At 66.8% G+C, this 54,773-nt stretch carries 58 protein-coding genes (1 of these 58 cut by a window edge); 44 read left to right on the top strand and 14 right to left on the bottom strand.

The genetic code is table 11. The features are described from left to right. Positions 1-12: 12 nt before the first annotated feature. The 29 genes from rpsJ (at position 13) to FHW78_RS05345 (ending at position 16,352) form a co-directional block, all read left to right on the top strand. Entirely contained in the window at positions 13-324 is a 312-nt protein-coding gene (gene rpsJ, locus FHW78_RS05485) for a 30S ribosomal protein S10 (RefSeq protein WP_022968186.1), read from the top strand. An 11-nt stretch (positions 325-335) separates the two neighbouring features. Continuing rightward, on the top strand, positions 336-989 hold the full coding sequence (rplC, locus tag FHW78_RS05480; RefSeq protein ID WP_183638685.1) for a 50S ribosomal protein L3: 654 nt from the start codon (positions 336-338) through the stop codon (positions 987-989). Positions 990-1,000: 11 nt separating this feature from the next. Beyond that, positions 1,001-1,606 carry a 50S ribosomal protein L4 gene (gene rplD / locus FHW78_RS05475; RefSeq protein WP_141455881.1) on the top strand — a complete coding sequence of 202 codons (606 nt, stop codon included), beginning with the start codon at positions 1,001-1,003 and terminating at the stop codon, positions 1,604-1,606. Continuing rightward, entirely contained in the window at positions 1,603-1,899 is a 297-nt protein-coding gene (gene rplW, locus FHW78_RS05470; RefSeq protein WP_141455882.1) for a 50S ribosomal protein L23, read from the top strand. Before rplD ends, rplW begins: the two co-directional genes overlap by 4 nt. An 11-nt stretch (positions 1,900-1,910) precedes the next feature. Next, positions 1,911-2,738: a 50S ribosomal protein L2 gene (gene rplB, locus FHW78_RS05465; RefSeq protein WP_141455883.1), complete on the top strand. Its 828-nt coding sequence runs from the start codon at positions 1,911-1,913 to the stop codon at positions 2,736-2,738. A gap of 6 nt (positions 2,739-2,744) precedes the next feature. Next, positions 2,745-3,020: a 30S ribosomal protein S19 gene (gene rpsS, locus FHW78_RS05460; protein ID WP_183638682.1), complete on the top strand. Its 276-nt coding sequence runs from the start codon at positions 2,745-2,747 to the stop codon at positions 3,018-3,020. Positions 3,021-3,032: 12 nt separating this feature from the next. Beyond that, a complete protein-coding gene (rplV, locus tag FHW78_RS05455; RefSeq protein ID WP_079724420.1) occupies positions 3,033-3,368 on the top strand; it encodes a 50S ribosomal protein L22 in 336 nt (111 codons plus the stop codon). Positions 3,369-3,370: 2 nt separating this feature from the next. Continuing rightward, complete coding sequence (rpsC, locus tag FHW78_RS05450; protein ID WP_141455884.1) at positions 3,371-4,105, top strand: 30S ribosomal protein S3; 735 nt, start codon at positions 3,371-3,373, stop codon at positions 4,103-4,105. A gap of 2 nt (positions 4,106-4,107) precedes the next feature. Then, complete coding sequence (gene rplP / locus FHW78_RS05445; RefSeq protein ID WP_183638680.1) at positions 4,108-4,521, top strand: 50S ribosomal protein L16; 414 nt, start codon at positions 4,108-4,110, stop codon at positions 4,519-4,521. Further along, positions 4,521-4,706, top strand: coding sequence for a 50S ribosomal protein L29 (gene rpmC, locus FHW78_RS05440; RefSeq protein ID WP_141455886.1), 186 nt, complete (start codon positions 4,521-4,523; stop codon positions 4,704-4,706). Before rplP ends, rpmC begins: the two co-directional genes overlap by 1 nt. 12 nt (positions 4,707-4,718) lie before the next feature. Further along, positions 4,719-4,985 (top strand): 30S ribosomal protein S17, encoded by a 267-nt coding sequence (gene rpsQ / locus FHW78_RS05435; protein ID WP_183638678.1) that lies wholly within the window; start codon positions 4,719-4,721, stop codon positions 4,983-4,985. Between the two features lie 15 nt (positions 4,986-5,000). Next, positions 5,001-5,369, top strand: a complete 369-nt coding sequence (gene rplN, locus FHW78_RS05430) for a 50S ribosomal protein L14 (RefSeq protein WP_013535986.1) — start codon at positions 5,001-5,003, stop codon at positions 5,367-5,369. Positions 5,370-5,384: 15 nt separating this feature from the next. Further along, entirely contained in the window at positions 5,385-5,702 is a 318-nt protein-coding gene (rplX, locus tag FHW78_RS05425; RefSeq protein WP_141455888.1) for a 50S ribosomal protein L24, read from the top strand. 11 nt (positions 5,703-5,713) lie between these two features. After that, entirely contained in the window at positions 5,714-6,256 is a 543-nt protein-coding gene (rplE, locus tag FHW78_RS05420) for a 50S ribosomal protein L5 (protein WP_141455889.1), read from the top strand. Positions 6,257-6,276: 20 nt separating this feature from the next. Beyond that, complete coding sequence (gene rpsN, locus FHW78_RS05415) at positions 6,277-6,582, top strand: 30S ribosomal protein S14 (protein ID WP_183638676.1); 306 nt, start codon at positions 6,277-6,279, stop codon at positions 6,580-6,582. Positions 6,583-6,780: 198 nt separating this feature from the next. Further along, a complete protein-coding gene (rpsH, locus tag FHW78_RS05410; RefSeq protein ID WP_141455891.1) occupies positions 6,781-7,179 on the top strand; it encodes a 30S ribosomal protein S8 in 399 nt (132 codons plus the stop codon). A 12-nt stretch (positions 7,180-7,191) separates the two neighbouring features. Then, on the top strand, positions 7,192-7,719 hold the full coding sequence (rplF, locus tag FHW78_RS05405; protein ID WP_183638674.1) for a 50S ribosomal protein L6: 528 nt from the start codon (positions 7,192-7,194) through the stop codon (positions 7,717-7,719). A 29-nt stretch (positions 7,720-7,748) separates the two neighbouring features. Then, positions 7,749-8,105, top strand: coding sequence for a 50S ribosomal protein L18 (gene rplR / locus FHW78_RS05400; RefSeq protein ID WP_183638672.1), 357 nt, complete (start codon positions 7,749-7,751; stop codon positions 8,103-8,105). Positions 8,106-8,258: 153 nt separating this feature from the next. Continuing rightward, positions 8,259-8,801 (top strand): 30S ribosomal protein S5, encoded by a 543-nt coding sequence (gene rpsE, locus FHW78_RS05395; RefSeq protein ID WP_141455894.1) that lies wholly within the window; start codon positions 8,259-8,261, stop codon positions 8,799-8,801. Next, a complete protein-coding gene (gene rpmD, locus FHW78_RS05390) occupies positions 8,794-8,985 on the top strand; it encodes a 50S ribosomal protein L30 (RefSeq protein WP_055941302.1) in 192 nt (63 codons plus the stop codon). The genes rpsE and rpmD overlap by 8 nt, the downstream gene beginning before the upstream one ends. Beyond that, positions 8,985-9,428 carry a 50S ribosomal protein L15 gene (gene rplO / locus FHW78_RS05385; RefSeq protein ID WP_181444278.1) on the top strand — a complete coding sequence of 148 codons (444 nt, stop codon included), beginning with the start codon at positions 8,985-8,987 and terminating at the stop codon, positions 9,426-9,428. Before rpmD ends, rplO begins: the two co-directional genes overlap by 1 nt. A 7-nt stretch (positions 9,429-9,435) precedes the next feature. After that, the gene (secY, locus tag FHW78_RS05380) at positions 9,436-10,788 is read left to right on the top strand and encodes a preprotein translocase subunit SecY (RefSeq protein ID WP_183638670.1); all 1,353 of its coding nucleotides are present in this window, start codon (positions 9,436-9,438) and stop codon (positions 10,786-10,788) included. Positions 10,789-11,142: 354 nt separating this feature from the next. Next, positions 11,143-11,499: a 30S ribosomal protein S13 gene (rpsM, locus tag FHW78_RS05375; protein ID WP_055943298.1), complete on the top strand. Its 357-nt coding sequence runs from the start codon at positions 11,143-11,145 to the stop codon at positions 11,497-11,499. A 12-nt stretch (positions 11,500-11,511) separates the two neighbouring features. Then, positions 11,512-11,904: a 30S ribosomal protein S11 gene (gene rpsK / locus FHW78_RS05370; RefSeq protein WP_055941307.1), complete on the top strand. Its 393-nt coding sequence runs from the start codon at positions 11,512-11,514 to the stop codon at positions 11,902-11,904. A gap of 14 nt (positions 11,905-11,918) precedes the next feature. After that, positions 11,919-12,545 (top strand): 30S ribosomal protein S4, encoded by a 627-nt coding sequence (gene rpsD / locus FHW78_RS05365; protein ID WP_141455897.1) that lies wholly within the window; start codon positions 11,919-11,921, stop codon positions 12,543-12,545. 54 nt (positions 12,546-12,599) lie between these two features. Then, positions 12,600-13,598 carry a DNA-directed RNA polymerase subunit alpha gene (gene rpoA / locus FHW78_RS05360; protein WP_141455898.1) on the top strand — a complete coding sequence of 333 codons (999 nt, stop codon included), beginning with the start codon at positions 12,600-12,602 and terminating at the stop codon, positions 13,596-13,598. A gap of 203 nt (positions 13,599-13,801) precedes the next feature. Next, positions 13,802-14,173 carry a 50S ribosomal protein L17 gene (gene rplQ, locus FHW78_RS05355; protein ID WP_183638668.1) on the top strand — a complete coding sequence of 124 codons (372 nt, stop codon included), beginning with the start codon at positions 13,802-13,804 and terminating at the stop codon, positions 14,171-14,173. 214 nt (positions 14,174-14,387) lie between these two features. Next, entirely contained in the window at positions 14,388-14,903 is a 516-nt protein-coding gene (locus tag FHW78_RS05350; protein WP_183638666.1) for a disulfide bond formation protein B, read from the top strand. A gap of 54 nt (positions 14,904-14,957) precedes the next feature. After that, positions 14,958-16,352, top strand: coding sequence for a 3-deoxy-7-phosphoheptulonate synthase class II (locus FHW78_RS05345; protein ID WP_183638664.1), 1,395 nt, complete (start codon positions 14,958-14,960; stop codon positions 16,350-16,352). 7 nt (positions 16,353-16,359) lie between these two features. Here FHW78_RS05345 and FHW78_RS05340 read toward each other — a convergent pair whose 3' ends face one another. The 4 genes from FHW78_RS05340 to typA all read right to left on the bottom strand — a co-directional run bounded on the left by FHW78_RS05340 (position 16,360) and on the right by typA (position 23,959). Next, a complete protein-coding gene (locus FHW78_RS05340; RefSeq protein WP_183638662.1) occupies positions 16,360-19,890 on the bottom strand; it encodes an EAL domain-containing protein in 3,531 nt (1,176 codons plus the stop codon). A 91-nt stretch (positions 19,891-19,981) separates the two neighbouring features. Continuing rightward, positions 19,982-21,595, bottom strand: coding sequence for an amidase (locus tag FHW78_RS05335; protein WP_183638660.1), 1,614 nt, complete (start codon positions 21,593-21,595; stop codon positions 19,982-19,984). Between the two features lie 53 nt (positions 21,596-21,648). Next, a complete protein-coding gene (locus FHW78_RS05330) occupies positions 21,649-22,119 on the bottom strand; it encodes a DUF2127 domain-containing protein (protein ID WP_183638657.1) in 471 nt (156 codons plus the stop codon). 10 nt (positions 22,120-22,129) lie between these two features. After that, positions 22,130-23,959, bottom strand: coding sequence for a translational GTPase TypA (gene typA, locus FHW78_RS05325; RefSeq protein WP_183638654.1), 1,830 nt, complete (start codon positions 23,957-23,959; stop codon positions 22,130-22,132). Between the two features lie 203 nt (positions 23,960-24,162). On the opposite strand from typA, the gene FHW78_RS05320 reads away from it, so the two are divergent. The 4 genes from FHW78_RS05320 to FHW78_RS05305 all read left to right on the top strand — a co-directional run bounded on the left by FHW78_RS05320 (position 24,163) and on the right by FHW78_RS05305 (position 28,012). Beyond that, complete coding sequence (locus FHW78_RS05320; protein ID WP_183638651.1) at positions 24,163-24,657, top strand: peptidylprolyl isomerase; 495 nt, start codon at positions 24,163-24,165, stop codon at positions 24,655-24,657. A 171-nt stretch (positions 24,658-24,828) separates the two neighbouring features. Beyond that, a complete protein-coding gene (locus FHW78_RS05315; protein WP_183638648.1) occupies positions 24,829-26,028 on the top strand; it encodes a pyridoxal phosphate-dependent aminotransferase in 1,200 nt (399 codons plus the stop codon). Between the two features lie 32 nt (positions 26,029-26,060). Further along, a complete protein-coding gene (locus FHW78_RS05310; protein WP_183638645.1) occupies positions 26,061-27,047 on the top strand; it encodes a malate dehydrogenase in 987 nt (328 codons plus the stop codon). Between the two features lie 20 nt (positions 27,048-27,067). Then, a complete protein-coding gene (locus FHW78_RS05305) occupies positions 27,068-28,012 on the top strand; it encodes a glycosyltransferase (RefSeq protein ID WP_183638641.1) in 945 nt (314 codons plus the stop codon). Here FHW78_RS05305 and FHW78_RS05300 read toward each other — a convergent pair. After that, positions 27,948-29,411, bottom strand: coding sequence for a hypothetical protein (locus FHW78_RS05300; RefSeq protein ID WP_183638638.1), 1,464 nt, complete (start codon positions 29,409-29,411; stop codon positions 27,948-27,950). The genes FHW78_RS05305 and FHW78_RS05300 overlap by 65 nt on opposite strands. Positions 29,412-29,637: 226 nt before the next feature. Here FHW78_RS05300 and prpE point away from each other — a divergent pair, with 226 nt between their 5' ends. Beyond that, positions 29,638-31,539, top strand: coding sequence for a propionate--CoA ligase (gene prpE / locus FHW78_RS05295; protein ID WP_183638634.1), 1,902 nt, complete (start codon positions 29,638-29,640; stop codon positions 31,537-31,539). Positions 31,540-31,546: 7 nt separating this feature from the next. Here prpE and FHW78_RS05290 read toward each other — a convergent pair whose 3' ends face one another. Continuing rightward, positions 31,547-32,764 (bottom strand): citrate synthase family protein, encoded by a 1,218-nt coding sequence (locus tag FHW78_RS05290; protein ID WP_183638632.1) that lies wholly within the window; start codon positions 32,762-32,764, stop codon positions 31,547-31,549. 145 nt (positions 32,765-32,909) lie between these two features. On the opposite strand from FHW78_RS05290, the gene prpB reads away from it, so the two are divergent. From prpB to prpF, 5 genes are all read left to right on the top strand, one after another. Beyond that, the gene (gene prpB, locus FHW78_RS05285) at positions 32,910-33,797 is read left to right on the top strand and encodes a methylisocitrate lyase (protein WP_183638629.1); all 888 of its coding nucleotides are present in this window, start codon (positions 32,910-32,912) and stop codon (positions 33,795-33,797) included. Positions 33,798-33,888: 91 nt separating this feature from the next. Next, positions 33,889-35,043 (top strand): 2-methylcitrate synthase, encoded by a 1,155-nt coding sequence (prpC, locus tag FHW78_RS05280; RefSeq protein ID WP_141455913.1) that lies wholly within the window; start codon positions 33,889-33,891, stop codon positions 35,041-35,043. A 97-nt stretch (positions 35,044-35,140) separates the two neighbouring features. Continuing rightward, complete coding sequence (gene acnD / locus FHW78_RS05275) at positions 35,141-37,750, top strand: Fe/S-dependent 2-methylisocitrate dehydratase AcnD (protein ID WP_183638626.1); 2,610 nt, start codon at positions 35,141-35,143, stop codon at positions 37,748-37,750. A 58-nt stretch (positions 37,751-37,808) separates the two neighbouring features. Then, on the top strand, positions 37,809-38,267 hold the full coding sequence (locus tag FHW78_RS05270; protein WP_203322211.1) for an SRPBCC family protein: 459 nt from the start codon (positions 37,809-37,811) through the stop codon (positions 38,265-38,267). A gap of 18 nt (positions 38,268-38,285) precedes the next feature. Then, positions 38,286-39,479: a 2-methylaconitate cis-trans isomerase PrpF gene (prpF, locus tag FHW78_RS05265; RefSeq protein ID WP_183638623.1), complete on the top strand. Its 1,194-nt coding sequence runs from the start codon at positions 38,286-38,288 to the stop codon at positions 39,477-39,479. Between the two features lie 103 nt (positions 39,480-39,582). Here the strand turns inward: prpF and FHW78_RS05260 are convergent, their stop codons facing one another. The 3 genes from FHW78_RS05260 to FHW78_RS05250 all read right to left on the bottom strand — a co-directional run bounded on the left by FHW78_RS05260 (position 39,583) and on the right by FHW78_RS05250 (position 43,297). Then, positions 39,583-40,194, bottom strand: a complete 612-nt coding sequence (locus FHW78_RS05260; RefSeq protein WP_183638620.1) for a glutathione S-transferase N-terminal domain-containing protein — start codon at positions 40,192-40,194, stop codon at positions 39,583-39,585. Positions 40,195-40,339: 145 nt separating this feature from the next. Continuing rightward, entirely contained in the window at positions 40,340-40,804 is a 465-nt protein-coding gene (locus FHW78_RS05255; RefSeq protein ID WP_141455918.1) for a cell wall hydrolase, read from the bottom strand. A 450-nt stretch (positions 40,805-41,254) separates the two neighbouring features. Then, positions 41,255-43,297: an NADPH-dependent 2,4-dienoyl-CoA reductase gene (locus FHW78_RS05250; protein ID WP_183641163.1), complete on the bottom strand. Its 2,043-nt coding sequence runs from the start codon at positions 43,295-43,297 to the stop codon at positions 41,255-41,257. Between the two features lie 179 nt (positions 43,298-43,476). Between FHW78_RS05250 and FHW78_RS05245 the strand changes: the two genes are divergently transcribed. The 3 genes from FHW78_RS05245 to FHW78_RS05235 are packed head-to-tail and all read left to right on the top strand — an operon-like array spanning position 43,477 to position 48,396. After that, positions 43,477-44,832 (top strand): hypothetical protein, encoded by a 1,356-nt coding sequence (locus FHW78_RS05245; protein ID WP_183638617.1) that lies wholly within the window; start codon positions 43,477-43,479, stop codon positions 44,830-44,832. After that, a complete protein-coding gene (locus tag FHW78_RS05240; protein ID WP_183638614.1) occupies positions 44,829-45,596 on the top strand; it encodes a hypothetical protein in 768 nt (255 codons plus the stop codon). Before FHW78_RS05245 ends, FHW78_RS05240 begins: the two co-directional genes overlap by 4 nt. Next, complete coding sequence (locus FHW78_RS05235; protein WP_183638611.1) at positions 45,589-48,396, top strand: AAA family ATPase; 2,808 nt, start codon at positions 45,589-45,591, stop codon at positions 48,394-48,396. The genes FHW78_RS05240 and FHW78_RS05235 overlap by 8 nt, the downstream gene beginning before the upstream one ends. Before the next feature lie 12 nt (positions 48,397-48,408). On the opposite strand, the gene FHW78_RS05230 is transcribed toward FHW78_RS05235, so the two are convergent. The 4 genes from FHW78_RS05230 to FHW78_RS05215 are packed head-to-tail and all read right to left on the bottom strand — an operon-like array spanning position 48,409 to position 52,375. Continuing rightward, the gene (locus FHW78_RS05230; RefSeq protein ID WP_183638608.1) at positions 48,409-49,038 is read right to left on the bottom strand and encodes a LysE family translocator; all 630 of its coding nucleotides are present in this window, start codon (positions 49,036-49,038) and stop codon (positions 48,409-48,411) included. A gap of 4 nt (positions 49,039-49,042) precedes the next feature. Further along, complete coding sequence (locus FHW78_RS05225; RefSeq protein WP_183638605.1) at positions 49,043-50,062, bottom strand: zinc-binding alcohol dehydrogenase family protein; 1,020 nt, start codon at positions 50,060-50,062, stop codon at positions 49,043-49,045. A gap of 38 nt (positions 50,063-50,100) precedes the next feature. Further along, positions 50,101-51,132, bottom strand: a complete 1,032-nt coding sequence (locus tag FHW78_RS05220) for an aldo/keto reductase (protein ID WP_183638602.1) — start codon at positions 51,130-51,132, stop codon at positions 50,101-50,103. A 46-nt stretch (positions 51,133-51,178) separates the two neighbouring features. Continuing rightward, positions 51,179-52,375, bottom strand: a complete 1,197-nt coding sequence (locus FHW78_RS05215) for an MFS transporter (protein WP_183641161.1) — start codon at positions 52,373-52,375, stop codon at positions 51,179-51,181. 127 nt (positions 52,376-52,502) lie between these two features. Here FHW78_RS05215 and FHW78_RS05210 point away from each other — a divergent pair, with 127 nt between their 5' ends. Beyond that, positions 52,503-53,432 carry a LysR family transcriptional regulator gene (locus tag FHW78_RS05210; RefSeq protein WP_183638599.1) on the top strand — a complete coding sequence of 310 codons (930 nt, stop codon included), beginning with the start codon at positions 52,503-52,505 and terminating at the stop codon, positions 53,430-53,432. Positions 53,433-53,465: 33 nt separating this feature from the next. Here the strand turns inward: FHW78_RS05210 and FHW78_RS05205 are convergent, their stop codons facing one another. Beyond that, positions 53,466-54,275, bottom strand: a complete 810-nt coding sequence (locus tag FHW78_RS05205) for a class III extradiol ring-cleavage dioxygenase (protein WP_255443145.1) — start codon at positions 54,273-54,275, stop codon at positions 53,466-53,468. Between the two features lie 128 nt (positions 54,276-54,403). Here FHW78_RS05205 and FHW78_RS05200 point away from each other — a divergent pair, with 128 nt between their 5' ends. Further along, on the top strand, positions 54,404-54,773 hold the start of the coding sequence (locus FHW78_RS05200; RefSeq protein ID WP_183638596.1) for a bifunctional 2-methylcitrate dehydratase/aconitate hydratase. Its footprint extends 1,082 nt past the window's final position; only the first 370 of its 1,452 coding nucleotides appear in the window; its start codon is at positions 54,404-54,406; its stop codon lies beyond the right edge, outside the window.

Here is a 54,773-nt window from a genome sequence, read left to right as displayed (position 1 = left end):
GGAAATTCCGTCATGGCGGACCAAAAGATCCGAATCCGGCTCAAGGCGTACGATCATCGCTTGATCGACCGCTCGGCCAGCGAGATCGTTGAGACGGCCAAGCGAACCGGCGCGCAAGTGCGCGGCCCGATCCCGCTGCCGACCAAGATCGAACGCTACACCGTCCTGGTTTCCCCGCACGTCGACAAGGACGCCCGCGACCAGTACGAAACCCGCACGCACAAGCGTGTGCTCGATATCGTCGACCCCAACGACAAGACCGTGGACGCGCTGATGAAGCTCGAACTCGCGGCCGGCGTCGACGTCCAGATCAAGCTGACCTGAGGCCAACGACCATGACCGCGAAGAAGTATTCGTTGGGAATCGTCGGCCGCAAGGCCGGCATGACCCGCGTGTTCACCGAGGACGGCAAGTCCATTCCGGTGACGCTGATTGAAGCCACCCCCAACCGCATCACCCAGATCAAGACCCAGGAAACCGACGGCTACAGCGCTGTGCAGGTTGCCGTCGGCACCCGCCGTGCGTCGCTGGTCACCAAGCCGGTCGCTGGCCACCTGGCCAAGGCCAAGGTCGAAGCCGGTCGTGGCCTGTGGGAACTGCGCGTCGAAGCCGACAAGCTGGGCGACTTCACCGTCGGCGGCGAAATCAAGGCCGACATTTTCGAAGTGGGCCAGAAGGTCGACGTCCAGGGCGTGACCAAGGGCAAGGGCTTCCAGGGCACCATCAAGCGCTGGAACTTCACCATGGGCGACGCCACCCACGGTAACTCGCTGTCGCATCGCGCGCCGGGTTCGCTGGGCCAGCGCCAGACCCCGGGTCGCGTTTTCCCGGGCAAGAAGATGTCCGGTCACATGGGCGCGGTGCAGCAGAGCACCCAGAACCTTGAAGTGGTTCGCGTCGATGCCGAGCGCGGCCTGATCGCTGTCCGCGGCGCCGTTCCGGGTGCTGCCGGTGGCGACGTGATCGTGCGTCCGGCTAGCAAGGCTTAAGGAGAACGACAATGGAACTAGCCATTACAGGTAGCGCCAACAAGCTGTCGGTTTCCGACGCCGTGTTCGGTCGTGAATTCAGCGAAGATCTGGTCCACCAGGTCGTCGTTGCCTATCGCAATGCCGGTCGTGCCGGTACCAAGGCGCAGAAGACCCGCGCCGAAGTCAACGGCACCACCAAGAAGTCGAAGAAGCAGAAGGGCGGTGGTGCCCGTCACGGTGCGCTGACTGCGCCGATCTTCGTCGGCGGCGGCGTGACCTTCGCAGCGAAGCCCCGCAGCTTCGACCAGAAGGTCAACCGCAAGATGTACCGCGCGGCCATCTGCGCGATCCTGTCGGAGCTGAACCGCCAGAACCGCCTGATGGTGGTGGATGCGTTCGACCTCGACACCACCAAGACCAAGACGCTGATCGAAAAGCTGAAGGGTCTGGAAGTCGGTCAGCGTCCGCTGATCGTCACCGAAGACGCCTCCGAGCATCTGTACCTGTCCGCCCGCAACCTGCCGTATGTGGAAGTGCGCGACGTGCAGGGCCTGGATCCGGTCGCCCTGGTGGGCGCCGACAGCGTCGTCGTCACCGCCGATGCCGTCAAGAAGATCGAGGAGTGGCTGGCATGAGCAACGAGAAAATCTTCAGCGTGCTGCGTGCTCCGCGTGTCTCCGAGAAGACGGCGCGCCTGCAGGAAGTTTCCAACCAATACGTCTTTGAAGTTTCGAACGACGCCACCAAGGCCGATGTGAAGGCCGCCGTGGAAAAGTTGTTCGACGTCAAGGTCGAGGCAGTCAATGTGGTCAACGTGAAGGGCAAGAACAAGTCCTTCCGTTTCCGCAACGGCCGTCGCGGCGACTGGCGCAAGGCGTACGTGCGTCTGGCCGAGGGCCAGGCTATCGACGTAACGGCCAAGGCCTGAGGTAGACCCACATGCCATTGATGAAATTCAAGCCAACCTCCGCCGGCCGCCGTTCCGCGGTCCGCGTGGTGACGCCGGACCTGCACAAGGGTGCCCCGCATGCTGCGCTGCTTGAAAAGCAGAGCAAGACCGGCGGTCGCAACCACCACGGCCGCATCACCACCCGCCACATCGGCGGTGGCCACAAGCAGCATTACCGCATCATCGACTTCAAGCGCGACAAGGAAGGCATCCCGGCGCGCGTTGAGCGGATCGAATACGATCCGAACCGCACCGCGCACATCGCGCTGCTGTGCTACGTCGATGGCGAGCGCCGCTACATCATCGCCCCGAAGGGCCTGAAGGCCGGTGACCAGGTCATCGCCGGCAGCGACGCGCCGATCAAGGTCGGCAACACGCTGCCGCTGCGCAACATCCCGGTCGGTACCACCGTGCACGGCATCGAGCTGAAGCCGGGCAAGGGCGCCCAGATCGCCCGCGCCGCCGGTGCTGCCGTGCAGCTGGTTGCCCGCGAGCAGGGCTTCGCCACGCTGCGCCTGCGCTCGGGCGAAATGCGCAAGGTGCAGGTCGAGTGCCGCGCCACCGTCGGCGAAGTCGGCAACGACGAGCACAGCCTGGAAAAGCTGGGCAAGGCCGGTGCCAAGCGCTGGCGCGGCGTAAAGCCGACCGTCCGCGGTGCGGCCATGAACCCGGTTGACCACCCGCACGGTGGTGGTGAGGCCAAGGCCGGCCAGGGCAACCCCCATCCGGTCACCCCCTGGGGTGTGCCGACCAAGGGTTACAAGACGCGCAAGAACAAGCGCACTCAGCAATTCATCGTCCGCGATCGTAGGGGCTAATCGACCATGGCACGTTCACTCAAGAAGGGCCCGTTCGTCGATCACCACCTCATCAAGAAGGTGGAGGCCGCGGGCGGCAGCAAGAAGCCGATCAAGACCTGGTCGCGCCGCTCGATGATCCTGCCGGAAATGGTGGGCTTCACGATCGCCATCCACAACGGCAAGAACCACGTTCCGGTGCTCGTCAACGAGAACATGGTTGGCCACAAGCTCGGCGAATTTGCCGTCACCCGTACCTTCAAGGGCCACGGTGGCGACAAGAAAGCCGGCGGGAAGAAGTAAGGAGAGATGACCATGGAAGCGAAAGCCATCCTGCGCACCGCGCGCATCTCCCCGCAGAAGGCCCGCCTGGTTGCTGACCAGGTGCGTGGCCTGTCGGCCGAACGCGCCGTCAACCTGCTGAAGTTCTCGGACAAGAAGGCCGCCCACCTGATCAAGAAGGTGGTCGAGTCCGCTATCGCCAACGCCGAGAACAACCAGGGTGCCGACGTCGACGAGCTGAAGGTCAAGACCATCATGGTCGACGAAGGTCCGGTGCTGAAGCGTTTCATGGCCCGTGCCAAGGGCCGTGGTACCCGCATTCTTAAGCGCACCAGCCACATCACCGTGGTCGTGGGCGAGGGCAAATAAGTATGGGTCACAAAGTTCATCCGACCGGAATCCGCCTGGGCATCGCCAAGGACTGGAATTCCAAGTGGTTCGCCAACAAGCGCGACTACGCCGACTACCTGGCCGCCGACCTCAAGGTGCGCGAAATGCTGCGCAAGAAGCTGGCGCAGGCGGGCATCTCCAAGATCCTGATCGAGCGTCCGGCCAAGACCGCCCGCGTGACCATCCACACCGCCCGTCCGGGCGTGGTGATCGGCAAGCGTGGTGAGGACATCGAGAAGCTGCGCAAGGAAGTCAGCGACCTGATGGGCGTTCCGGCGCACATCAACGTCACCGAAGTCCGCAAGCCGGAACTGGACGCGCAGCTGGTGGCCGAGTCGATCGCCCAGCAGCTGGAGCGCCGCATCATGTTCCGCCGCGCCATGAAGCGTGCGGTCGGCAACGCGATGCGCCTGGGCGCCCTGGGCATCAAGGTCAATGTCGCTGGCCGCTTGAACGGCGCCGAAATCGCCCGTTCGGAGTGGTACCGCGAAGGTCGCGTGCCGCTGCACACCCTGCGTGCGGACATCGACTACGGCTTTGCTGAAGCCAAGACCACCTACGGCATCATCGGCATCAAGGTGTGGGTCTACAAGGGCGAAATCTTCGATTTCAGCCAGGTGGGCCAGGAAAAGCAGGACGACACGCCGCGCGCCGAACGCAATGAGCGCAGCGACCGTCCGCGTGGACCGCGCCGTGATCGCGAGGCGAGGGAATAATCATGTTGCAACCCAAGCGAACCAAATTCCGCAAGATGCACAAGGGCCGTAACGACGGCCTGAGCTGGAACGGCAACCTCGTCAGCTTCGGCGAGTACGGCCTGAAGGCCACGGCGCACGGTCAGCTGACCGCGCGCCAGATCGAGGCGGCCCGCCGCTCCATCAGCCGTTACGTCAAGCGTGGCGGCAAGATGTGGATCCGCGTGTTCCCCGACAAGCCGATCACCAAGAAGCCGATCGAAGTCCGAATGGGCTCCGGTAAGGGCAACGTGGAGTACTGGGTCGCCCAGATCCAGCCCGGCCGCATGATTTATGAAATCGAAGGCGTCAGCGAGGAAATCGCGCGCGAGGCGTTCCGCCTGGCCGCGGCCAAGCTGTCCGTCACCACCCAATTCGTGACCCGGACGGTGCGCTAATGGAACTCAAGCAACTCCGCGAGAAGTCGGCTGACGAACTGAAGGCCCACCTGACCGATCTGCGCAAGGAGCAGTTCTCCCTGCGCATGCAGAAGGTCACCGGCCAGCTGCCGAAGACCCATGAAACCCGCCGGGTTCGCCGCGAGATCGCTCGCGTCAAGACCCTGCTTGGCGGCAAGAAGTAAGGAGCGCCCGAGATGAGCGATAACAAAGACAAAGCGCAACGCACCATCGAAGGCCGCGTCGTCAGCAACAAGATGGACAAGACCGTCACCGTGCTGGTGGAGCGTCAGGTCAAGCATGCCCTGTACGGCAAGTACATTCGTCGTTCCACCAAGCTGCACGCGCACGACGCGGACAACAGCTGCAAGGAAGGCGACGTGGTGCGGGTGACCGAAATCGCCCCGATGTCCAAGACCAAGAACTGGCGCGTGGTGGAAATCATCACCCGCGCGGCTGAATAAGAGGAGATCTGAATCATGATCCAGATGCAGAGCTACCTTGACGCGGCCGACAACTCCGGCGCCAAGGAACTGATGTGCATCAAGGTGCTGGGCGGCTCCAAGCGCCGCTACGCCGGCATCGGCGACATCATCAAGGTGACCGTCAAGGACGCCATCCCGCGTGGCAAGGTCAAGAAGGGCGAAGTCTACGATGCCGTGGTCGTGCGCACCCGCAAGGGCGTTCGTCGCCCGGACGGTTCGCTGATCCGCTTCGACGGCAATGCCGCCGTGCTGCTCAACAACAAGCAGGAGCCGATCGGTACCCGCATCTTCGGGCCCGTGACCCGCGAGCTGCGTTCCGAGAAGTTCATGAAGATCGTTTCGCTCGCGCCTGAAGTGCTCTGAGCGGAGGACATAGAAATGGCAAACCGTATCAAGAAGGGCGACCAGGTGGTCGTCATCGCCGGCAAGGACAAGGGCAAGAAGGGCGACGTGGTGCGCGTGGACGGTGACCGCGTGGTCGTCTCCAACGTCAACGTCGTCAAGCGCCACACCAAGCCGAATCCGCAGGCGGGCATCGCCGGCGGCGTGGTCGAGCGTGAATCCTCGATCCACATTTCGAACGTCGCGCTGTTCAACCCGGCCACCGGCAAGGGCGAGCGTATCGGTTTCAAGGTCCTGGAGGATGGACGCAAACTGCGTGTGTTCCGCTCCAGTGGTGAGGCGCTCGACGCCTGAGGAATGAGGTCATGACCACCCGTCTCGAAAAAATTTACAAGGAAGAAGTGGCGCCGGCTCTGATGAAGAAGTTCGGTTACACCAATCCGATGGAAGTCCCGAAAATCACCAAGATCACCATCAACATGGGTGTGGGTGAAGCGGCGACCAACAAGAAGATCCTGGAAAACGCCGTGGCCGACCTGGCCAAGATCAGCGGCCAGAAGCCGATCACGACCAAGTCCCGCATTTCGGTGGCTTCGTTCAAGATCCGCGACGGCTGGCCGATCGGTTGCAAGGTGACCCTGCGTCGCGCCAAGATGTACGAGTTCCTGGACCGCCTGATCAACATCTCGCTGCCGCGCGTGCGTGACTTCCGCGGCGTGTCGGGTCGTTCGTTCGACGGCCGCGGCAACTACAACATGGGCGTGAAGGAACAGATCATCTTCCCGGAAATCGACTTCGACCAGGTCGACGCGCTCCGCGGCATGGATATCGCCATCACCACGACCGCCAAGAGCGACGCCGAAGCCAAGGCGCTGCTGGAAGCGTTCAAGTTCCCGTTCCGCAACTGATATCGCGAGGAATACCACACATGGCCAAGACCTCAATGGTGAACCGCGATATCAAGCGGGCCAAGCTGGCGAAGAAGTACGCCACCAAGCGCGAAGCGCTGAAGAAGATCATCTCGGGCACCACCGCTTCCTATGAAGAAAAGATGGAAGCCGTGACCAAGCTGCAGAAGCTGCCGCGCGACTCGTCGCCGTGCCGCGAGCGCAACCGCTGCGAGCTGTCCGGCCGTTCGCGCGGCGTCTACCGCAAGTTCGGCCTCGGCCGCAACAAGCTGCGCGAAGCCACCATGCGTGGCGACGTGCCGGGCCTGCGCAAGGCCAGCTGGTAAGCCATCCGGCCTCCCGGGCACGCTCCGGGATGGCCAGAATCCGAGTCCGGCACATGCCGGACTTGTTGCTGTACAATTGCCGGTTCCCGCGGCCCGCCGCGGATCGGGGCCCCGTCGGGGCCGCCACCTGGGGCTTCCAGGCACAACCCAAGATTTTCGCGAAAGCGGATATCGGTGCTACTCAAAAGGCATTTACTTATGAGCATGACTGATCCCATCGCCGACATGCTGGTCCGCATCAAGAATGCGGCCGCGGTCGGCAAGCAGACGGTGAAGATGCCGTCCTCCAAGATCAAGGCCTCGATCGCCAACGTCCTGAAGTCGGAAGGCTACATCGCCGACGCGCGCGTGACGAAGACGGAAAACAACAAGGCCGAGCTGGAAATCGTCCTGAAGTACTTCGAAGGCAAGCCGGTCATCGAGAAACTGTCGCGCGTGTCCCGTTCGGGCCTGCGCCAGTACCGTGGCAAGGCCGAGCTGCCGAAGGTCCTCGGCGGCCTGGGCGTCGCCATCATTTCCACCTCCAAGGGCATCATGACCGATGCGCAGGCGCGCCAGCAGGGCGTCGGCGGTGAAGTCCTGTGCTTCGTGGCCTAACGGAGTAAGCCAATGTCCCGTGTAGCCAAAAAGCCGATTGCCCTGCCCAAGGGCGTTGAAATCAACCTCCAGGCGGAAACGCTGACCGTCAAGGGCCCGAAGGGCACCCTGGCGATCACCAAGCCCGCCGGCGTCGAAGTGAAGATCGAGAACGGCGTTGCCAACCTGGCGCCGGAAGCCATCGAGCACGACGCCATCACCGGTACCATCCGCGCCATCCTCGCCAACATGGTGAAGGGCGTGTCCGAAGGTTTCGAGCGCAAGCTGGAACTGGTCGGCGTGGGTTACCGTGCCGCGATGCAGGGCAAGGATCTGAGCCTGTCGCTCGGCTTCTCGCACCCGGTCGTGTTCAAGGCGCCGGAAGGCATCACCATCGCCACCCCGACCCAGACCGAAATCCTGGTCCAGGGCGCGGACAAGCAGCGCGTGGGCGAAGTCGCCGCCAAGATCCGCGGTTTCCGTCCGCCGGAGCCCTACAAGGGCAAGGGCGTGAAGTACTCCGACGAGACCATCATCCGTAAGGAAGCGAAGAAGGCGTAAGCACGCCTTCGGCTTCGAGGAACCAGATCATGAGCATCAAGAACACCGCCCGCCTGCGCCGCGCCAAGTCGACCCGTGCGCACATCCGCGAACTGGGTGTGCCGCGCCTGTCCGTCCTGCGTACCGGCCAGCACATCTACGCCCAGCTGTTCACCGCCGACGGCGCCAAGGTCATCGCTTCGGCGAACACCCTGCAGTCCGACGTGAAGGATGGCCTGAAGAACGGCAAGAACAGCGACGCCGCCGCCAAGGTCGGCAAGCTGATCGCCGAGCGCGCCAAGGCCGCGGGCATCGAGAAGGTGGCCTTCGACCGTTCCGGTTACCGCTTCCATGGCCGCATCAAGGCCCTGGCCGACGCGGCCCGCGAAGGCGGCCTGCAGTTCTAATCTTGAAAGGCATGGGGGCGACCCCATGCCTTGACCTGCCGGCGCGGGCTGCGCCGGGCGCCCCGGTCCTTGTGTGACCGGAAGCGTGGCAACGAAGTACTCCACAACCATAAGTGGCCAAGCCACAAATCCACATCAACCAAGGATTTCGAAATGGCAGAACAACGTGAACCGCGGGGTCGTGATCGCGACCGCAACCGCGAAGAGAAAGTCGACGACGGCATGATCGAGAAGCTGGTCGCGGTCAACCGCGTCAGCAAGACCGTCAAGGGCGGCCGCCAGTTCACCTTCACCGCGCTGACGGTGGTGGGCGACGGCGCCGGCAAGATTGGCTTCGGCTACGGCAAGGCGCGCGAAGTGCCGGTCGCCATCCAGAAGTCGATGGAGTATGCCCGCAAGAACATGTCCAACGTCGACCTGAACAACGGCACCCTGTGGCACCCGGTCAAGGCCGGTCACGGCGCGGCGCGCGTGTTCATGCAGCCGGCGTCGGAAGGTACCGGCGTGATCGCCGGCGGCGCGATGCGCGCCGTGCTTGAAGCGGTCGGCGTGAAGAACGTGCTGGCCAAGGCTGTCGGTTCGCGCAACCCGATCAATCTGGTGCGCGCCACCCTGAAGGGCCTGAACGACATGCAGTCGCCCACCCGCATCGCGGCCAAGCGCGGCAAGAAGGTGGAGGAACTCCTCAATGGCTAACGAGTCCAACAAGACCGTCAAGGTCCGCCTGGTGCGCGGCCTGCGTGGTTCCCAGTCCCGCCACCGCCTGTCGGTGAAGGCGCTGGGCCTGAACAAGCTGAACGATGTGCGTGAACTCAAGGACAGCCCGCAGGTTCGCGGCCTGATCGCCAAGGTCCACTACCTCGTCAAGGTCGAGGAGTAATCATCATGCGTCTGAATACGTTGAAGCCCGCCGAGGGCGCCCGCGCCGAACGCACCCGCGTTGGCCGCGGTATCGGTTCCGGCCTGGGCAAGACCGCCGGTCGCGGTCACAAGGGTTCCTTCGCCCGTGCGGGCAAGGGCAAGATCAAGGCGAAGTTCGAAGGCGGCCAGATGCCGCTGATCAAGCGTCTGCCGAAGGTCGGTTTCCGCTCCAAGCTCAAGCAGGACACCGCGGAAGTGCTGTCCTACCAGCTGGACAAGCTGGAAGCCGGCGAGATCGACTTCGCCGCGCTGCGTGCCGCCAAGCTGGTCCCCAGCACCGCCAAGCGCGCCAAGATCGTCAAGAAGGGCGAACTGACCAAGAAGTTCGTGCTGAAGGGCGTGCTGGCCACCGCAGGTGCCAAGGCGGCTATCGAAGCCGCCGGCGGCAGCGTGCAGGAGTAAGTGACGCATGGCGCAGGGTAATGCCGCCAGCGCGCTGGCAGGCGCAGGCAAGTTCACCGAACTCCGCCAGCGCCTGCTGTTCGTGCTGGGTGCCTTGATCGTCTATCGCATCGGCTGCTACGTGCCGGTGCCGGGCGTCAATCCCGACGCCATGCTCGCGATGATGCAGAACCAGGGCGGCATAGTGGACATGTTCAACATGTTCTCGGGTGGCGCCCTGCATCGCTTCAGCATCTTCGCGCTGAACGTAATGCCGTACATCTCGGCGTCGATCGTGATGCAGCTGGGCGTGCACATCTTCCCCAGCCTGAAGGCGATGCAGAAGGAAGGCGAGTCCGGCCGCCGCAAGATCACCCAGTACTCGCGCATCGGCGCGGTGCTGCTGGCGGTCGTGCAGGGCGGCAGCATCGCCGTCGCGCTGCAGAACCAGGTCGCTCCGGGCGGCGTGCCGGTGGTGTATGCACCGGGCCTCGGCTTCGTCCTGACCGCCGTGGTGGCACTGACCGCCGGCACCATCTTCCTGATGTGGCTGGGCGAGCAGGTGACCGAGCGCGGCGTCGGCAACGGCGTGTCGTTGATCATCTTCGCCGGCATCGTCGCGGGCCTGCCGGGCGCCGTGCTGACCACCTTGGAAGCCTTCCAGGCCGGTACGCTCAGCGCCATCTCGCTGATCATCATCGTGCTGGTGGTCTTCGGCTTCACCTTCTTCGTGGTGTTCGTGGAACGCGGCCAGCGCCGCATCACTGTGAATTACGCACGCCGCCAGGGTGGCCGCAGCGCGTACATGAACCAGACCTCGTTCCTGCCGCTGAAGCTCAACATGTCCGGCGTCATCCCGCCGATCTTCGCCTCCAGCATCCTGGCCTTCCCGGCCACGCTGGCGATGTGGTCCGGCCAGAACGGCGCGACCACCTGGTTGCAGCGCATCTCGCAGGCGCTGGCGCCGGGCGAACCGCTGCACATGATCGTGTTCGCGGCGATGATCATCGGCTTCGCGTTCTTCTACACGGCGCTGGTGTTCAACTCGCAGGAAACCGCCGAGAACCTGAAGAAGTCGGGCGCGCTGATTCCGGGCATCCGTCCGGGCAAGGCCACGGCGGATTACGTCGACGGCGTGCTGACCCGCCTGACCGCGGCCGGCTCGCTGTACTTGGTGGCGGTCTGCCTGCTGCCGGAAGTGATGCGGACCCAACTGGGCACGTCGTTCTACTTCGGCGGCACCTCGCTGCTGATCGTGGTGGTGGTGGTGATGGACTTCATCGCGCAGGTCCAGGCGCACCTGATGTCGCACCAGTACGAAAGCCTGTTGAAGAAGGCAAATTTGAAGGGCGGTTCCCGCGGCGGACTTTCGCGCGGATAATCGCTCCCCTGGCGCGGAAGCCTTCCGCGCGGCCGGCCCGAGAGGACCGGACCAACCAAAAGGGCGGCCCGGGCGGCGATCTCGCGCACGGGTGTGAAGCCGCCGGTCCTGCGCCAGAGTAGCGCGGGCGGGGCAGGGCCCCGGGGGAAACCCCGGAAGCCCGGCACCAGGCAGCTTCCGGCGCCGGAGCATGGGCACACTCCCCATGCCGGGCTTCGTGCCGACCCCTGGTCGGCGCGGGCTTCCCAGTAACCCGAGATCTTGCTAAAATTTCCAGTTCACTCCGTCCGTCTGCCCGTTTTCCTTGCCGGAAGGCGGCCTGCCGGGCCATCAAACACAGTTGGAGACCGCGTCATGGCGCGTATTGCAGGTGTCAACCTGCCTGCCCAGAAGCATGTCTGGGTCGGTTTGCAAAGCATCTACGGCATTGGCCGTACCCGTTCCAAGAAGGTCTGCGAAGCCGCTGGCGTCGCATCGACCACCAAGATCCGCGACCTGTCGGAGCCGGAAGTCGAGCGCCTGCGCGCCGAAGTCGGCAAGTACGTGGTCGAGGGCGACCTGCGCCGTGAAGTCGGCATCGCGATCAAGCGCCTGATGGATCTGGGCTGCTATCGCGGTCTGCGCCATCGCCGCGGCCTGCCGCTGCGCGGCCAGCGCACCCGCACCAACGCCCGTACCCGCAAGGGTCCGCGCAAAGCCATCAAGAAGTAAGGGGCGACCATCATGGCCAAGCCAGCTGCTGCCAAAGTCAAGAAGAAGATCAAGCGCGTCATCACCGACGGCGTCGCCCACGTCCACGCTTCTTTCAACAACACCATCGTCACCATCACCGATCGCCAGGGCAATGCGCTTTCCTGGGCGACCTCCGGTGGTGCCGGTTTCCGCGGTTCGCGCAAGTCGACCCCGTTCGCTGCACAGGTCGCCGCCGAGAAGGCCGGCCGAGCCGCACTGGATTACGGCGTGAAGTCGCTGGAAGTCCGCATCAAGGGCCCGGGTCCGGGCCGTGAGTCGGCCGTTCGTTCGTTGAACAACGTCGGCTACAAGATCACCAACATCATCGACGTGACGCCAATCCCGCACAACGGGTGCCGTCCGCCGAAGAAGCGTCGCGTCTAAGGGGGCGATAAGAAATGGCTCGTTATATCGGTCCTACCTGTAAGCTCGCGCGCCGCGAAGGCGCCGACCTGTCCCTGAAGAGCCCGGCCCGCGCGCTGGACTCCAAATGCAAGCTGGAGCAGAAGCCCGGCCAGCACGGTGCCGCCCGCAAGGGCAAGCTGTCCGACTACGCCACCCAGCTGCGCGAAAAGCAGAAGGTCAAGCGTATCTACGGTCTGCTGGAGCGCCAGTTCCGCAACTACTACAAGAAGGCCTCGACCAAGAAGGGCAACACCGGCGAGAACCTGCTGCAGTTGCTGGAAACCCGCCTGGACAACGTGATCTACCGCATGGGCTTCGCCGTGACCCGTCCGGCCGCCCGCCAGCTGGTCTCGCACCGCGGCGTGCTGGTCAACGGCAAGCCGGTCAACCTGCCGTCCTACCAGGTCAAGGCCGGTGACGCGATCGCCCTGTCGGAGCGTGCCCAGAAGCAGCTGCGCGTGCAGGAGTCGCTGACCCTGTCCGAACAGCTCGACCTGAGCCCGTCCTGGATCGAAGTCGACGCGAAGAAGTTCAGCGGCGTGTTCAAGGCCGTGCCGGAACGTTCCGACCTGCCTGCGGACATCAACGAAGCGCTGATCGTCGAGTTGTACTCGAAGTAATTCATTCACGCACCCCCGATGCCCCCGTCGGGGGTTTGCAGGAGACAAAGCAACATGACGGGTATCACTCAGCAAGTGCTGCGCCCCCGCGGCCCGCAGATCGAGCGTCTGACCGACAACCGCGCCAAAGTGGTCATCGAACCGCTGGAGCGTGGTTACGGCCATACGCTTGGCAATGCGCTGCGCCGCGTGCTGCTCTCCTCGATTCCCGGCTTCGCGATCACCGAAGTCGAGATCGACGGCGTGCTGCACGAATACAGCACCATCGAAGGCCTGCAGGAAGACGTGCTGGAAGTCCTGCTGAACCTCAAGGATGTGGCCATCCGCATCCACACCGGCGATTCCTCGACCCTGACCCTGAGCAAGCAGGGTCCGGGCGTGGTGACCGCCGCCGACATCAAGACCGATCACAACGTCGAAATCCTCAATCCGGACCTGGTCATCTGTAACCTGACTAAGGACACCGCGATCAACATGCGCCTGAAGATCGAGCGCGGTTTCGGCTACCAGCCGGCGGCTGCCCGCCGTCGTCCGGATGAAGAGACCCGCAGCATCGGTCGCCTGGTGCTGGACGCCTCGTTCTCGCCGGTCCGCCGCGTCGCCTACGCCGTGGAAGCCGCGCGCGTGGAGCAGCGTACCGACCTGGACAAGCTGGTCCTGGACATCGAGACCAACGGCACGATCGACGCAGAGGAAGCCGTGCGCACCGCCGCCGACATCCTCAGCGACCAGCTGTCGGTGTTCGGCGACTTCACCCACCGCGACCGCGGCGCGGCCAAGCCGGCCAGCAGCGGCGTGGATCCGGTGCTGCTGCGTCCGATCGACGATCTGGAGCTGACCGTGCGTTCGGCCAACTGCCTCAAGGCCGAGAGCATCTACTACATCGGCGACCTGATCCAGAAGACCGAAGTGGAGCTGCTCAAGACCCCGAACCTCGGCAAGAAGTCGCTGACCGAGATCAAGGAAGTCCTGGCGCAGCGTGGCCTGTCCTTGGGCATGAAGCTGGAGAACTGGCCGCCGGCCGGCGTCGCCCAGCACGGCATGCTCGGCTAAGCCGCACGCAGTCATCGCAATACCCGCGCCTCCGGGCGCGGGTGGTTTCACCAGAGCAACAACGTCGACGGACCTGAAGGTCCGCGACGGTTTCCGGCCAGGGAGCACAGGCCGGTTCGGGCCATCCGCAGTCCAAGTTCCAACGCCAGGAAGGCGACAACGACGTCCAACAGCTTCAACATTCATCATCAGGAATCAAGACCATGCGCCACCAGAAAGCCGGCCGCAAGTTCAGCCGCACCAGCGCCCATCGCGAAGCGATGTTCAGCAACATGGCTGCCTCGCTGATCAAGCACGGCCTCATCCGTACCACCCTGCCCAAGGCCAAGGAACTGCGCCGCGTCGCCGAGCCGCTGATCACCCTGGCCAAGGTCGACGGCGTCGCCAACCGCCGCCTCGCCTTCTCGCGCCTGCGCGACAAGGAAGCCGTCGGTACCCTGTTCACCACCCTCGGCCCGCGCTACCAGTCCCGTCCGGGCGGTTACCTGCGTATCCTCAAGTGCGGTTTCCGCGCTGGCGACAATGCGCCGATGGCCTACGTGGAACTCGTGGACCGTCCGGAAGCGGCCGAGTAATCGCCGTCCCGCAGGACCCCGAAAGACCCCGGCGATGCCGGGGTTTTTTGTGTCCGGAGGATCCGGCCCCGGCGATGGGAACGGAATGCGGATTCCCGGCCGGCGTGCCGTCCTTGGGGAGGAGGCCGCGAAGGGAATCGCTGGTAACCAGGTGGAATTTGTTTTTGGCCTTCACACGGCGATAATGCGCCTTACCCGTCCGCAGCGAGCTTTCATGAACCCGTTCCGCTGGTCGTTCCGCGCGCAGTTTCTCCTTGGCTTCGTCATCTGCGCCGGCCTGTTGGGCTATGCGCTGTATCTGGAGCATGTCCAGGGGCTGATTCCCTGTCCGCTGTGCACCTTCCAGCGCGGTGCGTTCGCGCTGCTGGCGCTGGTGTTCCTGCTGGGTGGCCTGCACTCGCCGAAGGCGGCGGGCGGGCGCGGCTTCTACGGCATCCTCGGACTGGCGGCGGCCGGGCTGGGCATCGGTATCGCCGGACGCCACGTCTGGCTGCAGGGCCTGCCGCCGGATCAGGTGCCGGCCTGTGGCCCGGATCTGGCCTACATGATGGAAGCCTTCCCGATGGGCGACGTGCTGAGGCAGGTCCTGACCGGCTCCGGCGAATGCGCCAAGGTCGACTGGGCCTTCCTGGGCCTGTCGATGCCGGGCTGGGCGTTGGTCTGGTTCGTGCTGCTGGCCCTGTGGGCGCTGTTCGCCGCGTTCAAGCGGCGCAAGTCGCGCTACTACTGAGGTTTGACGCGGCGCACCATTCTGTCACCATGGTGGACCGCACGAGGAATCCCCATGAGCTCCCCCGATCGCAATCTCCGCGCCGTCAGCCTGCCCGCGAACTGGGCGCCCGACAGTTGGCGCGAACGGCCGGCGGTGCAGATGCCGACCTATCCCGACGCCGCGGCGCTCGCGTCGGCGCTGGCCGAACTTCGGCAGTTGCCGCCGCTGGTGACGTCGTGGGAAATCTTCGCGCTGAAGAAGCAGCTGGCCGAGGCGCAGGAAGGCAAACGCTTCCTGTTGCAGGGTGGTGACTGCGCCGAGAGTTTCAGCGACTGCGAATCGGGACTCATCTCCAACCGGTTGAAGGTCCTGCTGCAGATGAGCCTGGTGCTGGTGCATGGCCTGCGCCTGCCGGTGGTGCGGGTGGGACGGTTCGCCGGCCAGTACGCCAAGCCACGTTCGGCCGACAACGAGACCCGCGACGGGACCACGCTGCCCAGCTACCGCGGCGATCTGGTCAACCGGCCGGAGTTCACCGCGGAGGCGCGGATCCCGGATCCGCGCCGGATGATCAAGGCGCATGCGCGTTCGGCGATGACGATGAATTTCGTGCGCGCGCTGATCGACGGCGGTTTCGCCGACCTGCACCATCCGGAATACTGGAACCTGAGCTGGGTGGGCTACTCGCCGCTGGCGGCCGAGTATCAGGACATGGTGCGCTCGATTGGTGACGCCGTGCGCTTCATGGAGACCCTGTCCGGATCCGAACTCCACAATCTCAATCGCATCGATTTCTATACCTCGCACGAAGCGCTGCTGCTGCCGTACGAGGAAGCGTTGACCCGTGAAGTGCCGCGCCAGTGGGGCTGGTTCAACCTGAGCACGCACTTCCCGTGGATTGGCATGCGCACCGCGGCGGTCGATGGCGCGCACGTGGAGTACCTGCGCGGCGTACGCAATCCGATCGCCATCAAGGTGGGGCCGTCGGTCTCGCCCGATCAACTGCTGCGCCTGATCGATGTGCTGAATCCGGAAGACGAGCCGGGCCGCTTGACCTTCATCCACCGCATGGGCGCGACCCAGATCGCCGAGAAGCTGCCGCCGTTGCTGGAAGCGGTCCGCCGCGACGGCCGGCGCGTGCTGTGGGTCTGCGATCCGATGCACGGCAATACCGAGAGCACTTCGAACGGCTACAAGACCCGTCGGTTCGACAACATCCGGGGCGAGGTCGAGCAGTCATTCGATCTGCACGCAGCGGCCGGAACCCGGCTGGGAGGCGTGCACCTGGAACTGACCGGCGAGGACGTCACCGAATGCACCGGTGGCGCGCGCGAACTGACCGACGCCGACCTGGAGCGCGCATATCGCTCGACCGTGGACCCACGTCTGAACTACGAGCAATCGCTGGAAATCGCGATGTCGATCGTGCGCAAGCAGAACCAGCTGGCGTCGCCGGCCGGGCGCTGAGCCCGACTCAGGACCAGTGCGCGTGCATCCCGCGCGCCGGTTGCGGAATGAACCATGAAGGCTCGCCTGCGAACAGGCGGGCGAAATCGGCCGCCGGAACCGGAGGGCTGAACAGGTTGCCCTGCAATTCGTCGCATCCGTTGGCCACCAGCCACGCCAGCTGTGCCTGGGTCTCGACGCCCTCGGCGACCGTGCGGCACTGGAGCTGACCGGCGAGGCCGATGATGGCGCGGGTGATCGCACCCTGGTTGGCTTCGGTGACGTCGCGCACGAACGACTGGTCGATCTTGAGCACGTTGAAGCCGTAGTTGCCCAGGTAACTCAGGCTGGAGAAGCCGGTGCCGAAATCATCGATGGCGATGCGCACGCCCAGCGCCTTGAGCGCGCGCAGGACGCGGTCGGTGCGCTGCACGTCGCGCATCAGCGTGGTTTCGGTGACTTCCAGTTCCAGGTACTCGGCGGGCAGGCCGCTTTCCCCGAGCGCGGAGACGACGGTGTCCACCAGCGTATCGGTGTCGAAGTTGGCGGCGGCGACATTCACCGAAACCCGGATCGGCGGCAGGCCCATCTGCTGCCACTGCCGGCTCTGTCGGCAGGCGGCGCGGATGGCCCATTGGTCGAGATCGACGATGAGGTTGGTTTCCTCGGCGATCGGCAGGAATTCGCCGGGCAGCATCAGCCGCTCGCCGCGCTTCCAGCGCACCAGTCCTTCGACGCCGACGATGCGGCCGGTGCGGCGGTCGATCTGCGGCTGGTAATAGAGGGTCAGGTCGCCGTTGCGCAGACTGCGGCGCAGGCTGCTTTCCAGCTCGATGCGCGCGTCCACGCTCGACGCCAGTTCGCGGGTGTAGAAACGGAACGCATTGCGGCCGTTGCGCTTGGCCAGGTACATCGCCGCGTCGGAACGCATCATCAGGGTGGGCGCATCGTAGCCATCCTCGGGGAACAGGCTGACGCCGATGCTGAAGGCCTGGTGCAACTCGTGCGAGGCCACCGTGTAGGGCGTGCCGCCGATCGCCAGCAATCGCTCTGCGATCAGCGCGACGCCGTCGCGGTTGACCACGTTGTCCAGCAGTACGACGAACTCGTCGCCGCCGGTCCGGTAGACCGTGCCCAGGTTGCCGATGTTGCGCTGGATCCGCTTGGCCACCTGTTGCAGCAGTTGATCGCCGATGTGGTGGCCCAGCGCGTCGTTGACGTGCTTGAACAGATCCAGATCGATGAACAGCACCGCGACGCTGGTGCCGCGATGGGTGGCGTTGGCGATCGACTGCGCCAGCGCCTCGTTGAGCTGGAGGCGGTTGGGCAGGGTGGTCAGCGAGTCGTGATGCGCCAGATAGGCCATGCGCGCGCTGAGCGTGCGCTCCTCGGTGATGTCGCGCAGGACCATGACCGATCCCATCAGGCTGTCGTCGTGCCCATGCAGGGGCGAGACGGAGCGCTTCACCAGCATCCGTCGGCCGTCCCGCCGAGCCAGTTCCAGATCACCCGGCACTGAAACCGGCGCACCGGTTTCGCCTTCTTCCGCGGATTCGGCGACGGACCGCAATGGCAGCACTTTCTCCAGCGCGAGGCCGACGGCCTCCTGCAGCGTCCAGCCACCGATCGCTTCCGCCGCGGGGTTCATGTAGGTGACGCGGCCTTCGGTATCGACCGTGACCACCGCCTCGCTGATCGAGGACAGGGTGACCTCGGCGCGCTCGGTGGCGTCGTGCAGCGCGCTTTCCAGCTGTGCCTTGTCGGTGATGTCGATCACCATCACCAGGAAACCGTTCACCGCGCCGTCGTCGCCGATGTCGGGTGTGTAGTAGACGTGCATCCGGCGCGGGCCGGAGGGCAGGGTGAAGGATGTCTCGAAGTCGACATCGCGGCCGGAGAGCACGGCGTCGATGTAGGGCTTGCGGCGCGCGTAGTGCTCTTCACCCAGCATCTCGCGAATCGGCACGCCCGGCGAGTACGGGCGTTGCCAGATCGGCAGCTCCTGGCAGGCGCGGTTGAAGAACACCGTGCGTTCCTGGCGATCGTACTGAGCGATCATCGCCGGCAGCTTGTCGGTGATGCGCTGCAGATGATCGCGGGCGAGCGAAATTTCGCGCTGCGCGCGCTTCTGCTCGCTGGTGTCGGTGGCCATCAGGTACCAGCCGGCGATGGTCCGGTCGGGGTCCACGTCCGGCACCAGATAGGCCTGGACCGGGCGTTCCGGGTCGCCGATGCGGGTTTCCCATACGGCACCGTGATCTGGCGTGCTTTCCTCCAGCGCGCGGCGCAGGTCGGCCAGGAACGCGGGATTGCCGGCATGGACTTCCTCGATGGTGCGATCCGTCCAGGGCGCCTGGTCGCCGAACCAGTCGCGGGTGGCCCGGTTGGTGAAGCCGTAGCGGCGATCCCGGCCCACGTAGGCGATCAGCGCCGGCAGGTGATCGGCGACCGCATCGAGCAAGGCGCGGCTGCGGTGCTCCGCGCGTGCCAGGCTGCGCAGCAGGAGGAACATCAGCACGCCGAAGGCCAGGCCGCAGAGCGTCAGTGCCGCAATGGGCAGCAGGCCGGGAATGGCGAAGCGCGCGGGGGCCGAAAACAGGGTCAACTCCCAGGCGCCGCCGAGGAAATCCAGGTTGCGGGTGTAGTGGAAAGCCGGCTCCATGTCGGTGCCGTAGCGCGCACGCAGATTGGCGCGTTCGAACACCAGCATCGGAGGGGCGCCGGGCGCGCGGACGAGCAGGCGCAGATCGAGCGGATCTCCGCCGCCGGTTTCGCCCGCGACTTCCTGCATCACCTGGGCCCAGCCGAATCCCGCCGTCGCAAAGCCGCGCAGGTGCGCGCGGCGCAATGCCGCATCGGCCTCCAGCGGCATCGCGGCGTCGTAGACCGGCGAATAAAGCAGGAAGCCGGGACGTCCGGAATCGCCGCGCGAACTGTCGGCCAGGGCGATCCGCGGGGCGATGCTCAGTTGTCCGCTGTCACGGGCCCGCTGCATGGCCGCGCGCCGGTCAGGTTCGGCGAACACGTCCTTGCCCAGCAGCGGCAGCATGCCGTCCCGTTCGGGGTAGACCAGGTCGAGCACCACGTATTCGTCGCGCGCGCCGTCGGGATGCAGACGGAATGCCGGCCCGTGGATTTCGCGCTGGCGGGCCAGATAGGCGGGTAGCTCGGCCGCCGCCACCCGGCGCGCGAAGCCCAGGCCATGCACGCCGGTGGGCTGGTTGGGAATCCGCAACCGGCGGGCGAAGGTCTGGAAGCCGGCGCGATCCAGACCCGGCTGCGCCTCCAGCACGGCCGCGGCGGCGCGCACCGTGTCCTCGTAGGCATTCATGTGGGTGGCCAGCGCGGTGGCCATGGCTTCGGCCCGCGCGTGGAAGCGCGCGCCGGCGCCGGCCCGCGCCTGCTGCCAGGCCATCACCCCGAACCACAGCGACAGCAGGAAGGACAGCACCAGCACGCCCCACGCCAGCCGGTCCAGGCGCCGCCGGCGCTCTGCGGCGGCGAAGCGGGAGCTGCCCAGGGCACGCAGTTCCGAGGCGCGTTGCGGATCGAGCTCCATCAGCGTTCTGGTCGAGTGGCCGCGCGGACAGTTGGGGCCATGCTACGCCGGCTCCCGGATGGTCGCCAGAACCGGGAAGGGAGTGGAGCGTTCAGCGGCGGACCGCCTGCGACCCGCGGGTATCCAGGGTTGGCCAGTACTCGGGGGGATTGCGGGCACGGGTCAGTTGCTCGTAGGCGTAGCCGAGTTCGATCAGGCGGCCCTCGCTCCAGGCGGTTCCCATGAAGACGATGCCCAGCGGCAGGCCATCGCTGTGGCCCATCGGCACCGTCAGGCTGGGATAACCCGCGACCGCGGCGGCGCCGTAGCCCGCACCCGGGAAGTGATCGCCGGCCTTGTGGTCGGTCAGCCATGCCGGACCGGTGGCCGGCGCGATCAGCGCATCGAGCCGCTGCGCCTTGATCGCCGCATCGATGCCCTCCGGACCGGCCAGCCGGCGCGCGCGACTGCGCGCGCTGATGTAGTCGCTTTCGCCTAGGCCACCCTTGGCGTTGGCCATCTCGAACAGCTCCTGCCCGAAATACGGCATCTCCGAGACGCGGTACTGCTGGTTGTAGCCGATCAGCTGCGACAGGGTTTTCACCGGCGCGCCGTGGCCGGCGAGGTAGCGCTCCAGCCCGGCCTTGAACTCGTACAGCATCAATTCCAGTTCGGCCTCGTCCCATTGGCCATCGGTCGGGATTTCGGCATCGACGATCGTCGCGCCGGCCTCGCGCATCACCTTGATCGCGCCTTCCATCGCGGCGGCGGCGTCCGGGTGGATCGCGAGCTTGCTGCGCAGCACGCCGATGCGCGCGCCCTTCAGTCCGTCCGGTTTCAGCCGCGCGTGATAGTCGAGGGTGATGTTCCAGGCCGCGTTGGTGGTGGCGGGATCGGCGGCGTCGCGACCGGCCAGTGCCGTCAGCAGCAGCGCCGCGTCCGCCACGCTGCGGGTCATCGGTCCGGCGGTGTCCTGGCTGAACGAGATCGGGATGATGCCGTCGCGGCTGATCAGGCCGACCGTCGGCTTCAGCCCGACCACGCCGCTGACCGCGGCCGGGCAGATGATGCTGCCGTCGGTTTCGGTGCCGATGCTGGCGGCGGCGAGGTTGGCCGAAACGGCGACCGCGCTGCCGGAACTGGAGCCGCAGGGATTGCGATCCAGCACGTAGGGATTGCGGGTCTGGCCACCGCGGGCGCTCCATCCGGAAGTGGAATGGGTGGAACGGAAGTTCGCCCATTCGCTCAGGTTGGTCTTGCCCAGGATGACCGCCCCGGCCTCGCGCAGGCGCTTGACCAGGAAGGCGTCACTGGCGGGCCGGAAATCCTTCAGCGCCAGCGAACCGGCCGAGTTGACCATCGGGGTGGCGTCGATGTTGTCCTTGAGCAGGATCGGGATGCCGTGCAGCGGGCCGCGCACCGCGTTGTTCTTGCGCTCGAGATCGCGCAGGGCCGCTTCCTTCATGGCGTCGGCGTTGATTTCGATGACCGAGTTCAGTTGCGGCCCGGCCTTGTCGATCGCGGCGATGCGGTCCAGGTAGGCGCGGGTGAGGGTGCGGCTGTCGAGTTCGCCGCGCTGCATGCGTCCCTGCAGGTCGTCGATGTCCAGTTCGGCGTAGGCGAAGTCCGTCGGCGCGTCGGCGGGCGCGTTGGTGACGGCGGCGGGCTGGCGCTGGCAGGCGGCCAGCATCAGGGCGGCTGAGAACAGCAGCGTTCGCGAACGCATGTGGCGGATTCCCCCGGTGAGCTAGCGTGAGGCTAGCAGGCCGGGAGGTCCTTTCAAACCCTGCGGCGCCTGTGCAGGTCGCGGCCGAGGATGTAGACCACAGCCAGATTGATCAGCAGCACCGCCCAGGTGTGCCAGCCGGGATGGTGGTACAGCGCGTACAGATCCAGAGGCAGGTACAGCGCCGAGCCGATGCAGCCCAGCCAGGAAGCCCACGCCCGGGCGCGCCACAGGCCCCAGGCTTCAGCCAGTCGCATGATCGCGTACAGCACGACCACCAGGACGGCCAGGTGGACCGCTTCGGGATTGATGGCGTTGAGCAGCGACGGCAGGGTGCCGTGCTCGGTATCGAGGTGGAAGCGGGCGATCATCGCCTCCACCCAGCGCCGCAGCGGCTGCGGTCCCAGCAGCGCCAGCCCGGTCGCGGCGGCCAGCGCCAGTACCCCCTTCAACCCCTCGAACAGGGCGATGACGTGCAGGCCCGGATGCGCCTTGGGATCCGGGTTGTAGGGGGCCTCGACCATCCGTGGGCGATCAGGCGGCGCGCGAGGCGCGCTTGCGATCGCTTTCGGTCAGCATCTTCTTGCGCAGGCGGATTTCCTTCGGGGTGACTTCCACCAGCTCGTCGTCCTCGATGAAATCCAGGGCCTGTTCCAGCGAGTACTTCAGCGCGGGGGTCAGCTTGATTGCGTCGTCCTTGCCCGAGGCGCGCATGTTGGTCAGCGGCTTGGGCTTGATCACGTTGACAGTCAGGTCGTTGTCCTTGGAATGGATGCCGACCAGCTGGCCTTCGTAGACGTTGTCGCCTTCGGCGGCGAACAGGCGGCCGCGCTCTTCCAGCGGTCCCAGCGAGTAGGCCGGGGTGACGCCGGGGGCATTGGCGATCATCACGCCGTTCTGGCGCTTGGCGATCGGGCCGGTTTCCTTCGGACCGTAGTGGTCGAACACGTGGAACAGCAGGCCCGAACCCTGGGTGAGGGTCCTGAACTCGTTCTGGAACCCGATCAGGCCGCGCGCCGGAATCGTGTAGTCCAGGCGCACGCGGCCCTTGCCATCCGACTCCATGTTCTTCAGCTGCGCCTTGCGGGTGCCCAGCTTTTCCATCACGCCGCCCTGGTGCACTTCCTCGATGTCGACCACCAATTGCTCGACCGGCTCCATCAACTGGCCGTCGATTTCCTTGATGATGACTTCCGGGCGCGACACCGCCAGCTCGAAACCTTCGCGGCGCATGGTTTCGATCAGCACCGACAGGTGCAGTTCGCCGCGGCCGGAGACCAGGAACTTGTCGGCGTCGGCGGTCTCCTCGACCTTCAGCGCGACGTTGTGCAGGGTTTCGCGCTCGAGGCGTTCACGCAGCTGGCGGCTGGTGATGAACTTGCCGCCGGAGAAATCCTTGTGGCCGGCGAACGGCGAGTTGTTGACCTGGAAGGTCATGCTGATGGTCGGCTCGTCCACGGTCAGTGCCGGCAGCGCTTCCGGGGTGTCCAGCGCGCACACGGTATCGGAGATGCTCAGGTCCTGGATGCCGGCGATGGCGACGATGTCGCCGGCCTCGGCTTCCTCGACCTCGATGCGCTCCAGGCCCATGAAGCCCAGCACCTGCACGATCTTGCCCTGGCGCTTCTTGCCTTCGCGGTCGACCACGCTGACCGGCTGGTTCTTCTTGACCTTGCCGCGCTGGATCCGGCCGATGCCGATCAGGCCGACGAAATTGTTGTAGTCCAGCTGGCTGATGCGCATCTGGAACGCGCCTTCCGGATCCACCGACGGCGCCGGGACGTGCTTCATGATCGCTTCGTACAGCGGGGTCATGTCGCCGTCGCGGGTGGTGTCGTCAAGGCTGGCGTAGCCGTGCAGCGCCGATGCGTAGACGATCGGGAAGTCCAGCTGTTCGTTGGTGGCGCCCAGCTTGTCGAACAGATCGAACACCTGGTCGATGACCCAGTCCGCACGCGCGCCGGGGCGGTCGATCTTGTTGACCACGACGATCGGCTTGAAGCCCATCGCGAACGCCTTCTGGGTGACGAAGCGGGTCTGCGGCATCGGGCCGTCCATCGCGTCGACCAGGATCAGCACCGAGTCGACCATCGACAGCACGCGCTCCACTTCGCCGCCGAAGTCGGCGTGCCCGGGGGTGTCGACGATGTTGATGCGGTTGCCCTGCCAGGTGATGGCGGTGTTCTTGGCCAGGATGGTGATGCCGCGTTCCTTTTCCTGGTCGTTGCTGTCCATCACCCGCTCGGCAAGCACCGTGCGCTCGGACAGGGTGCCGGACTGCTTCAGCAGGCAGTCGACGAGAGTGGTCTTGCCGTGGTCGACGTGGGCGACGATGGCGATGTTGCGGAGATTCTGGATGGACATGCGGAAAAGCGCGCCAGTGTGCGCGCAGGGGCTGTGGAGGAATGGGGCGTATTATAACGGGTTACGTCCCCGCAATTAGCGTCCGGGCGTCCTGGCTGAACGGGCCGGGGCTGGAAACGGTGCCAATGGCCCCCAGATTCGGGCCAGGCCCGGTTTCCGGACCCCCGGCCCCCTGAACCCCTGTCCCGTATCTGGAGCTCCCGATGTCCCTCATCGCCACTTTCGACACCTCCCGCGGCCCCATCAAGGTCGAGCTGTACCCCGACAAGGCCCCGCTGACGGTCGCCAACTTCGTCAACCTGGCCAAGCGCGGCTTCTATGACGGCCTGAACTTCCACCGGGTGATTGCCGATTTCATGATCCAGGGCGGCTGCCCCGAGGGGTCCGGCCGCGGCGGCCCGGGCTACCGGTTCGAGGACGAGACCAACAACGGCGTGCGCCACGACCGCGGCGTGCTGTCGATGGCCAATGCCGGCCCCAACACCAATGGCAGCCAGTTCTTCATCACCCACGTGGCGACCCCCTGGCTGGATGGCAAGCACACCGTGTTCGGCAAGGTCCTGGAGGGCCTGGACGTGGTCGACGCGGTCCAGCAGGGCGACCTGATCAACCGCCTCACCATCGAGGGTGACGCCGACGCCGTGCTGGCCGCCAAGGCCGACCGCGTGGCCGAGTGGAACCGTTACCTGAGCGCCTGACCCGCGCCGGCCGTGCGCTCCCCCGGTCGGGGGAGCCTCGGCTACGACCAAGGGAGGAGGCCGGACCCTCCGATCCACCCCGGCCGGACCGGGGCGGCGTGGTAAAATTCCGCGCCGCAAAAACGGCGCACGCACGTTCCTCCCGCGAAACATCCCCTGCGAGGTAATGCAATGCCCCAGCTTGCCCGGCGCACCGGTCGCGCCAAGCCCAGCGCGATCATGGCGGTCGCGGAAAAGGCGAAGAAGCTCAAGGCCGAAGGCCGCGACATCATCAGCTTCTCGATCGGCGTACCGAATTTCCTGCCCGGCGAGCATGTCTACGAGGCCGCGCGCAAATCGCTGGACAAGGATTCCGGCCAGTACGGTTCCAACCGCGGTACCGACGCGCTGCTGGATGCCTTCCTGCATCATCTTGAAGGCGGCGGGCTGACCGGCTACACCCGCCGCAACATCGTCGCCGGCGTCGGCGCCAAGCACGTGCTGTACAACCTGGCCGAGGCGCTGCTGGACGAGGGCGACACCATCGCCTATCCGACCCCGTACTGGACCACCTACCAGGACATCGCCGACATCGTCGGCGCGGTGTCGCTGAAGCTGCCGTGCCCGCCCGAGCAGAACTACAAGCTCACCCCGGAACAACTGGACGCCGCGCTGGCGCAGAAGCCCAAGGTGTTCCTGTTCAACAACCCGTCCAACCCGACCGGCATGGTCTATTCGAAGGACGAGGTCGCGGCGCTGGCCGAGGTGGTGGCGCGCCATCCGGACACCTGGATCCTGCTGGACGACATCTACAACCGCCTGGTATTCGATGGAGTCGGCTATCACAACTTCCTGCATTTCCGCCCGGAACTGCGTGAGCGCACCGTCGTCATCGACTCGCTGTCCAAGACCTACGGCATGCCGGGCTGGCGGGTCGGCCTGATCGCCGCGCCGGAGAACGTCGCCCAGGCGCTGGTGGCGCTCAACTCCAACCACATCACCAACTTGCCGGAAGTGGTCACTGCCGCGGCGGTCGCCGCGTTGACCGGCCCGCAGGACATTCCGCAGCGCAAGTGCGCCGAATTCGCCGCCAAGCGGGATCGCGTGCTGGCGGCGCTGGCCGGGATTCCGGGCGTGGTGTGCCCGCGTCCGGAAGGCGCGTTCTATGCGTTCCCGGACATCTCGGTCGCGTTCGGCAAGACCCATGATGGCGTGGTCATCCACAACGACGTGGACTTCTGCAACGCCCTGCTGGAAGCCAAGGGCGTGGCCTGCGTGCCGGGTTCGGCCTTCGGCGAACCGCGCGCGCTGCGCATTTCCTACACCTGTGCCGACGCCCAGCTGGATGAAGGCCTGTCGCGCATCCAGGCCTTCTTCGCCGAACTCGCGTGAGTCCGGCTTTCCTTTCCCTCGGAGACAACCCCATGAAGACCCCCGTCCGTGTTGCAGTCACCGGCGCCGCCGGCCAGATCGGTTATGCCCTGCTGTTCCGCATCGCCTCCGGTGAAATGCTTGGCAAGGACCAGCCGGTCATCCTGCAGTTGCTGGAGCTGCCGATCGACAAGGCCCAGGCCGCGCTGAAGGGCGTGATGATGGAGCTGGAAGACTGCGCGTTCCCGCTGCTGGCCGGCATGGTCGGCACCGACGACCCGGAAGTGGCGTTCAAGGACGCCGACGTGGCCCTGCTGGTCGGCGCGCGTCCGCGCGGCCCGGGCATGGAGCGCAAGGACCTGCTGCTGGAGAACGCCAAGATCTTCACCGCCCAGGGCGCCGCGCTGAACAAGGTCGCCAGCCGCGACGTCAAGGTGCTGGTGGTCGGCAACCCGGCCAACACCAATGCCTACATCGCCATGAAGTCGGCGCCGGACCTGCCGGCCAGGAACTTCACCGCGATGCTGCGCCTGGACCACAACCGCGCGCTGAGCCAGCTGGCCAACAAGGCCGGCGTGGCCGTGGGCGACATCGAGAAGCTGGTGGTGTGGGGCAACCATAGCCCGACCATGTACCCGGACTACCGTTTCGCCACCGCCAACGGCGTGTCGCTGAAGGACAAGATCAACGACGCCGACTGGAACGCCAACACCTTCATCCCGCAGGTCGGCAAGCGCGGCGCCGCGATCATCGAGGCGCGCGGCCTGTCCTCGGCCGCTTCCGCCGCCAACGCCGCCATCGACCACATCCGCGACTGGGTGCTGGGCAGCAACGGCAAGTGGGTGACCATGGGCGTGCCGTCCGACGGCAGCTACGGCGTTCCGGAAGGCGTGATCTACGGCGTGCCGGTGATCACCGCCAACGGCGAATACACCCGCGTGGAAGGCCTGGAAGTCGACGCGTTCAGCCGCGCCGCGATGGACAAGACCCTGGCCGAGCTGGAAGAAGAGCGCGCCGGCGTGGCGCACCTGCTGGGCTGAGTCATCAATAAGGAAGAAGTATGGGTTCCCCCCGCGTTGCAGTACTCGTGCCGTGTTACAACGAAGCCATCACGATTGAGCGGGTCGTCGCCGATTTCCGGAAAGCACTTCCGGAAGCCGTGGTGTATGTCTTTGACAATGATTCGGAGGACGACACCGCGGAGCGAGCTCAAGCGGCGGGGGCTCGTGTCGGGCACGTCAGGTTGCGCGGTAAGGGACATGTTGTTCGTCGTCTCTTCGCTGATATCGATGCTGATATCTACGTGTTGGTGGACGGTGACGATACCTATTCGGCTGCCTGTGCCCCCCGTTTGATTGGACGCCTGCGGGAGGGGCACGACATGGTGGTGGGCGTGCGCGAAGCGACAGGCGTCTTGGCCTATCGGGCGGGGCACGCGTTCGGAAACAGCCTGCTGACGGGATTCCTGGGCTGGCTGTTCGGCCGGCCATGTCGGGACATCCTGTCCGGATACCGTGCTTTCTCGCGCCGATTCGTCAAAAGTTTTCCGGCGCAGTCTGGCGGGTTCGAAATAGAAACGGAACTGACAGTTCATGCGCTTGAATTGCACATGTCGATCGGTGAAGTTCCCACACCATACAAGGAGCGGCCCGAAGGCTCGGTAAGCAAGCTGAGCACCTGGCGCGACGGATTCCGCATCGTGCGCACGATGTTGAAGTTGTTCAGTACGGAACGACCCATTGCCTTCTACGGTGCGCTCAGCCTGTCCACGGCGCTGCTCGGGTTCTTGCTGGGATTGCCGCTGCTACTGACTTACCTTGAAACAGGATTGGTGCCGCGCATTCCGACCGCCATCCTCGTGACTGCTTTGGCCGTGGTCTCTATGCTGGCCATGGTTGCAGGGCTGGTGCTGGATGCAGTGGCAAGGGGGCGCCGCGAACTCAGGGCGCTGGCTTACCTGCGCTGGCCGTCTCCAGCCGAGAAACGGTCCGATATCGGGAATTGAACGCTGCATCAATTAATACCGCGATGTTGGCAAGCATGAACCACGGCAGTGGATGGATATAGCGGAAAGAGACGATATGGGCGAACAGCAGGTGGGAAGCGACAAGACCGACTGATGCCAGCCCAAGCAGGAAGAACTGAGGCCGCCGTGGCGTGCGCCAGCCGGCGACGAGCGCAAGGAGCGCAATGGGTACCAAGCCGAACAGGCAAAATACCAGCCATCGATATGAAGCCGCGAAAAAGCGGCGGGCAGGGGTCTCGAGCGTATTGATTCCCCTGGCGTCCCACTCCAGCCAACCTTGCACAAGTTCCAGCGCACGTTCATCCGGGGCTATCACGCCGATGTCGTCTTGCATTCGCCAGTAGACACGGGTCATGTCGAAGTAGCCACCCAAGGTCTCCAGGTTGATCTCCAGCAAGCCGAGGGGATTGGAAAGCATGGCCCGCCGCGTAATCGTGCGGGCGACCAGCTCGGGGTTGGGACTGTCGTTCTCCAATTCGTGCCAGAGTCCTTGGCTGGACCAGATGTGATTGCCGCGCTGCCAGTGATCCGACAGTGGAAGTTGGACCCGCTTGAGGATATCCCCGGATACTCCGGTGCCTTCGAAATGCTCAGATTGGATGAGCGGTGCAACCAGGCCGATTCGCATCATCCCGGTGAGGGCGAGGTAACCGGGCGGACACTTGAAGGCGATGCCATAGATCTGGGTATACGCCACATGCGACGCGGCCAACGTTCCCAGCGCAATAGCAAGTGACCCCAGTCGCTGACGCCACGCCTTCTGGGGTTTCTCGTGCTTGTCGACGAGCCAGTACTTGACCCAGGGAACGACCAGACCAAGGCCGAGTACGACGGGTAGCAGGCTAGTGCGGAAATTCGCGGCGAGCAGACCAAGCATGCAACTGAACAGGTACCAGCGGAGTTTCCCCACAGTGAGAAAACGGGAAAGCGCCAACACGGTCAGGACTAGGGCGAACTGCCCCGCCGTTTCCGCCATCACCATCCGCTCGAAGAAGATCTGTGCCGGTTCGGCAGCATAGAACACGGTGGCAAGCAGACAAATCCAGAAGCGCAGCGCGAGGATATGGCGCAGGAAATGGAAAAGGAGTAGTGCAGTGGCGGCGGACAGAGCGGTCTGCAGTGCCAGAATCGCAATGGGCGAGTGCAAGGGGAAGGCCGAGAAATGCAGCAATACGCCATACAGGAACGAACGTCCCGGGCTTGGACTCAGCCAAGCGCCTGTCTGCAGATAGACCATCGAATCGCCCATGTAGAGGCGCAAGGTATGGTCAACCAGGAGCCAGCCGCCCTTGATCAGCAGTACTAGAATTGCTGCAGCAAGCCATTCCCTGCGATGGCGAAGGAGTGCGGGCGGGTGCGTGGACAGTGGATCGCTCATCTTCTCATTCTGCCGTTTTCACATGCGAACCGCTATCAACAGACCGCTGATCGGGATGCAACGACAGCGACAGACCGCCCGCTGGTGGCCTCGGGCGGTACCTGGGAGGCGTCACGCGGCCCATGACCTGGGAGTGTGGCGTCCCCGGTGAGCATTTGACCAAAGTCGGAAGGTGGGATGGTGTCGGCGGGACTATGCTGCGGGCAATCGGACAGGAGATCGCCGCATGGGGTACGAAGACGTCTATCGCCGGTCGATCGACGAGCCGGAAGCCTTCTGGGGTGAGGAGGCGCGCGCCATCCACTGGCATGTGCCGCCGCGGCAGGTGCTGGACTATTCGAAGCCGCCGTTCCGGCGCTGGTTCGTGGGTGGCCAGACCAATCTCTGCTACAACGCGGTGGACCGGCATCTGGCGGAACGCGCCGATCAGCTGGCGCTGGTGGCGGTGTCCTCCGAAACCGGCACCACGCGCGAGATCAGCTACCGCGAACTGCATCGCGAGGTGAACGCTTTCGCCGCCATCCTCCAGCGCCTGGGCGTGGGGCGTGGCGATCGGGTGGTCATCTACATGCCCAACATGGCCGAGGCGGTGTTCGCGATGCTCGCCTGCGCGCGCATCGGAGCCATCCATTCGGTGGTCTTCGGCGGTTTCGCCGCGCACAACCTCGCGCTGCGCATCGACGATGCCCAACCCAGGCTGCTGATCGCCGCCGATGCCGGCATGCGCGGGGGCAAGGTCATTCCGTACAAGCCGCTGGTCGACGAAGCCTGCGCGAAGGCGGCCACGCCGCCGCCCAAGGTGCTGATTGTCTCGCGCGGACTGGATCCGGCCGAACCGAGGATGGCGGGGCGCGACGAGGACTACGCCACGCTGCGCCAGGCGGTCGGCGACGAGCAGGTGGACGTGGCGTGGCTGGAATCCAACGAGCCCAGCTACCTGCTGTACACCTCCGGCACCACCGGCAAGCCCAAGGGCGTGCAGCGCGATGTCGGCGGCTACGCGGTTGCGCTGGCGCTGTCGATGCGCACGGTGTTCGACGTCGCGCCGGGGCAGGTGATGTTCTCCACCTCCGACGTTGGCTGGGCGGTCGGACACTCGTACAACGTCTATGGGCCGCTGATCGTCGGCGCCACTTCGGTGTTGTACGAAGGCCTGCCATTCCACCCGGATGCCGGCATCTGGTGGTCGCTGTGCGAGAAATACGGCGTGCGCACCATGTTCTCCTCGCCGACCGCTATCCGGGTGCTGAAGAAGCACGATGTCGATTTCATCCGCCGGCATGATCTGTCGAAGCTGCGATACCTGTTCCTGGCCGGCGAGCCGCTGGACGAACCGACCGCGCACTGGATCAACGACGCGCTGGGCAAGCCGGTCATCGACAACTACTGGCAGACCGAGACCGGCTGGCCGGCGCTGACGCTGCTGCCGGGCCTGGACATGAAGCCGGTGAAGTTCGGCTCGCCCGGTTTTCCCAATCTCGGGTACCGGATGAAGGTCATCGACGAAGGCACCGGCGCGGAAGTCGGGCCGGGCGAGAAGGGCGTGCTGGTCATCCAGCCGCCGCTGCCGCCGGGTTGCATGACCACCATCTGGAATGACGACGCCCGCTTCCTGTCCAGCTATTTCAGCCACTTCAAGGAACTGCTGTACAGCTCGCTGGACTGGGCCATCCGCGACGAGCAGGGCTACACCTTCATCCTCGGCCGCACCGACGACGTAATCAATGTCGCCGGCCATCGTCTGGGCACGCGCGAGATCGAGGAATCGGTGTCCGGCTTTCCCGCCGTGGCCGAGGCTGCGGTGATTGGTGTCAACGACGAACTGAAAGGGCAGGTACCGGTGGTATTCGCGACGCTGCGGCAGGCGACCGAGGAACCGCACGAACGCGTGCGTGCGGCCGAAGGCATGCGCCGTACCGTGGAACAGAGCCTGGGCGCGGTGGCGCGGCCGGCGCGCGTGTACATCGTCAATGCGTTGCCCAAGACCCGTTCCGGCAAGCTGCTGCGGCGTTCGTTGCAGGCGCTGGCGCAGGGCGCGGATCCCGGCGACCTTTCCACCCTGGATGATCCGAACGCGCTGGAGGAAGTGAGGAAGGCGCTGCAACGCGGGCCGGAGGCCGGCAACTGATCCCGAGTCATTCCGCCGTGACGGGTGGCACGCCGGCGTAGCTGGCGCGGGGACGGATCAGCCGGCCCTGGGCCTGCTGTTCCAACGCATGCGCGAGCCAGCCTGCCAGCCGCGCCGCCGCGAACATCACCAATGCCGGCGTGGCGGGCAGGGCGTTGGCGTGGCAGATCGCCGCCAGGGTGAAATCGACGTTGGGGCGCAGTCCGTTGATGTCCTCGGTGGCGCTGATCACCGCCTCCATCCGCTGCATCACCGGCGTATCCGCGTGTAGCCGGCGCAGCCGCGCCAGCAATTCCGTCGCGCGGGGATCGCCATGCAGATAGAGCGCATGGCCAAAGCCGGGCAGATCCTCGCCTTGCTGCCAGCGTGCGGCGATGAAATCACGGGGCGAGTCCGCCGCGCAGGCGGCTTCTATCAGCGAATAGGCGCGTGCGGTGGCGCCGCCGTGGCGCGGGCCGGACAACGCCGCCAGGCCGCTGCATACGGTGGCGTGCAGGTGCGCGCCGGTCGAGGCGACCACGCGCGCGGCGAACGCGGAGACGTTGAGTTCGTGCTCGGCGCACAGCACCAGCGCCGCGCGCACCGTATCTGCGAAACCTTCGTCGCCCGGTTTCCACGCATCCGCCAGCAGCCAATGGACCGGCCCCGCGGAAGGTGGGCGCGCCACCAGCAACGCGGCGTTGTGGCGCAGCAGGGTGGCCGCGATTTCGTGGCGGACCAGGGCGGAGGCGCCCACGGATTGGCGCACGTCCAGCGCCAGCAGCGGAATCGCCGACATCGCGCGCGCCAGCGGCGGCAGGTCCGCGTCGCCGGCAATGGGGGCGACGTGCGCCGGCCATTGCGTCTCCAGCGTCGCCGTGAAGGGATCCTGGTCGCCGCAGTCCCACAGCAGCCGGGCGGCGTCTTCCAGGGTGGCGCCTTCGCGCACCGCGGCGACCGCCGAACGTCCGCGGTAGTAGGGGCCCTCCGGGCGGATCAGCGAAATCCGCGTCTCCAGCACCGGCAGGCCGCGATCCAGGCTCTGCGCGGCCCCGCGGGCGGCGCCGCGCCCGGCGCGCTTGCGCTGGGCCAGCCGGTCGACGTCGCGACGCAGGTACAGCCGGCTGCGGTGGTCCGGGCCGGGGCGCGACTCGATCAGGCCACGGCTGACATACGCATACAGGGTGGCCTGGCTGATGCCGAGCAGTCGGCAGGTGTCCTGGGCGGAGAGCAGGTCGGTGTCCATGGCCGATAGATTGATTGATTTGATCAAGATTGATCAACCCGAGCGATGGTGCCAGATTGTGCGCCGCCGGTGCGCGTACCCTTGCGCGCACCCCCGGCCCGCTCCGCCGAGGAACGGGCGCCATCCGCTTCCGCAGGAGACATGCATGAGCAACGCATCCGCAGGCGCGCGCTTCCGCGCCGCGATCGCCGAGGAATCCCCGCTGCAGGTGATGGGCGCCATCACCGCCTATGCCGGCCTGATGGCCCGCCGCGTCGGCTACAAGGCGCTGTACCTGTCCGGCGGCGGCGTCGCCGCCAACTCGCTGGGCATGCCCGATCTGGGCATCAGCACGATGGAAGACGTGCTGACCGACGCGCGCCGCATCGTCGACGCCACCGGTTTGCCGCTGCTGGTCGACATCGACACCGGCTGGGGCGGCGCGTTCAACATCGCGCGCACCATCCGTTCGTTCGAGCGCGTCGGCGTTGCCGCCGTGCACATGGAGGACCAGGTCGGCCAGAAACGCTGCGGCCATCGGCCCGGCAAGGAAGTGGTGTCGAAGGACGAGATGGTCGATCGGGTCAAGGCCGCGGTGGACGCGCGTGGCGATGAAGGCTTCGTGATCATGGCGCGCACCGACGCCGCCGCCGTCGAGGGCATCGACTCGGCGATCGAACGCGCGGTGGCCTATGTCGAGGCGGGCGCGGACATGATCTTCCCCGAGGCGATGAAGACGCTGGAGGACTACCGCCGTTTCAAGGACGCGGTGAAGGTGCCGATCCTGGCCAACCTGACCGAGTTCGGCTCCACCCCGTTCTTCACCGTCGACGAACTGCGCGCGGCCGGCGTGGACATCGCGTTGTACTGCTGTGGTGCCTATCGCGCCATGAACAAGGCGGCGTTGAACTTCTACGAGACCGTGCGCCGCGAAGGCACCCAGAAGAACATCATCGATACCCTGCAGTCGCGCGCGGACCTGTACGACTACCTGGGCTACCACGCCTACGAAGACAAGCTCGACGCCCTGTTCGCGAAGAAGGGCGACGCCTGACATCAGCCCGGGGGGCGGTTCGGTCCGTCCCCGGTCATTCCAGCGCGGTGGAGCAGCTTCCGCCGCACCGCCACACCATCGGGAGGCAGCAATGAGTGAACCCACCCCAGCCACCGGCTTCAAGCCGAAGAAGTCCGTCGCCCTGAGCGGCACCGCCGCCGGCAACACCGCGCTGTGCACGGTCGGCCGCAGCGGCAACGACCTGCACTACCGCGGCTATGACATCCTCGACATCGCCACCACCAGCGAGTTCGAGGAAGTCGCCTACCTGCTGGTCCACGGCAAGCTGCCCAACCGCGCCGAACTGGCCGGCTACAAGGCCAAGCTGAAGTCGCTGCGCGGCATCCCGGCCTCGGTCAAGACCGCGCTGGAACAGCTGCCGCCGTCGGCGCACCCGATGGACGTGATGCGCACCGGCGTGTCGGTGCTGGGCTGCGTGTCGCCGGAGAAGGACGACCACAACCACCCGGGCGCGCGCGACATCGCCGACAAGCTGATGGCCTCGCTGGGTTCGATGCTGCTGTACTGGTACCACTACAGCCACAACGGAAAGCGCATCGACGTGGAGACCGACGACGACTCGATCGGCGGCCACTTCCTGCACCTGCTGCATGGCGAGAAGCCGCGCGACTCGTGGGTGCGCGCCATGCACACCTCGCTGATCCTGTACGCCGAGCATGAGTTCAACGCCTCGACCTTCACCGCGCGCGTGATCGCCGGCACCGGCAGCGACATGCACTCATGCATCACCGGCGCCATCGGCGCGCTGCGCGGACCCAAGCACGGCGGCGCCAACGAAGTGGCGTTCGAGGTGCAGAAGCGCTACGAGACGCCGGACGAGGCCGAGGCCGACATCAAGGCGCGGGTCGAACGCAAGGAAGTGGTCATCGGTTTCGGCCATCCGGTCTACACCGTCGGCGATCCGCGCAACGACGTGATCAAGCAGGTGGCGAAGGATCTGTCCGAGGAACAGCAGAGCACCAAGATGTACGCCATCGCCGAGCGCCTGGAAGCGGTGATGTGGGACATCAAGAAGATGTTCCCCAACCTGGACTGGTTCAGCGCGGTGAGCTACCACATGATGGGCGTGCCGACCGCGATGTTCACCCCGCTGTTCGTCATCGCCCGCACCAGCGGCTGGAGCGCGCACGTCATCGAGCAGCGCATCGACGGCAAGATCATCCGCCCCAGCGCCAACTACACCGGCCCCGAAAACCTGAAGTTCGTCCCGATCGACCAGCGTTGATTCGGCCGTGCCCGCGCGTTTCCGTCCGGGAACGCGCGGAGCCGCCATCGATGGCCTGGAATCCCGACCGCCGCAAAGCCACGCCGACCGCGAAGCCATGAACACCGAATACCGCAAGGCCCTGCCGGGCACCTCACTGGACTACTTCGACGCGCGCGCCGCGGTCGACGCGATCGCGCCCGGCGCCTACGACCGGCTGCCGTACACCTCGCGTGTGCTGGCGGAAAACCTGGTACGCCGCTGCGAACCGGCAGCGCTGACCGATTCGCTGAAGCAGCTGATCGAACGTCGCCGCGATCTCGACTTTCCGTGGTTCCCGGCGCGCGTGGTCTGCCACGACATCCTCGGCCAGACCGCGCTGGTCGACCTGGCCGGCCTGCGCGACGCCATCGCCGACAAGGGCGGGGATCCGGCCAAGGTCAATCCGGTGGTGCCCGTACAGCTGATCGTGGATCACTCGCTGGCGGTGGAATGCGGCGGCTACGATCCGGACGCGTTTTCCAAGAACCGGGCCATCGAGGATCGCCGCAACGAGGATCGCTTCCACTTCATCGAATGGACGCGGCATGCGTTCGAGAACGTCGACGTCATCCCGCCGGGGAACGGCATCATGCACCAGATCAACCTGGAGAAGATGTCGCCGGTGATCCAGGTGCGTGGCGGCGTGGCCTTCCCGGATACCTGCGTGGGCACCGACAGCCACACCCCGCATGTCGATGCGCTGGGCGTGATCGCGATCGGTGTCGGCGGCCTGGAAGCGGAGAACGTGATGCTGGGGCGCGCCTCCTGGATGCGCCTGCCCGACATCGTCGGCGTCGAGCTGACCGGCCGCCCGCAGCCCGGCATCACCGCCACCGACATCGTGCTGGCGCTGACCGAGTTCCTGCGCAAGCAGAAGGTGGTCGGCGCCTATCTGGAGTTCCGCGGTGAAGGCGCCGCCGCGCTCACCCTGGGCGACCGCGCGACCATCTCCAACATGGCGCCGGAGTACGGCGCCACCGCGGCGATGTTCTTCATCGACGGCCAGACCCTGGACTACCTGCGCCTGACCGGTCGCGAGGAAGAGCAGGTCCGCCTGGTCGAAACCTACGCGAAGACCGCCGGCCTGTGGGCCGACAGCCTGGGCAACGCCGAATACGAACGGACGCTGGCGTTCGATCTTTCCAGTGTCGTCCGCAACATGGCCGGTCCGTCCAATCCGCATGCCCGAGTCGCCACCGCCGATCTGGCGGAGAAGGGCATCGCCGGCGATCTGGCGCAGGCACGCGCGCAGGAGGCCGAGGGCCTGATGCCGGATGGCGCGGTCATTATCGCCGCCATCACCAGCTGCACCAACACCAGCAATCCGCGCAACGTGATCGCCGCCGCGCTGCTGGCACGCAACGCCAACCGGGTCGGCCTGACCCGCAAGCCATGGGTGAAGTCGTCGCTGGCACCCGGTTCCAAGGCGGTCGCGCTGTACCTGGACGAGGCCGGACTGACCCCGGAACTGGAAAAGCTCGGCTTCGGCGTGGTCGCCTTCGCCTGCACCACCTGCAACGGCATGTCCGGCGCGCTGGATCCGAAGATCCAGCAGGAAATCGTCGATCGCGACCTGTATGCGACCGCCGTGCTGTCCGGCAACCGCAACTTCGACGGCCGCATCCATCCCTACGCCAAGCAGGCCTTCCTGGCCTCGCCGCCGCTGGTGGTGGCCTACGCGATCGCCGGCACCGTGCGTTTCGATATCGAGAAGGACGTGCTGGGCACGTTCGAGGGGCGCGAGATCCGGCTGAAGGACCTGTGGCCGAGCGACGAGGAAATCGACGCAGTGGTGCGCGCCTCGGTGAAGCCGGAACAGTTCCGCCGCGTGTACGGTCCGATGTTCAACGTGCGGGTCGAACACGGCGAACGCGCCAGCCCGCTGTACGACTGGCGCCCGATGAGCACTTACATCCGCCGCCCACCGTACTGGGAGGGCGCGCTGGCCGGCGAACGCACGCTGCGCGGCATGCGCCCGCTGGCGGTGCTGCCGGACAACATCACCACCGATCACCTGTCACCGTCCAACGCGATCCTGCTGGACAGCGCGGCCGGCGAGTATCTGGCGAAGATGGGCCTGCCGGAAGAGGACTTCAATTCCTATGCCACCCACCGCGGTGACCACCTGACCGCGCAGCGCGCGACCTTCGCCAATCCGAAGCTGTTCAACGAGATGGTGCGCAACCCCGACGGCGGCGTGAAGCAGGGCTCGCTGGCGCGGGTCGAGCCGGAAGGCCGGGTGATGCGCATGTGGGAAGCGATCGAGATCTACATGGAGCGCAAGCAGCCGCTGATCATCATCGCCGGTGCCGACTACGGACAGGGTTCGTCGCGCGATTGGGCGGCCAAGGGCGTGCGCCTGGCGGGCGTCGAGGCGATCGTCGCCGAGGGCTTCGAACGCATCCACCGCACCAACCTGATCGGCATGGGCGTGCTGCCGCTGGAGTTCCAGCCCGGCACCACCCGCCTGACCCTGGGCATCGACGGCACCGAGACCTTCGACGTCGTCGGTGAACGCAGGCCACGCGCGACGCTGACCCTGGTGATCCATCGCCGCGACGGCGAGCGCATCGAGGTACCGGTGACGTGCCGCCTGGACAGCGACGAGGAAGTCTCGATCTACGAAGCCGGCGGCGTGCTCCAGCGCTTCGCCCAGGACTTCCTGGAGTCGGCGCAGGCGGCGTGACGCCGTCTTGCGCCCGCCGCGCTAGAGTGGGACGGACCATCCCCGAGAGGCCATGACCATGTCGAACGAGACCGGAACCGTCCGCCTGCACCGCGTCCTGCGCGCGCCGCCCGAGCGCGTCTACCGCGCCTTCCTGGATCCGGAGGCCATGGTGAAGTGGCTGCCGCCACACGGCTTCACCGGCAAGGTCCACCACATCGATCCGGTGGTCGGCGGGACCTACCGGATGTCGTTCACCAATTTCGGCACCGGCTCCAGCCATGCCTTCGGCGGCACCTATCGCGAACTGGTGCCGGGTGAGCGCATCCGCTACGACGATCAGTTCGAGAACCCGGCGTTGCCGGGCACCATGCAGGTCAGCGTCTCGCTCAAGGCGGTGGCCTGCGGCACCGAGATCAGCATCGTGCAGGAAGGCATTCCCGCGATGATTCCGGTGGAGTTCTGTTACCTCGGCTGGCAGGAGTCGTTGACCCTGCTGGCCAACGTGGTCGAACCCCAGATTCCCGACAACCCCTGACCGAACACCGAGACCTTCATGCCACACGCGCCCCAGATCCGAATCCCCGCCACCTACATGCGCGGAGGCACCAGCAAGGGCGTGTTCTTCCGGCTGCAGGATCTACCCGAACCCGCGCGCGCGCCGGGCGCGGCGCGCGATGCGCTGATGCTGCGGGTAATCGGCAGCCCCGATCCCTACGGCAAGCAGATCGACGGCATGGGCGGCGCGACTTCCAGCACCAGCAAGACGGTGATCCTGGCGAAGAGCGAGCGGCCGGACCACGATGTCGATTACCTGTTCGGCCAAGTGTCCATCGACAGCGCCTTCGTCGACTGGAGCGGCAACTGCGGCAACCTGTCGGCGGCGGTGGGATCGTTCGCCATCGCGGGTGGACTGGTCGATGCCGCGCGCATCCCTCAGGACGGTGTCTGCACGGTGCGTATCTGGCAGTCGAACATCGGCAAGACCATCGTCGCCCACGTGCCGATCACCGGCGGGCAGGTGCAGGAAACCGGGGACTTCGAACTGGACGGCGTGACATTCCCGGCAGCCGAGGTGCAGCTGGAGTTCCTGGATCCGGCCGACGAGGGCGAAGGCGAGGGCGGCGGCGCGATGTTTCCGACCGGCAACCTGGTCGATGAGCTGGACGTGCCAGGCGTCGGCAAGTTTCCGGCGACGCTGATCAATGCCGGCATCCCGACCATCTTCGTCAACGCCACCGACATCGGCTACACCGGCGCGGAATTGCAGGACGCCATCAACGGTGACCCGAAGGCGCTGGCGATGTTCGAGGCGATCCGTGCGCACGGCGCGGTAAGGATGGGATTGATCGCCGACGTGTCGGAGGCCGCGCGCCGCCAGCACACGCCGAAGGTGGCGTTCGTGGCGTCGGCGCAGGACTACGTCACTTCCAGCGGCAAGCAGGTGGGCGCGGGTGATATCGACCTGCTGGTGCGCGCGATGTCGATGGGCAAGCTGCATCACGCGATGATGGGCACCGCCGCCGTCGCCATCGGCACCGCCGCGGCGGTGCCGGGCACGCTGGTCAATCTGGCCGCGGGCGGCGGTGAACGCAGCGCGGTGCGCTTCGGTCATCCGTCCGGCACGTTGCGGGTGGGCGCGGAAGCCACGCAGGAAAACGGCGAATGGAAAGTCGCCAGGGCCATCATGAGCCGCAGCGCCCGCATCCTGATGGAAGGCTGGGTGCGCGTTCCCGGCGATGCGTTCTGAATCGGCGCGGAGCCGACGTCTCCGCGCACATATGGGGATGTCGGCTGGTGGAATTGATTGTTGAAACGAGAAGGGCGGGCCTTGGCCCGCCCTTCCGTTTGTTTCAGTGCAGGCCTTCGGCCTTGAGCGCCGCCTGCACGCCCGGGTCGGCTTCCATGCGCTGGCGGAATGCCGCCAGGTTGTCCAGGCCGCCCAGATCCACGCCGACGTTACCCGCCCAGCGCAGGGTGATGTAGAGATAGGGATCGGCGAAGCTGCGGAAGCCCGCCAGCCACTGCCGGCCTTCAAGCCGCTGGTTGGCGCTTTCGAACAGGCCGCGCAGGCGCTTGCGGGCGGTGGCCTTGATGGCATCGAACTCGGATTCGTCGGCGATGAACTTGCCCGGCGCGAACAGCGGGGTGAAAGCCGGGTGCACGTCGGAGTTCACGAAGGACAGCCAGCGCGCCGCCTCGGCGCGCTGCTGCGCGGAACCGTCGCCGCCCAGCCCGGCCTGCGGGTAGCGGTCGGCGATATAGCCCATGATCGCGGCGTTCTGGGTCAGGACGAAGTCGCCGTCGACAATCGCCGGGACCGCGCCGGTCGGGTTGATCGCCAGGTACTCCGGCGCCTTCATCTCCGCGGCGGTCATCACCTTCAACTCGAAGGGCTGGCCGGTCCATTGCAGGGCGATATGGTCGGCGGTGGAACAGGCGCCGGGCTTGCTGTACAGCTTCATGGGTGGACTCCAGGTACTAGAAAGCGATCCGGGAACTCTCCCAGACCTGTCCAGGGCCCACAAGGCCACCGCCGTAACGGACCGTCACGGACGGCCCGCTTGCCGGAAGGGAGAAATCGCCGCTTCGGCGACAGGACGCTCGGGTTTACGAGCGCGGTGGCTGCGGCTTGAGCGACTGCACACGCAGGAAGGTGTGATCGCCGATGGTGGCCACGCGATAGGCGTTGCGCCAGCTCGGGTTGGCGATCTGGTGGGCCATGAAGTGGCTGGCGCCGGGCACGATTTCCTTGCGCTGGCCGGGCGGGAGGGCCCAGTTGCGCTCGGCGTTCAGGGCCACGCTGACCGACTTGGCCCAGGCGTCCGCATTCTGCAGGCGGGTGCCGGGGGCGACGATGGTGGGGGCGAACTGCTTGCGGGCGGTCACCACCTCGCAGACCGAATCACCCCACAAGCCGCTGTCGCGGCGGCGCAGGGCGACCTCGGCGACGGCTTGCTGGCCGCGCAGGGTCTGGTCGCGGGCTTCCAGGTATACGGTGGTACTGAGGCACAACGAATCAGCGGCCGGCTGCGGCAACATCTGCGACAGCCAGAGAATCCAGGCCAGTTTCATGGGAACTCCTTGCTCCGTCTTTGCCGGTCCCGACCGTTCCGATCCATTGGAAGCGGCGGGGGAGGGACGCGGCAGGGCGTCATGGGGAGGCAGCCTTCACACGGGCTGCCCGGGGTCCCGGCTGAATGATGAGGGCGCCGGGGCGGCCTGCCGGAACTGGGGGGCGGGCCGAAAAAGTTGGCGCAAGGTACGGGCGAAAACCGGAACCCCCCCTGAACACGCCGGGTTGACAGCTCTACTAAGTATTTGATTGGAAATGCTTGTTGGTGAAAGCCGTGTCAAGGTCGAGGCGGCTTGGCGGTGCGTCCGCGAACCGTCGCGCGCTGGCGGGAAGCGCCTGAAAAGCCCGGGAAAAGCGCCGTGGTCGCATGCATGCGCGGCGATGCGCGCGCATGATTCCGTGATGGCCGTCATCAAGCGCGGCGAGGGACCGCCTCGCCGCCCGTCGGTTCAGAGCGCCGCGGCCAGCCGGCTGCCCTGCGCGATGGCGCGCTTGGCGTCGAGTTCGGCGGCCACGTCGGCACCGCCGATCAGGTGCGGGGTGCGGCCAGCGGCCAGCAACGCCGCCTGCAGTTCCCGGCGTGGCTCCTGGCCGGCGCAGACCACCACGTGATCGACTGGCAGCACCTGTTCGGTATCGTCCACGCGGATGTGCAGGCCGGCGTCGTCCACGCCCAGATACTCGACCCCGCCCAGCATCTTCACCTGCTTCGCCTTGAGCGTCGCCCGGTGGACCCAGCCACTGGTCTTGCCCAGCCGCGCGCCCGGCTTGCCGGCGCTGCGCTGGAGCAGCCAGACCTGGCGGGCCGGCGGTTCGGGGTGCGGGCGGGCCAGGCTGCCGCGGCCCTCGAAGGTCGCGTCCACGCCCCATTCGGCCATCCAGCGCGCGGGATCCAGGCTGGACGAGGGGCCTTCCTGGACCAGGAACTCGGCCACGTCGAATCCGATGCCGCCGGCGCCAATCAACGCCGCGCGGGCGCCGACCGTGACCCGGCCCGACAGTACGTCGGTATAGCTGATCACCCTGGGGTGATCGGCGCCGGGAAAATCCACGCGGCGCGGGGTGATGCCGGTCGCCAGCACCACTTCGTCGAAGCCGGCCAGCAGCGCCGCATCGGCGTGCGTGGAGAGCTTCACTTCGACGCCGGTCTCTTCCAGCCGATGGCGGAAATAGCGCAGGGTCTCGTGGAATTCCTCCTTGCCGGGGATGCGCTTGGCGAAATTGAACTGCCCGCCGATTTCCGGCTCGGCATCGAACAGGGTGACCCGGTGTCCGCGTTCGGCGGCCACGGTCGCGCAGGCCAGCCCGGCCGGCCCCGCGCCGACCACGGCGACGCGTTTTGCGGCGAAGGTCTTCGGATAGGTCAGCTCGGTTTCCGCGCAGGCGCGCGGATTGACCAGGCAGCTGGCGGTCTTGTTCTCGAACACATGATCCAGGCAGGCCTGGTTGCAGGCGATGCAGGTATTGATGGCGTGCGCGCGGCCGGTGCGTGCCTTCTCCGGCCACTGCGGATCGGCCAGCAGCGGCCGCGCCAGCGACACCATGTCGGCCTTGCCGGCGGCCAGGATGCCCTCGGCCACGTCCGGCATGTTGATGCGGTTGGTCGCCACCACCGGCACCGACACATGCGGCTTGAGCTTGGCGGTGACGTCGACGAACGCCGCGCGCGGCACCGAGGTGACGATGGTCGGCACCCGCGCCTCGTGCCAGCCGATGCCGGAATTGATGATTGTCGCGCCGGCCGCCTCCACCGCGCGGGCCTGGGCGAGGATCTCCTCCCACTGGTTGCCGTCCTCCACCAGATCCAGCAGCGACAGCCGGTAGATGATGATGAAGTCCGGCCCGCAGGCCTCGCGGATGCGGCGGACGATCTCGACCGCGAAACGCATGCGCTTTTCCGGTGTGCCGCCCCAGGCATCGTTGCGGCGATTGGTGCGCGGCGCGGTGAACTCGTTGATCAGATAGCCTTCCGAGCCCATCACCTCGACACCGTCGTAACCGGCATCGCGGGCGCGCCGGGCAGCGCCGGCATAGGCGTTGATTTGCGACTGCACGGCGCGCGCGGACATCGCGCGCGGGGTGAACGGATTGATCGGCGCCTTCAGCTTCGACGGCGCCACCGAGAGCGGGTGGTAGGCGTAGCGGCCGGCATGCAGCAACTGCAGGCAGATCAGCGCCCCGTGCTCGTGCGCGGCGCGGGTGACGAACTTGTGCGGACGTACTTCCCACGGCCAGGACAGCTTGCCACCGAACGGCTTCAGCCAGCCGACCAGGTTGGGCGAGAAGCCGCCGGTCACCATCAGGCCCACGCCGCCGGCGGCGCGTTCGGCGAAATAGGCGGCCAGCCGCGGGAAGTCGCGGGCGCGGTCCTCCAGGCCGGTGTGCATCGAACCCATCAGGATGCGGTTGCGGACCCGGGTGAAACCCAGATCCAGCGGGGCGAACAGGTGCGGATAGTGCTCGGCGGGGAGGGCGGCGGCGCTGGACGTCATGCGGGCGATGGATACGCTGGCGTATGGATGCGACACGATGCCCCGGGCAGCGCGCCGGCGCAAGTGCTGGCGCCACCTCCGGGACAAGCGCAAGCACGGCACAGAACGCGCCCGCTTGGCAAGAGTTGTCCCGTCCGGCCGGCTCGGGGACCATAGGGGACCAAGGCTTTCGGGACGTCATGGACGCCGCATCACCTCCCCTGCACGACTACCTGCGCGACGGCATCGCCGCCGCGGATCTGCCGGACCTCCACCCCCTGCTTGCCGCCCGCGATCAGTTGCGGGCCTTCTCGACCCTGTTCCACGGGGGCGAGGAGAACGTCATGGTGCGCCTGCTGGTCTTGCGCACGATCGGCGAGCGCGGGCAGGCGCCGGACTGGAGTCCGCAGGAACTGCGCGACCAGTTCGCGTATCTGGATCCGGTCAAGTTCGACACCGTGCTGGGACGCCTGCGCGAGAACGGCCTGCTGCTATGGGAAGCGCACAGCCAGCGCTACCGCATCAGTCCGGTCGGGCGCCAGGCGCTGGCGGCGATCGGCATGCTGCTGCAGTTCAACCGCGAAGGCGACGAACTGGCCTACGTCACCGCGCAGCTGGCCGCGGGCCAGGCGGTGGGCCGGGTCGGCGCCGACGATCTGCAGCACCTGCTGTCGCGGCTCAACGAACTGCGCGAGGACTTCGACCAGGCCGTGCTGAGCGGTTCGGAACACCGCATCCAGCGCGCCGCCGATACGTTGCAGTCGGTCTGGCAATGGGTGGAGAAGGGCACCGAACTGATCCGCGACATCGCCGCCGACGGCGATCTGGATACCGCGACCCATCGGGTGGCCCAGCAGATCGGCCGCGCGCAGAGCGCGTTGCTGCGCCAGGCGTCGGTGTTCCAGCGCGCGCTGAACCAGCTGGATCGCCACCGCGTGCACCTGGGCGCGAGCGGACTGTCCTCTTCCGACGTCAACCGTTTCCTGCGCGCCCGCGACATCGACGCGCTGGCCGCCCTGGCCGACGACGTGCTGGTGCGCACGCCGATGCCGGCCTTCGTGCTCGGGCCGATCGCCCTGGACGTGGCCGAGTACGAACTGGTCGAGCGCGAACGCGAAGGCCAGGAAAGCACCGCGCTGCCGCCGGCGCAGCAGGCGCCCAGCGAGACCCAGGCCCCGGTCGCGCAGAGCGACTACGCCCATGCCGAACGATGGCTGGATCAGCTCGCCGGTCTCGACCAGGAGGCCCCGCTGGCCGACTGGGTGCCGCAGGAAAGCTTTGCGCTCAGCGCGTACCGGCTGTCGCTGCTCGGGTTGATCGGCGATGCCGGCGCCGAGAACCGGCAGGGTGTGGGCGCGTCGCTGGCGCAGTTGCCGATGCAGTGGCGGGTCGAACCGGTGTTCGAAGAGGTCCAGCGCGCCGGCGTCGCCTATATGAGCCGCGGCCAGTTGCTGCCGCAATCCGCGCCGACACCTGCCATGCCCGTCGCCACGCGCAAGCCAGACAAACAAGACAAGCAAGACAAACCGAAGAAACGGAAGACCCAGACCGCATGAGTGACCCCATCGCATCCCTGATCGCGCGGCTGCTGGCCGAGCGCTGGCTGCCGCGCGAGGACCGCGCCATGCGCCAGGTCCTGGTCGACGCCGAGCTGCGCGACGATCTCGATCGCCGCCTCGCCGCCGCCGGCCTGCGCCTGCTCGAACATCCCTACGCCGCGCATGTGGCGGTGGGCGTGGCACGCGCGCAGGAGAACGAGGTATTCGGCAACGCCGAGGCGTGGGCGGCCAGCAACCTGTCGCTGGGCCGCGACGCACTGGCGTTGTTGGTGGTCCTGTGGGCGCTGCTGGTGCTGCCCAAACGCCAGCGCCAGATCGCGCGCCAGGAAGGCGAGCGCGCGCAGGAACAGGAGCAGATGTTCGCCGAACTCAAGCCGGTGCCGGTGGGCGCGGAAGTGATCGAGCCGATCAACGAACGCACCCTGCTGGCCGACTTCAGCGACAAGCTGGGCGGCAAGGGGCGATTGCAGATGAACCTGGGCGCGCTGCAGCGCCAGGGTTTCATCGTCCGCCGCCGCGAGCGCATCCACGAGGGCCCGCTGCTGGACCTGGCGTTCGACTACGAGCGTATCGCCAGCCGGGTGATGGACGGCGCGCTGTCGCAGGTCATCGAGGAAGCGCGGCAGTCGCAGGCCGCCGCCCGCGAACGCGGCGAGGAAGCGGGCGTGGATGCGTCCGGGAATGTGCCGGGCGATGACGTGCCCGACGAGGACGCACTCGACGAGAGCGCGCTGGACGAAGAGGTGCAGGCCGATGTTTGAGTTCCGTCAGCTGGAAGTCGTCCACTGGGATTACTGGCAGCGCTACACGCTGCCGCTGGATGCTTCGATCATCACCGTGGTCGGTCCCAATGGCTCCGGCAAGACCACCCTGCTGGATGCGCTGCGCACGCTGCTGGCCATCGACGATCGCGACATGGCGCGCGACTACAAGACCTACCTGCGCCACAACGGCAAGCCCTATGCCTGGCTGCGCGCGGTGGTCAGCAATCCCGCCGATCGGCGCGGCAAGCGCGCGTTCTTCCCGTACATGGACGAGCAGGTCACGATTGCCTGCCGGGTGCGCAAGCGCGGCGGCGACTGGTCCCGCGACTACCAGATCGTGCCCGGCGACGTGCCGATCGAGACGCTGGAGCAGGGTGGCGAATGGCTGGGCGTGCGCGACTACCGGGTACGTCTGGCCGGCGCGGGCCTGAGCCGCGCGATCTGCCGCGTGCTGACGCTGGAGCAGGGCGCCACCGACAAACTCTGCCAGCTTTCGCCGCGCGAATTGCTGCAACTGGTGTTCGACGTGTTCGAGGACAAGGCGGTGCTGGACGACTACCAGCGCGCGCGCAGCGAACAATTCGACGTGGAGAAGGAAATCGGCCAGCTCCAGCAGGGCCTGGCGGAACTTCATCTGCGGCTGGAGTCCTCGCGCGCCGATGTGCGCTCGTTCGAAGACGGCCTGTCGCTGCGGTCGCAGCGCAACCGCCTGCATACCGAGATCGTGCCGAAGGTGGAATTGGCGGATCTGCGTGCCACCATCGAAGGCGCGCGGCCGCGCCTCACCGGCCTGCGCCGCGCGCTGCGCGAACGCGGGCATGCGCACGCCGCGTTGCTGGCGCAGGAAGCCGGCGCGCAGGCGCAGCGCACCACCTTGCAGCAGGCGCTGGCCGAGGTGCGCGCGCGCCAGGCCGAGGCCGAAGCGGTGTTCACCCATGCTCGCGACCATGCGCGCGATGCGGAGATGCTGGTCAAGCGACGCGACGATCTGGATCGCCTGCAGGGCGGGCGCAAGGGCGCCGACGTCAAGGCGCTGAGCCGCGAGGTCGAGGAGGGCCGCCGGCGCCAGGCCGAGCTGAAGCTGGAAGGCCAGCGCGATCGCCAGCGCGCCGCCGAGATCACCGCCCAGGTCGCCGCGCTCAGCGGCGGCGGCCGGGTCACCGAGCCGTTCGAACGCGACTTCCGTGCCGCGCTCGACGCCAAGGGCATCGGCCACAAGGTGCTGACCGAACTGGTCGAGATTGCAGAGCCGGAATGGGCGACGGCGGTGGAAGCGGTGCTCGCGCCCTACCGCCATCTGCTGGTGCTGGATTCGCCGAAGGACGCCGCCGCGGCGTGGCAACTGGGCGAGCAGATGCAGTACCGCCACTTCCTGGTCGCCGATCGCGCGCCGGCCGACAAGCCGACCCGCGGTTCGCTGCTGGAAGTGGTGCGCTTCCTCGACGACCCGCCGGCGTGGCTGCCGCGCCAGCTGGATCGGATCCAGCGGGTGGAGGACGTGCAGGCCGGCCATCGCCTGCCCAAGGGCCAGGACTGGATTACCGCCAAGGGCTATCTGCGCGAACAGCGTGGCGGTCGTCATATCGGCGGCAACGCGCATCACTTCGGCGCGGGTGCCCGCCAGGCGCAACTGGCCGAACTGCGCGCGGAACTGACGGCCCTCCAGCAGCGTGCGCATGCGCGCGAGGAAGAACTGAGCGGGTTGGGCCAGCAGGTCGACGCCAGCCAGGCGCGCCTGCTCGGACTGGGCGCGGGCAACGAGCTGGTGACGCGCGCGGCCGAGTTCGCCGATGCGGCCGAACGCCTGCCGGAACTGGCCGAGGCCGCGCAGCAGGCGGCCGCCGCATTGATGGAAGTGCGCACCGAGCTCGATCGCCTGGCCGCCGAGGACAAGGCCGAGAGCATCGCCGCCGCCAGTCGGGCGGGCGAACTGAAGGCGCTGCAGAATGAACTGCGCGAGCGCGAACACCAGATCGCGCAGGAGCGGATGGCGCTGGTGCAGCGGATCGTCGACTTCCGCCGCCGCCGCGCGCAGATGCCGGTGGAGTGGCGCGGCGTGGCCGCGTTGCGGGCCGCACGCGACGAATACGAAAGCGCCAACGCGGTGCGTCGCGAAGTCGAGCGCATCGACGAGCGGCTGGCGCGCGGCGCCTACGTGGAGGACGACGGCTGCGTCGCGCTGCGCGACAAGTTCGCCGCCGACCACGCCGGGCTGGAAGCCGCCATCGGCAAGCGCGAGGCGCACCTGCACCGCGCGCGCAAGTTGACCGAGGAAGCGCGGGGCGCCTACATCAACGTGCTGCGTGCCACCGTCCGCCGCTACCGCAAGAACCTGGTCGCGCTGGGCGAGCTGTCCGGCATCGGCGTCGATGTGGAGATGCCGGAACTGGTCAACGAGGACACCGCGCTGGCGCAGGCGGGCCTGACCGTGCGCTTCGATTTCGATCGCAAGGGCTGGATCGGCCTGGACGACGGCGAGGCGTCCGGCGGCCAGCAGGTGATGAAGTCGCTGCTGTTGCTGGTGGCGCTGCTGCGCGACGAGGAACAACCGGGCGGATTCGTCTTCATCGACGAACCGTTCGCGCACCTGGACGTGGCCAACATCGAAAAGGTCGGCCGCTTCCTGCGCTCGACCGACGCCCAGTACATCCTGACCACGCCGATCACCCACAACGTCAACGTGTTCGAACCCTCGGACCTGGTGCTGGCGACCAGCAAGCGGCGCGCCGGCAGCAGTTGGGCCGAACCGGTGGCGGTGCTCAAGCGCGATCGCGGGCAGGACGCGGCCGCGGCCTGAGTCCGCGCGGCGTCAGGTGGCCTGCCTGCGCAGTCGCAGCAGGCCCAGTCCCAGCCCGATGAACAACGTGCCGCTGAGACGCTGCCACCAGCGCCCACGGGCGCCGCCCAGCCAGCGGCGCAGGTGGCGCGCGGCGGCGACGTAGCACAGGTGCGACAGCACCGTGCAGGCGGCGAAGGTGACGGTCAGCAGCAGGCCCTGCCGCCAGGGCGAAGCCTGCTGCTGCATGAACTGCGGCAGCAGCGCGGTGAAGAACAGGATGCTCTTCGGATTGGTCGCCGCCACCAGCACGCCTTGGCCGAACAACCGCCATGCATCGCCATTGGCGGGCGACAGCGAAGCGTCTGCCGCGAACGGCGGCGGGCTGCGCCATTGGCGGATGCCCAGATAGACCAGATACATCGCACCGGCGATCTTGAGCACGGTGAACGCGGTCGAGGACGCCTGCAACAACGCTCCCAGCCCCAGCAACGCGGTGACCGCGACGACGAACACGCCGGTCGCGTTGCCGAGCGAACTGATCAGCGCCCGCCGCGCGCCCAGCGTGGCGGCATTGGAAACCGCCAGCAGCACCGCCGGTCCCGGCGTGAATGCGGTGATCAGTGACAGCGTGCAGAACAGCCACCAGGCGCCTGCGCTCATGCCGTCACTCCCAGCCCGCCAGCACCAGCTTGCCGATGGTGGTGCCGGACTCCAGCCGGCGATGCGCCTCGCGCAGGTTGGCGGCGTTGATCGGCCCCAATGTCTCGCGATGGTTGCTGCGCAGTTCACCCGCATCGATCAGGCTGGCGGCGCGGCTGAGCAGCCGGTGCTGTTCGATCAGATCGGGTGTCTGGAAGCGCGGGCGCGCGAACATCATTTCCCAGTGGATGCCGACCGACTTGGCCTTGTAGGGATCGCCGATGCGCAGCTCGCCCCTGGGTTCGACGATCAAGCCGACATGGCCGAGCGGAGCAATGATTTCGCCAATCGCGGTCCAGTAGCGGTCGGTGTCGGCCAGGTTCAGCACCGCGTCAACCTGTGAAAACCCGATCGCCGCCAGTTGCGGCGCCAGATCCTGTCGATGATCGATGACGTGCTGCGCGCCCAGCGAACGGCACCATTCGATCGTTTCCGGACGCGAGGCGGTGGCGATGACGGTGAAGCCGGCGCGGCGCGCCAGTTGGATCGCCATCGACCCTACGCCACCGGCGCCGGCGATGACCAGCAGGCTGCGGCGGTTGCATTCGTTGTCGATCGAATAGGGCATGCGGTGGAACAGCAGCTCCCAGGCGGTGATGGTAGTCAGCGGCAGCGCCGCGGCCTCGGCGAAGTCCAGCGTCGCCGGCTTGCGGCCGACGATGCGCTCGTCGACCAGTTGGAACTGCGCGTTGCTGCCGGCACGGGTGATGTCGCCGGCGTAGTAGACCTCGTCGCCGGGCGCGAACAGGGTCACCTGGTCGCCGACCGCCTCGACCACACCGGCGGCGTCGTAGCCGAGCACACGCGGCGGATCTTCCTGCTGCGGCTTGGGCGCGCGCACCTTGGTATCGACCGGGTTGACCGAGATCGCTTCCACCCGCACCAGGATGTCGTGGCCGGTCGGTTCGGGCTTGGGCAGTTCGATGTCCTGCAGGGATTGCGGATCGTCGATGGGCAGGTAGCGGGTGAGGCCGACGGCTTTCATGGGGGACTCCGGTTGCGACGAGGATTCGGGCGAGTGATTCAGACGGGAAGCGGGCTGCGCTCGGCGAACTGCCCGCGCCAGTAGGGATAGTACGGATACGGCGTTTCGGTCGCGCTCACGGCGTCAAGGCGGGCGATCTGATCCGGCGTGAGCTGCCAGCCGACCGCGCCGAGGTTCTGCTTCAGCTGCTCTTCGTTGCGCGCGCCGATCAGTACGGTCGACACGGTGGGACGCTGCAGCAGCCAATTGATGGCGATCTGCGGGACCGCCTTGCCGGTCTCGGCGGCGATTTCATCGAGGACGTCGACGATGCGGTACAGGCGTTCGGGATCCACCGCCGGACCGATCGCGGCGGTGTCGTGCAGGCGGCTGGTTTCCGGCAGCGGCTGGCCGCGGCGGATCTTGCCGGTCAGCCGGCCCCAGCCCAGCGGACTCCAGACCACCGCGCCGACACCCTGGTCGAGGCCCAGCGGCATCAGTTCCCATTCGTAGTCGCGGCCGATCAGCGAGTAGTAGGCCTGGTTGGCGACGTAGCGGCTCCAACCGTGGCGCTCGGCGATGCCCAGCGATTTCATCAGTTGCCAGCCGGAGAAGTTGGAGACGCCGAGATAACGCACCTTGCCAGCACGGACCAGGTCATCGAGGGTGGAGAGGGTCTCCTCGATCGGCGTCATCGCATCGAAGGCATGCAGTTGCAGCAGATCCAGGTAGTCGGTATCCAACCGCTTCAGCGAAGCGTCCACCGCCTTGAGCAGGCGCAGCCGCGAGGTGCCGGCGTCGTTGGCGCCGTCGCCCAGCCGCAGCCCGGTCTTGCTGGACAGGATCACCTGGTCGCGGCGGCCGCGCAGCGCTTCGCCGAGGATGGATTCGGACGCGCCGTCGGAATAGACATCGGCGGTGTCGAAGAAATTGATGCCGGCTTCGATGGACAGATCGATCATCCGGCGTGCTTCGGCGACATCGGTGTTGCCCCAGGCGCTGAACAGCGGACCCTTGCCGCCGAAGGTGCCGGCACCGAAGCCGAGCGCGGAGACTTTGAGGCCGGAACGGCCGAGAAAACGGGTTTCCATGGAATGTCCTAGAAGGGAGAAGGGGAGGGGAAAGGTAGGAGGTGCGTCAGGCGCACTCGCCGGCGCGCAGTGTGGCCGGAGTGGCGGCGTCGCGAAGCTGGCGGCGCTCCAGCGCGATGCTCCACAGCGCCACCACGAAGGCCGACAGCGGCACCAGCGCGCCAATCCAGGTCAGCGCGGACAGGCCGGCGCCGTGGGCGATGACCAGGCCGCCCAGCCAGGCACCCATCGCATTGCCCAGATTGAAGGCACCGATGTTGAGGCTGGAGGCCAGGCTCTGCGCGGCGCCGGCCTTCTGCAGCACCCACAGCTGCAGCGGCGAGACCGTGGCGAACGCGGCGGCACCGAGCAGGCCGGTGAACAGCACCATCGCCCAGCGGCTGTGCAGCGCGAAACTCATCAGCCCCATCACCAGCGCCAGCGCGATCAGCGTGCCGAGCAGCGCCGGTTGCAGGCGCCGATCGGCGAAGCGGCCGCCCAGCAGGTTGCCGACAATCATGCCGACGCCGAAAACAAGCAGGATGGGCGACACCGCCGCGTCGGCGAAGCCGGTGATCTGGGTGAGCAGCGGCTGGATATAGGTGTACACGGTGAACATGCCGCCGAAGCCCAGCACCGTCATCAGCAGGCCCAGCAGCACCTGCGGCTGCGCGATCGACTTCAATTCCTCGCGGAAGGCGATCGGCGCGGTGTCGCCGCGGTCGGAGGGCACCAGCGTGGCGATCACGATGGTGGCGATCACGCCGATCGCGGTCACCGCCCAGAATGTCGCGCGCCAGCCGAACTGCAAACCCAGCCAGGCGCCGGCGGGCACGCCGAGCAGCGTCGCCACGGTCAGGCCGGTGAACATGATCGAGATCGCCGACGCCTTGCGGTCCTCGGCCACCAACCCGGTGGCGACCACCGCGCCGACGCCGAAGAAGGTGCCATGCGCCAACGAAGTGATCACCCGCGCGATCATCAGCGTGGTGTAGTCCGGCGCGATCGCGCAGGCCAGGTTGCCGAGGGTGAAGATGATCATCAGCGCCACCAGCACCGCCTTGCGCGGCATCCGGCTGGTGGCCGCGGTCAGCAGCGGCGCCCCGGCGAACACGCCCAGCGCGTAGCCGGAGATCAGCAGCCCGGCGGCGGCGATGGAGACATGCAGATCGGTGGCGACCTGCATCAGCAGGCCCATGATGACGAATTCGGTGGTGCCGATGCCGAATGCCCCGGCGGTCAGGGCGTACAGCGCGATCGGCATGCGGGAGCGGGGGGCGGCAGCGGTCACGGGGAAGGGTCCGGGTGGAGAAGGTGCGCACTCTGGACCTTCCACAGATTGCGAAAAAGCGCGAATATGTCGAATCACTATCAATAAATATTTGATAATCATGGACCGTGTCGGCGACCTGACCCTGTTCCTGCGCGTGCTGGACCTGGGGTCCATCACCGCGGCGGCGCACAGCCTGGACCTGTCGGTGGCGGTCGCCAGCCAGCGGCTGAAGCGGCTGGAGCGCGAACTGGGCGTGCGCCTGGTGCACCGGACCACCCGTCGCCTGCACCCCACCCCGGAAGGCGCGGCGCTGGCCCAGCAGGGCCGGGCGCTGGTGGAGGATCTGGAGTCGCTGGGCGCCGGCCTGCGCGAAGCCGCCACCGAGGTGGCCGGCACCCTGCGGGTGACCCTGTCGGCGACCTTCGGACGGCAGTACGTCTCGCCGCTGCTGCCCGCGTTCCTGGCCGAGCATCCGAAACTGCGGATGGCCGTGCACCTGAGCGATCAGGTGGTCGATCTGGTCAGCGAGGGCTTCGATCTGGCGATTCGCATCGGCGCGCTCGAGGACTCGGGGCTGGTCGCACGCCGCATCGCGCCCAACCGACGGCTGCTGTGCGCCTCGCCGGACTATCTGCGGCGGCGCGGGCGTCCGTTGCATCCGGAACAACTGGCGCAGCACGAATGTCTGCTGCTGGTCGGCAGCCAGGGTCGGCAGGATGTGTGGCGGTTGCAGGATCCGCAGGGCAAGGAGGTCGCGGTGCGGGTGAACGGACGCTACGAAAGCAACTTCGGCGAACTGCTGCGCGACGCGGCGGTCGCGGGCGAGGGCATTGCCGTGCATTCCCTGTGGCATGTCGCCGACGACCTGCGCGCCGGCCGGCTGGAAGTCGTGTTGCCGATGTACCCGCCGGCCACCACCGCGATCAGCGCGGTGATGCCGCAGCGGCGGCTGGTGCCGCCGCGGGTGCGCGCGTTCATCGACCTGCTGGCCGCACGATTCGGCGAGAACCCGCCCTGGGAGCAGGGACTTCCCTCGCTGGTCGGCTGAACGTCCGGTTCGGGCGCGCCGGTCGGCGCCGCCTCAGGTCCAGGTGTCGAAGGCGAAGGCGTCCAGCGCCAGGCCCGCCATCTCCACGTCGCGATGCAGCAGCCGGCCGTGCGCGCCGTCGCCACCTGCGCCAAGGGCGACGTAAAGCGGATACAGGTGTTCCTGGGTCGGATGGTTGCGCAATGCTTCGGGCAGCGCGCGCCAGTCCAGCGCGCCGGCGGTGTCACCCGCCTCCAGTTTCGCGCGCAGCGCGTCGGTGAACGCGGCGACCCACGGGAACTCGGCGGCTCCGGGGTTGCGCCAGTCCAGCGCGCGCAGGTTGTGCGAGAAACCGCCGGAGCCGACCACCAGCACGCCATCGGCGCGCAGCGGCGCGAGCGCACGGCCAACCCGGTAGTGCTCCTCGGCGTCGCCGTCCGGATTCACCGACAGCGCCACGACCGGTATGTCCGCCTGCGGATACATGCGCCGCAGCGGCACCCAGACGCCGTGATCGATGCCGTGCTGATTGTCCTGGCGCGCGTCGATGCCGGCCTCGCGCAGCAGTTCGAAGACCGTGCCGGCCAGCGACGGCGAGCCCTGCGCCGGATAGCGGATTTCGTACAGCGGCGCGGGAAAGCCGCCGAAGTCGTGGATGGTGCGGGGCGCGCCGGTGGCGGTGACGGTCGGAACCGCCGCCATGAAGTGCGCCGACGCCACCACGATGGCGCGGGGACGCGGCAGCAGTTCGCCGAGCCGATCCAGGAACCGGCCGGTGGGCGAGTCCTCGACCGCCAGCATCGGCGAACCGTGGGAAAGGAAGACGGCGGGAAGCGCGGCGGGAGTGTCCATGCCGTGCAGCATGGGCCTGCTCCGGGCCCACGCCAATAGACGGCGGCACACCGATGTGTTGCGGCGCCGGAACGCCCTGCGAAGCCGGCGCGGGATCGGGTTCTGGCAAGATGGCGATGCCCTCAATCCAAGGAGGCCCCATGAGCCAGGATGATCTGCGTTCGGCGCGCCGCCCGGATCCCGATCCGCCGATGGTCCAGGTGGCCGACTATGTCGTCGACCATCGCATCGACTCGGCCGAGGCCTACGACACCGCGCGCTGGGTGCTGCTGGATTCGCTGGCCTGCGCGATGCTGGCGACGGAGTTTCCCGAGTGCGCCCGCCACCTGGGACCGGTGGTGCCGGGCGCGGAGATGGCCGGCGGCGTCCGGATACCGGGAACGATCCACGAACTGGATCCCGTCCAGGCGGCGTTCGCCATCGGCACCCAGATCCGCTGGCTGGACTTCAACGACACCTGGCTGGCCGCCGAATGGGGGCATCCGTCCGACAACCTGGGCACCCTCTTGG

Origin of the sequence: Pseudoxanthomonas sp. OG2 (genome assembly GCF_014192765.1) — a bacterium.
GTDB classification, from domain to species: Bacteria; Pseudomonadota; Gammaproteobacteria; order Xanthomonadales; family Xanthomonadaceae; genus Pseudoxanthomonas_A; species Pseudoxanthomonas_A beigongshangi.
This window is presented reverse-complemented; position numbering and strand designations above follow the sequence as displayed.

What these genes read in the sequence shown, in the direction of transcription:
- rpsJ (WP_022968186.1), top strand. Translation starts at nt 13, where the DNA reads ATGGCGGACCAAAAGATCCGAATCCGGCTCAAGGCGTACGATCATCGC.
- rplC (WP_183638685.1), top strand. Translation starts at nt 336, where the DNA reads ATGACCGCGAAGAAGTATTCGTTGGGAATCGTCGGCCGCAAGGCCGGC.
- rplD (WP_141455881.1), top strand. Translation starts at nt 1,001, where the DNA reads ATGGAACTAGCCATTACAGGTAGCGCCAACAAGCTGTCGGTTTCCGAC.
- rplW (WP_141455882.1), top strand. Translation starts at nt 1,603, where the DNA reads ATGAGCAACGAGAAAATCTTCAGCGTGCTGCGTGCTCCGCGTGTCTCC.
- rplB (WP_141455883.1), top strand. Translation starts at nt 1,911, where the DNA reads ATGCCATTGATGAAATTCAAGCCAACCTCCGCCGGCCGCCGTTCCGCG.
- rpsS (WP_183638682.1), top strand. Translation starts at nt 2,745, where the DNA reads ATGGCACGTTCACTCAAGAAGGGCCCGTTCGTCGATCACCACCTCATC.
- rplV (WP_079724420.1), top strand. Translation starts at nt 3,033, where the DNA reads ATGGAAGCGAAAGCCATCCTGCGCACCGCGCGCATCTCCCCGCAGAAG.
- rpsC (WP_141455884.1), top strand. Translation starts at nt 3,371, where the DNA reads ATGGGTCACAAAGTTCATCCGACCGGAATCCGCCTGGGCATCGCCAAG.
- rplP (WP_183638680.1), top strand. Translation starts at nt 4,108, where the DNA reads ATGTTGCAACCCAAGCGAACCAAATTCCGCAAGATGCACAAGGGCCGT.
- rpmC (WP_141455886.1), top strand. Translation starts at nt 4,521, where the DNA reads ATGGAACTCAAGCAACTCCGCGAGAAGTCGGCTGACGAACTGAAGGCC.
- rpsQ (WP_183638678.1), top strand. Translation starts at nt 4,719, where the DNA reads ATGAGCGATAACAAAGACAAAGCGCAACGCACCATCGAAGGCCGCGTC.
- rplN (WP_013535986.1), top strand. Translation starts at nt 5,001, where the DNA reads ATGATCCAGATGCAGAGCTACCTTGACGCGGCCGACAACTCCGGCGCC.
- rplX (WP_141455888.1), top strand. Translation starts at nt 5,385, where the DNA reads ATGGCAAACCGTATCAAGAAGGGCGACCAGGTGGTCGTCATCGCCGGC.
- rplE (WP_141455889.1), top strand. Translation starts at nt 5,714, where the DNA reads ATGACCACCCGTCTCGAAAAAATTTACAAGGAAGAAGTGGCGCCGGCT.
- rpsN (WP_183638676.1), top strand. Translation starts at nt 6,277, where the DNA reads ATGGCCAAGACCTCAATGGTGAACCGCGATATCAAGCGGGCCAAGCTG.
- rpsH (WP_141455891.1), top strand. Translation starts at nt 6,781, where the DNA reads ATGAGCATGACTGATCCCATCGCCGACATGCTGGTCCGCATCAAGAAT.
- rplF (WP_183638674.1), top strand. Translation starts at nt 7,192, where the DNA reads ATGTCCCGTGTAGCCAAAAAGCCGATTGCCCTGCCCAAGGGCGTTGAA.
- rplR (WP_183638672.1), top strand. Translation starts at nt 7,749, where the DNA reads ATGAGCATCAAGAACACCGCCCGCCTGCGCCGCGCCAAGTCGACCCGT.
- rpsE (WP_141455894.1), top strand. Translation starts at nt 8,259, where the DNA reads ATGGCAGAACAACGTGAACCGCGGGGTCGTGATCGCGACCGCAACCGC.
- rpmD (WP_055941302.1), top strand. Translation starts at nt 8,794, where the DNA reads ATGGCTAACGAGTCCAACAAGACCGTCAAGGTCCGCCTGGTGCGCGGC.
- secY (WP_183638670.1), top strand. Translation starts at nt 9,436, where the DNA reads ATGGCGCAGGGTAATGCCGCCAGCGCGCTGGCAGGCGCAGGCAAGTTC.
- rpsM (WP_055943298.1), top strand. Translation starts at nt 11,143, where the DNA reads ATGGCGCGTATTGCAGGTGTCAACCTGCCTGCCCAGAAGCATGTCTGG.
- rpsK (WP_055941307.1), top strand. Translation starts at nt 11,512, where the DNA reads ATGGCCAAGCCAGCTGCTGCCAAAGTCAAGAAGAAGATCAAGCGCGTC.
- rpsD (WP_141455897.1), top strand. Translation starts at nt 11,919, where the DNA reads ATGGCTCGTTATATCGGTCCTACCTGTAAGCTCGCGCGCCGCGAAGGC.
- rpoA (WP_141455898.1), top strand. Translation starts at nt 12,600, where the DNA reads ATGACGGGTATCACTCAGCAAGTGCTGCGCCCCCGCGGCCCGCAGATC.
- rplQ (WP_183638668.1), top strand. Translation starts at nt 13,802, where the DNA reads ATGCGCCACCAGAAAGCCGGCCGCAAGTTCAGCCGCACCAGCGCCCAT.
- FHW78_RS05350 (WP_183638666.1), top strand. Translation starts at nt 14,388, where the DNA reads ATGAACCCGTTCCGCTGGTCGTTCCGCGCGCAGTTTCTCCTTGGCTTC.
- FHW78_RS05345 (WP_183638664.1), top strand. Translation starts at nt 14,958, where the DNA reads ATGAGCTCCCCCGATCGCAATCTCCGCGCCGTCAGCCTGCCCGCGAAC.
- FHW78_RS05340 (WP_183638662.1), bottom strand. Translation starts at nt 19,890, where the DNA reads ATGGAGCTCGATCCGCAACGCGCCTCGGAACTGCGTGCCCTGGGCAGC.
- FHW78_RS05335 (WP_183638660.1), bottom strand. Translation starts at nt 21,595, where the DNA reads ATGCGTTCGCGAACGCTGCTGTTCTCAGCCGCCCTGATGCTGGCCGCC.
- FHW78_RS05330 (WP_183638657.1), bottom strand. Translation starts at nt 22,119, where the DNA reads ATGGTCGAGGCCCCCTACAACCCGGATCCCAAGGCGCATCCGGGCCTG.
- typA (WP_183638654.1), bottom strand. Translation starts at nt 23,959, where the DNA reads ATGTCCATCCAGAATCTCCGCAACATCGCCATCGTCGCCCACGTCGAC.
- FHW78_RS05320 (WP_183638651.1), top strand. Translation starts at nt 24,163, where the DNA reads ATGTCCCTCATCGCCACTTTCGACACCTCCCGCGGCCCCATCAAGGTC.
- FHW78_RS05315 (WP_183638648.1), top strand. Translation starts at nt 24,829, where the DNA reads ATGCCCCAGCTTGCCCGGCGCACCGGTCGCGCCAAGCCCAGCGCGATC.
- FHW78_RS05310 (WP_183638645.1), top strand. Translation starts at nt 26,061, where the DNA reads ATGAAGACCCCCGTCCGTGTTGCAGTCACCGGCGCCGCCGGCCAGATC.
- FHW78_RS05305 (WP_183638641.1), top strand. Translation starts at nt 27,068, where the DNA reads ATGGGTTCCCCCCGCGTTGCAGTACTCGTGCCGTGTTACAACGAAGCC.
- FHW78_RS05300 (WP_183638638.1), bottom strand. Translation starts at nt 29,411, where the DNA reads ATGAGCGATCCACTGTCCACGCACCCGCCCGCACTCCTTCGCCATCGC.
- prpE (WP_183638634.1), top strand. Translation starts at nt 29,638, where the DNA reads ATGGGGTACGAAGACGTCTATCGCCGGTCGATCGACGAGCCGGAAGCC.
- FHW78_RS05290 (WP_183638632.1), bottom strand. Translation starts at nt 32,764, where the DNA reads ATGGACACCGACCTGCTCTCCGCCCAGGACACCTGCCGACTGCTCGGC.
- prpB (WP_183638629.1), top strand. Translation starts at nt 32,910, where the DNA reads ATGAGCAACGCATCCGCAGGCGCGCGCTTCCGCGCCGCGATCGCCGAG.
- prpC (WP_141455913.1), top strand. Translation starts at nt 33,889, where the DNA reads ATGAGTGAACCCACCCCAGCCACCGGCTTCAAGCCGAAGAAGTCCGTC.
- acnD (WP_183638626.1), top strand. Translation starts at nt 35,141, where the DNA reads ATGAACACCGAATACCGCAAGGCCCTGCCGGGCACCTCACTGGACTAC.
- FHW78_RS05270 (WP_203322211.1), top strand. Translation starts at nt 37,809, where the DNA reads ATGTCGAACGAGACCGGAACCGTCCGCCTGCACCGCGTCCTGCGCGCG.
- prpF (WP_183638623.1), top strand. Translation starts at nt 38,286, where the DNA reads ATGCCACACGCGCCCCAGATCCGAATCCCCGCCACCTACATGCGCGGA.
- FHW78_RS05260 (WP_183638620.1), bottom strand. Translation starts at nt 40,194, where the DNA reads ATGAAGCTGTACAGCAAGCCCGGCGCCTGTTCCACCGCCGACCATATC.
- FHW78_RS05255 (WP_141455918.1), bottom strand. Translation starts at nt 40,804, where the DNA reads ATGAAACTGGCCTGGATTCTCTGGCTGTCGCAGATGTTGCCGCAGCCG.
- FHW78_RS05250 (WP_183641163.1), bottom strand. Translation starts at nt 43,297, where the DNA reads ATGACGTCCAGCGCCGCCGCCCTCCCCGCCGAGCACTATCCGCACCTG.
- FHW78_RS05245 (WP_183638617.1), top strand. Translation starts at nt 43,477, where the DNA reads ATGGACGCCGCATCACCTCCCCTGCACGACTACCTGCGCGACGGCATC.
- FHW78_RS05240 (WP_183638614.1), top strand. Translation starts at nt 44,829, where the DNA reads ATGAGTGACCCCATCGCATCCCTGATCGCGCGGCTGCTGGCCGAGCGC.
- FHW78_RS05235 (WP_183638611.1), top strand. Translation starts at nt 45,589, where the DNA reads ATGTTTGAGTTCCGTCAGCTGGAAGTCGTCCACTGGGATTACTGGCAG.
- FHW78_RS05230 (WP_183638608.1), bottom strand. Translation starts at nt 49,038, where the DNA reads ATGAGCGCAGGCGCCTGGTGGCTGTTCTGCACGCTGTCACTGATCACC.
- FHW78_RS05225 (WP_183638605.1), bottom strand. Translation starts at nt 50,062, where the DNA reads ATGAAAGCCGTCGGCCTCACCCGCTACCTGCCCATCGACGATCCGCAA.
- FHW78_RS05220 (WP_183638602.1), bottom strand. Translation starts at nt 51,132, where the DNA reads ATGGAAACCCGTTTTCTCGGCCGTTCCGGCCTCAAAGTCTCCGCGCTC.
- FHW78_RS05215 (WP_183641161.1), bottom strand. Translation starts at nt 52,375, where the DNA reads ATGCCGATCGCGCTGTACGCCCTGACCGCCGGGGCATTCGGCATCGGC.
- FHW78_RS05210 (WP_183638599.1), top strand. Translation starts at nt 52,503, where the DNA reads ATGGACCGTGTCGGCGACCTGACCCTGTTCCTGCGCGTGCTGGACCTG.
- FHW78_RS05205 (WP_255443145.1), bottom strand. Translation starts at nt 54,275, where the DNA reads ATGCTGCACGGCATGGACACTCCCGCCGCGCTTCCCGCCGTCTTCCTT.